Below are 50,879 nucleotides of genomic sequence, written 5' to 3'. Positions count from 1 at the left end.
GATGCATTGAGCTAACCCGTACTAATTACCCGTGAGGCTTAACCATACAACACCCAAGAAGTGTTCTAAGGCTTGTAGCAAACCTAAGCGAACTACTAATTCAGTGATAACGACAAGCCACAAGCAACATCGTTATTCACGTCAGCTTTCTGGATTGAAGAATTTGCCTGGCGGCCATAGCGCCGTGGAACCACCTGATCCCATGCCGAACTCAGAAGTGAAACGCGGTAGCGCCGATGGTAGTGTGGCATTCGCCATGCGAGAGTAGGACACTGCCAGGCACCCAATTTCAAGATTACGCCCAGCGTGGTCTTTACCGGTTAGTGTGCTGATATGGCTCAGTCGGTAGAGCGCATCCTTGGTAAGGATGAGGTCCCCAGTTCGATTCTGGGTATCAGCACCATTTTTAAGCTAGTTTTAAAAGCTTTTGCCTGACGGCAATAGCGCCGTGGAACCACCTGATCCCATGCCGAACTCAGAAGTGAAACGCGGTAGCGCCGATGGTAGTGTGGCATTCGCCATGCGAGAGTAGGACACTGTCAGGCACCTATTTAGAAGAGGCCTCCCATTTGGGAGGCCTTTTTGCATTTCTGCGTTCCCAAAATCTGCACCGCCGCCGGCATTTTAGTAAAAGTGCTGGGCTATCAAGGTATTGCCCGTTACTCTTTAGCCGTTACCGATTAACACGTGATGCTGCCAGCGAGGTATTGATGGCTACGTTGAAGGAAATTGCACAGGAGGCGGGGGTTTCGCTCGCGACGGTATCCCGGGTGCTGAACGAGGATCCCAGCCTGAGCGTCAAGGAAGAGACCAAGCAGCGGATCTTCGAGATTGCCGAACGGCTGGAGTACAAGACCAGCAGCGCCCGCAAGGGGGTACACAAGAGCAAGCTGCACTTTCTGGTGGTCTATGCCTATCCCCAGAGTACCGAGGTCAACGACCCTTACTATCTCGCCATCCGTTATGGTATCGAGACCCAGAGTGCCCGCCTCAATATCGAGCTGACCCATCTCTACAACTGTGGTGAAGGGCGTGAATTGAGCGCCGTGGATGGCATTCTGGTGGTCGGCACCCTCACGTCCGAGCGTCTGGCCCAACTCAGGGCTTGTTCCAGCCAGCTGGTGTTTGTCGACTGCCGTTCACCGGGAGAGTTCGACTCGGTCGATGTGGATCTTGCCCTGATCAGCCAGCAAGTGGTTGATTACTTTATCGCGCAGGGGCATCAGCGCATCGGTTATATCGGTGGCCAGGATGAGAATCCGGATCTGCGTGAATTGGCCTTCCGCGATTATGGCCAGCGGCTGGGGGTGGTGCAGGAGAGCGATCTCTATCGCGGCGACTTCTCCAGCGCCTCCGGCTACCAGTTGGCGAAGGAGATGCTGGCAGGGGATTGGCCCAAGGCGCTGTTCGTCGCCTCCGACTCCATCGCCATTGGTGTGCTGCGTGCCATTCATGAGAAGGGACTGGCGATTCCCCAGCAGATCGAGCTTATCAGCGTCAACGATATTCCGACCGCCAAGTTCACCTTCCCGCCGCTCTCCACGGTGCGGATCCACTCTGAGTTGATGGGCTCCCAGGGGGTCAATTTGCTGGTTGAGCGGCTGCGAGACGAGCGTGATATTCCACTCCGGGTGCTGGTACCGAGCAAGTTGACCCTGCGCGGCACCACTCGCTGATTTTAGTAAAACACTCTGCTTTTTAGTCGTGCCATCTTGCGGTGGTGCGACTCCTCTCCCAAGCAAACCTCTTTCCCATATCATCCAACAACTTCATATCATATTGTTTTATAGTTGATTTTATTGCTAATCAGCCAGCTGCCATCAACATCCATGCCACTCATCCATATCTTGCCCTCCTTTATCTCCCGCTTCTGATCTCGCTCACAAAACCATCTGTTCATTGTGATCAGGTTAAAACTTTACCAATCCCAAGCTGATATTTAGTAAATGTTTATCTAAAGTTTACCCAGTTAACGTTGCCTTGTTCCGGGAGGACATGTGAATAACTGGGAAAACGTCCAATTCGTTGGTGAAAACAGGCTGGCCCCGCGCGCCTACTTCTTCTCTTATGCCGACCACGCGCTGGCGGCCACCATGCAGCGCGAGCTGAGCCGCCGTTTTCTGAGCCTTGGCGGCCAGTGGCAGTTTCACTACTTCGACCACCCCCTGCAGGTGCCGGAGGCCTTCTATCACAGCCCTATGAGCGATTGGGGCCAGATCACCGTGCCCAACATGTGGCAGATGGAAGGACATGGTCAGCTGCAGTACACCGACGAAGGTTTTCCCTTCCCCATCGATGTGCCCTTTGTGCCGACCAACAACCCCACCGGCGCCTATCAGCGTAGCTTCACGCTGAGCCCGGCTTGGGACGGCGAGCAGGTGATCATCAAGTTTGACGGGGTGGAGACCTACTTCGAGGTCTATGTGAACGGCCACTATGTCGGCTTCAGCAAGGGGAGCCGCCTCACCGCCGAGTTCGATATCAGCGCCTACGCCAAGGTTGGCGAGAACCTGCTGTCAGTGCGGGTGATGCAGTGGGCCGACTCCACCTATATCGAAGATCAGGACATGTGGTGGATGGCGGGGATCTTCCGCGACGTCTATCTGGTGGGCAAACCGGCCGCCCATGTGCAGGACTTCTTCATCCGCACCGCGCTGGCCGATGACAATCAGAGTGCTACCCTGAGCTGCGATATCCAGCTCGAGAACCTGGGGGCGGCCGCCCGTGATCACCGTCTGGTCTGGTCCCTGCTGGATCAGGGCAGCGAGATCGCCAGCGGCTCCCTCGACCATCTCGCCATCGACGGCAAGTGTGATTGCCACTTCACGCTGGATCTGGCCAACCCCCATCTGTGGAGCGCCGAAGACCCTTACCTCTACCAGCTGCAACTCTCCCTCTACAACGGTCGGGGTGAGCTGCTGGAAGTGATCCCGCAGCGGGTCGGGGTGCGTGAAATCAAGGTCAAGGATGGCCTCTTCTACGTCAACGGCCACTACCTCAAGCTGCACGGGGTGAACCGTCACGACAACGACCACCTCAAGAGTCGCGCGGTCGGCATGGATCGGGTGGAGCGCGATATCGTGCTGATGAAGCAGCACAACCTCAACTCGGTGCGCACTGCCCACTACCCGAACGACCCGCGCTTCTACGAGCTGTGCGACCAGTACGGCCTGTTCGTGATGGCGGAGACCGACGTGGAGACCCACGGCTTTGCCAACGTCGGCGATCTCAGCCGCATCACCGATGACCCCTTCTGGGAGCCGGTGTTCGTGGATCGCATAGAGCGCCACGTGCACGCCCAGAAGAACCACCCCTCCATCATCATCTGGTCACTCGGCAACGAATCCGGCTACGGCTGCAACATCAGGGCCATGTACCAGCGCTGCAAGGCGATCGACCCGACCCGGCTGGTGCATTACGAAGAGGATCGCGATGCCGAGGTGGTGGACGTGGTTAGTACCATGTATTCCCGCGTCTCCCAGATGAACTGCTTTGGCGAGTTCCCGATGGCGAAGCCGCGCATCCTCTGCGAATACGCCCACGCCATGGGCAACGGCCCGGGTGGCCTGAGCGAATACCAGCAGGTGTTCGACCGTCATCCCCACATTCAGGGTCACTACATCTGGGAGTGGTGCGATCACGGCATTCTGGATCAGGACGAGCAGGGCCGCCCCGTCTACAAGTACGGCGGCGACTACGGCGACTACCCCAACAACTACAACTTCTGCATGGATGGCCTCATCTATCCGGATCAGACCCCGGGGCCTGGCCTGCGTGAATACAAGCAGGTGATCTGCCCGGTCAAGGTGCGGGCGCTGGATCTGGCGAGCGGCAAGCTGGCGGTGGAAAACCGCTACTGGTTCTCCACTCTCGACGATATCCGCCTGCTGGTCGAGGTGAAGGCCGAGGGCGAACTGCTGGCCAGCCAGCAAATCCGGCTGGAAGGGGTGGCTCCCGGTGCCACCACTGAGCTGCAGCTCGAACTGCCATCCCTCGATGGGCGGGAAACCTTCGTCCAGCTGCGGGTCATCAAGGCCACCGCCACCCGCTATAGCGCGGCGGAGCACGAACTGGGCCAGTACCAGTTCCAGCTGAAGGCATCGACTCGCCAGCTGCAGCCCTTTGCCAACCCCAACGCCACTCCGTTGCATATCGCCGACGAGCGCCTCGACCTGACCTTGAGCGGAAGCGGCTTTGCCCTGCGCTTCTCGCGCCTCGACGGCAAGCTGGTGAGCTGGCAGCAGGATGGCAATGAGCTTATCGAGCGCTCGCCGCGCCTCACCTTCTTCAAGCCGATGATCGACAACCACAAGCAGGAGTACGAGAGCCTGTGGCACCCGAACCACCTGCAGATCATGCAGGAGCACTTCCGCACCTTAAGCTGGCGCCAGCTGGGTGACGCGGTCGAGGTGACGGTCGAGAGCCTGATCGCGCCGCCGGTGTTCGACTTCGGCATGCGCTGCCGCTACGTCTACACTCTGAGCCCGAACGGCCAACTGCACGTGGCGCTCTCCGGCCAGCCCTACGGCGGTTATGACGACATCATCCCCAAGATCGGCTTCGAGCTGGGCATTCGTCAGGATCTCGACCGGGTGCACTACTACGGCATGGGCCCGGGCGAGAACTATCAGGACAGCCGCCAGAGCAACTGGATCGACAGCTTCCAGAGCACAGTCAGCGAGATGTGGGAGCACTACCCCTTCCCGCAGGACAACGGCAACCGCCAGCAGGTGCGCTGGGCGACCCTGACCAACCGCCACGGCGCCGGTCTCTACGTGCGACCCGATGCCCCCATCAATCTGAGCGTCTGGCCCTACAGCTGGGAGCATATCCACGCGGCGCAGCACATCAACGAGCTGGAACCGAGCGGTTATCTCACCCTCAATCTGGATCACAAGGTACTGGGGCTGGGTTCCAACTCCTGGGGCTCCGAGGTGCTGGACTCCTGGCGGGTGCGCTTCGAGCCGTTCAGCTTCGGCCTGACCCTGCTGCCCATCGCCCGTGGCAACCTCAATCCGGCTGCGCTGGCCGGGCTCGATCTCACCATCAACGGCGGGAGGAACCTCGCATGATCACCCTGGACAACCTGACCCTGTTCAAAAACATCTACCGGGAGGGCAAGAAGTGGGGCCGCTGCGTGGAGGCCATCAACAACCTGCCGAACCTCAAACCCGGCATCTGCCACTCCATCGGAGACTCCCTCACCTACCGCTTGCAGGAGGGGGCCAGCCCTGCCACCTCACTGTTCGAGGGGCAGCGCCGCTACTTCGACGTCCACTACTACCTGGAAGGGGAAGAGACGGTGGAGTGGGCTGCCAAGAGCGAGCTGGCGGTCGAGCAGGCTTACGACGACACCACAGACCGCGAGTGGCTGGCTGGCGAGGTGCGTGAGCGCCAGCAGGTGGGCAACGGGCAGGTGGTGATCTTCGAGAACGACGAGGCCTACCGATTCGTCGGCGACGGGCCGGTGCGCAAGGTGATCATCAAGGTCACCGTCGAAGGCGGCTACTTCAAAAACAAATAACAAGCCGCCGGTTCTGCACTGACAAAAGCCGGAAGGGCGGGGCTCACCCTACAAATCATGCCCCGCCCTTTCGCGGCAATAACTACAGGTCTGGAGATGCACCATGTCTGATTCCAAACGCAATACGATAGGCAAGTTTGGTCTGCTGTCGCTCACCTTCGCGGCGGTATTCAGCTTCAACAACGTCATCAACAACAACATCGAGATCGGTCTGGCCTCCGCCCCGATGTTCTTTCTGGCCACCATTTTCTACTTCATTCCGTTTTGCCTGATCATTGCGGAATTTGTGTCACTGAACAAAAACTCCGAAGCGGGGGTGTATGCCTGGGTGAAGAGTTCCCTCGGCGGTCGCTGGGCCTTTATCTCCGCCTACACCTACTGGTTCGTGAACCTCTTCTTCTTCACCTCGCTGCTGCCGCGGGTTATCGCCTACGCCTCCTATGCCTTCCTCGGCTATGAGTACATTCTCACCCCGGTGGCGACCACGGCATTGAGCATGGTGCTGTTCGCCTTTGCAACCTATGTCTCCACCAACGGTGCCAAGATGCTGGGCCCCATCACCTCGGTGACCTCGTCCCTGATGCTGCTACTGACCCTCTCCTACATTCTGCTGGCGGGTGCGGCACTGGTGGGCGGCGTACAGCCAGCCGACCCCATCACGGTAGAGGCCATGGTCCCCGACTTCAGCTGGGCCTTCCTCGGCATCACCACCTGGATCTTTATGGCGGCCGGTGGCGCCGAGTCTGTGGCGGTCTACGTCAATGACGTGAAGGGCGGCTCCAAATCCTTCGTGAAGGTGATCATCGTCGCCGGGATCTTTATCGGGGTGCTCTACTCCATCGCATCGCTGTTGATCAACGTGTTCGTTCACAGCGACACCCTGAAATATACCGGCGGTTCGGTGCAGGTGTTTGAAGGGCTGGCGGCCTACTTCGGCCTGCCGGAGATCCTGATGAACCGCTTCGTCGGGCTGGTCTCCTTTACCGCCATGTTCGGCTCCCTGCTGATGTGGACCGCTACCCCGGTGAAGATCTTCTTCTCCGAGATCCCGGCCGGTATCTTCGGCAAGAAAACCGTCGAGCTGAACGAGAACGGCGTGCCCGCCCGTGCAGCCTGGATCCAGTACCTCATCGTGCTGCCGCTGATGGTGATCCCGACCCTGGGCTCCAACACAGCGCAGGATCTGATGAACACCGTCATCAACATGACCGCCGCCGCTTCCATGCTGCCGCCGCTGTTCATCATGCTGGCCTACCTCAATCTGCGTCTGAAGCTCGATCACCTGCCGCGGGATTTCAGGATGGGTTCGCGCACCACCGGCATCGCCGTGGTCTCGGTGCTGATCGCCATCTTTTCGGTGGGCTTCCTCGCCTCCACCTTCCCGACCGGTGCCGACATCATGACCATCATCTTCTACAACGTCGGCGGGATCGTGATTTTCCTCGGCTTCGCCTGGTGGAAATACAACAGATACGAGGCCTCCCTCAGCGCCGAGGCGCGAGCGAAAGAGGCTCAGCCGGCGGCGCAGGTTGCCATGCAGACGCCATAGGCACTGTATTGAATCCCAATCAAACCGGGTGGCCGTTGGCCACCCGCAAACCGTTGAACCAGAAAAGGAAAAGAGAATGAGCGAGACGATCGAGTTTGCCGAATTCAAACGGGTCGAGATGAAGGTGGGCAAGGTGCTGGCGGTGGTGCGTCACCCCGGGGCCGACAAACTCTACATCGTCCAGATCGACGTGGGTGGCGAGCGGCCGCTGCAGACTGTCACCAGTCTGGTGCCTTACTACAGCGAAGAGGAGCTGATGGGCAGCGAGGTGGTGGTACTGACCAACCTCAAGCCCACCAAAATGCGCGGTGAGCGATCCGAGTGCATGTTGCTGTGCGCCGAGACCCCGGACGAGAGCCAGAGCGTGCTGCTGCAACCGCGGGTGCCGATGGCGCCGGGCACTCCGATCGTCTGAATGGTATTGCGAGCCGGTGCGGGAGACGGTACCGGTTCAGCAACGAGGCCGTGCACGCGGCCCGATCATAACAAGAGAGTAAAGCGCGGGGCCGACAGACCCTTGCCGAACACATCACAGAGTCACCGCGTTACCCGCAGGGAGCGCGAGTCCACTGGAGGACACCATGTCTGAATCCGTACGCGGCACCATAGGCAAGTTTGCCCTGTTGTCGATGACCTTTGCCGCCGTGTTCAACGTGCGCAACATCGTCAACAACAACATCGAGCTGGGGCTCAGCTCCGCCCCTATCTTCCTGCTGGCGACCATCGTCTACTTCATTCCGTTCGTCTTCATCATTGCCGAGTTCGTCTCTGCCAATAAAAACTCCGAGTCGGGGATGTACGACTGGCTTAAAAAACCGCTCGGCACCCGGATGGCCTATCTGGGCTCGTTTCTCTACTGGTTCGTAAACCTGTTCTGGTTCGTCTCCCTGCTGCCCAACGTCATCGCCTACGCCTCCTACGCCATGCTGGGCTATGAGTACAGCTTCTCGCCCATGGTCACCTCGATCATCTCCATCGTGCTGTTTGCGGCGGCGACCCACATCTCCACCAAGGGGGCGAGCTGGCTCGGCAAGATTGCCGAAATAGTGGCCTACGGTGTATTTGCCCTGTTCGCCATCTATGTGCTGGGCGCCCTGATGGCTCTGAGTGGCGATCATGTGCCGGCCCAGCCCATCACGTTGGAGGCGATGACTCCCACCGTCAACTGGGCGACGCTGGGTATCATGTGCTGGATCTTCCAGGCGGCGGGCGGTGCCGAGACCGCAGCGGCCTACCTCAATGACGTGAAGGGCGGCCAGAAGTCCTTCATCAAGGTGATCATCAGTGCGGGTATCGTCATCGGTGCCATGTATGCGGTCGGTTCCCTGTTGGTGAACGTGTTCGTGCCGCGCGAGAGCCTCACCTATGCCGGCGGCATGGTGGAGATCTTCACCGGCATGGCCCAGTATTTCGGGCTCTCCGAGGCGCTGGTGGGCCGCTTCGTCGGCGTGGTGCTGTTCATCGCCATGTTTGGTTCCATGATGATGTGGACTTCGGCGCCGGTGAAGATCCACTTCTCAGAGATCCCGCAGGGGGTTTACGGCGAGAAGACCACCCAGCTCAACGAGCACGGCGTGCCGGTGCGCGCCGCCTGGTGGCAGTTTGTCTTCGTGTTCGCGATGCTGGTGGTCAACGGCTTCGGCTCCGAGTCGGTGCAGCAGATGATGAACACCGCCATCAACCTCACCGCCGGTACCGCCATGTTGCCGCCGATCTTCATCATGGTGGCCTACTTCGTGTTCCGCTGGAAACATGACGACACCCCCCGCGACTTCCGCATGGGGTCGCGCAAGTTCGGGATGGGCGTGGTATCGGTGCTGATCGCCATCTTCGTGGTGAGCATGAGCGCCTCCGCCTTCCCGGCCGGGGTGGATCTGGTGCGCGCCTTCTTCATCAACGTCTTTATGACTGCGGTCTTCTCGGCGCTGGCCTACTGGTGGATCTCCCGTTTCGAGAAGCGGCAGGCCCGCATGCTCGGCGGCAATGAGAAGAAAACCGGCAACGGCACGCTGGCCAGCCAGCGCTGATCGGCTGAGTGAAAAAACGGAACGGGCGGCCTTGGTCGCCCGTTTTTTTATCCATTTTTAGCCGTTTGGGAGCTGTCAGGGCCGTTTCATCGTCAACTTTTGCTGCTCGATATGGCGAGGGCGTTAAGCATTGATGAACAATTATTCGCCGCTCAACTTTGCGCCTCTCCGTTATCGGGGTAAGCTGGAGATTCGTTTTAGCGGGAGGTGCCAGACATCTCCCGCTCTGTTTCTTGTCCTCCCCAATCCTGACTGCCGCCACGGTTGCAGGATGCCCTTCTGATGGAGACCTTTCGTGCGTCTGGATCCCTTTACTGTTGTGCTGATTGCGGTGGTCACCCTGGCCTCCCTCTTTCCCTGCGAGGGGCAGGTGGCCGTCTGGTTCGGTCTGCTGACCAAGCTGGCGGTGGCGCTGCTGTTCTTCATGCATGGCGCCAAGCTGTCGCGCCAGAACCTGCTGGCGGGCCTCGGTCACTGGCGGCTCCATCTGGTGGTGATGCTCAGCACCTTCGTGCTGTTTCCGCTGCTGGGGCTGCTGCTCACCCCACTGGTGCCGAGCTGGCTGAGCCCGGCCATCTACCTCGGCTTCCTCTATCTCTGCGCCCTGCCTGCCACCGTGCAGTCGGCCATCGCCTTTACCTCGATGGCGGGGGGCAATGTGTCGGCGGCGGTGTGCAGCGCCTCGGCCTCCAGCATCCTCGGTATCTTCCTCTCGCCGGTGCTGGTGGGGATGATGATCCACGTGCAGGGGGAGGGGATCGACACCTGGCACTCCATCCAGTCCATCATGATGCAGCTGATGCTGCCGTTCGTGGTAGGCCACCTGTCGCGCCCGCTCATCGGTCGCTGGGTCGACAGCCATCGCCCGCTCATCGGCAAGCTGGATCAGAGCTCCATCCTGCTGGTGGTCTACGTCGCCTTCAGCGAGGCGGTGGTGCAGGGGATTTGGCATCAGGTAGGTTGGTACGATCTGGCCAGTATCGTGCTGCTGAGCTGCGTATTGCTGGCGCAGGTGCTCTGCTGGAACGTCTGGATCAGCCGCCGCCTCGGCTTCGACAAGGCGGACGAGATCACCATCGTTTTCTGCGGCTCCAAGAAGAGTCTTGCCAACGGGGTGCCGATGGCCAACGTCATGTTCCCGGCCGCCAGCGTCGGGGTGATGGTGCTGCCGCTGATGATCTTCCACCAGATCCAGCTGATGGTCTGCGCCGTGCTGGCACGCCGCTATCACGAGCAGGGGCATTGATACTCGCGCCGTTTTGACTGCCATAACAAGAGGGAGGCCCGTTGGCCTCCCTCTTCTCATCTGCATGCTGACCGGCGTGCTAGCGTTTGCGCCAGACGGTCAGCTGCGCCACCGTGTGCTGGTATTTGCGGGCGGTCTCGCGGATGACGAAAGGCACATCCCGGGGTGGGCAGTGCTCCTCGAACTCCGCCGCCAGCAGCCGTTGCAGCGCCTGATAGGTGGTGAGCGCCTCGCCGTTTTCGCGAATGCCGCCGAGCCAGTTGGCGGGCGGGGTATATTCCGCCAGCCAGGTATAGGGGCTGGTGAGCACCAGCAGGCCACCGCTGCGCAGCCGCGGGGCGATATCCCGCAGGAAGCGGGCGGGCTCTCGCAGCCGGTCGATGAGGTTGGAGGCGAGCACCAGATCGTAGTGGTCATATTTGGGCTTGAGGTTGCAGGCATCCCCCTGACTGAAGTGGATGCGCTCAGCCTGACTCGCCCCCAGCCCGTGGCTCGACAGGCGTGCCTCGCAATACTCCACCAGTTCACCCTCCAGCGGAATGGCGTAGCGGAAGCTGTCCTGACTGGCGAGGGCCAGCGCCACATCGATGAAGCGGGCCGAGTAGTCCACCCCGTCCACATGCTGGAAGTAGCGGGCCAGCTCGAAGCTGGCGCGGCCGGTGGCGCAGCCGATATCCAGTGCCCGCTGGTGGTTGCTGCAGAGCTCGCCAGCAAGTTCGGCAAGCGTTTTGGCGTAGTTGGCTACCCCGAAGTGGCTCGGGCCGTACTGGAAGTCGAGATACTGAGCGACCAGCGTGTCGGTTTCATAGGGATTCACGATAACGGGTTCCTGATAACGGGAGACCAGATAGCGGAAACCCGCATGCTGGAAGAAGTGACGCCGGAAGGCATAACGGGATGATTTGAGCGCTTCGTTACCCGTGCTGATCCAGCTGCCGCCCTTGATCAGGGTGTGCTTGCCATCAAAGGTGGGGGTGGAGAAGTCGTCGTAGAGCGGGTGGATTTTAAAGCCGTCGAAGCCATCGATGGCGGTGCTGGTCCACTGCCAGACATTGCCCACCAGATCGAAGAACTCCCCTTGCGGGCAGGCATCCACCGGGCAGGAGGAGGCGCAACGGGCCAGATTGATATTGCCGGGTGCCTCCGTCCAGTCCGGCTGATCGCCGGGTAGCTGCTCGCGCAGCAGCATCCACTCCGCCTCGCTCGGCAGCTGGATGGGGAGTCCGGTCCGGGCCGCCTGCCAGCGACAGAAGGCAGCCGCCTCCAGCTGATTCACCTCGACCGGCCAGTCCCATGGCATGGCGATCTGCTCGGTCATCAGCCGCAGCTGCAACTGCCCGGGTTCGGCGGGGTCGCCGACCCAGAAGGTGGGCATCTGCGCCTTGGCGTACTGGCACCAGCCCCACCCCTCCTCATCCCACCACTGTTGCTGGCCGTAGCCGCCCGCCTGGACGAAGGCGAGGTACTCGGCGTTGCTCACCAGCATGCGGCTGGCCTGAAACGGGGCCAGCTCGATATGGCGCTCGCCATATTCGTTGTCCCAGCCGTAGGTGGCGTCCTGCTTGCCAAGGCGCACCTTGCCGCCGGCCACCGGCAGCAGGCTGTTGGTGGGCACCTGATCAATGCGGTGGCGGGCTTCGGTACAGGCGGGCCAATAAGGCTGCGGCCGCACCCAGGCGAGCGGCAACTGGCGGATCAGCACGCTGGAGGTCTCGAGGTGGATGCGCTCGTGCTCTATCCCCATCAGGATCACCCAGGCTGGGCTCTGCCAGTCGATGGGCAGGGTGAGCGGCATCTGGCGAATGAAATCGCACACCAGCGTACGGACTTTGGCCCGATAGCTGTGCAGCTCGCTGACCTTGGGCCAGTCGTAGTGGGTCTCGTCCAGATCGTCCCAGCTCATCTCGTCCACCCCGATGGCGAGCATGGCCTCGATGCGGGCATCCAGCCGCAGATCGATCAGGCGTGCCGCCAGCAGCTTGTTGATAAAGAAGGCGGCGGTGTGGCCGTAGTAGAAGATGAGCGGATGGCGCAGGGGGATCGCCTTGTTGAACCAGGCCCTCTCATCGGCCAGACAGTCGAACAGCGAGTCGTAGAGATCGAAGGTCTGGCAGAAGTAGGCGAGCAGCTCGCGCCGTTTCTGCTCGGGATCGCTGCCGGTCAGCAGCGGGGTGCGAGTCGGTTCCGGCAGACCGGTGGCGGTGGCATAGAGAGGGCTTGCTTGGGTCACGCTCTGGCTCCTTGTTGGCAGTGAAGACTGACAAGACAGTGGTAATGACATTACCGCAATGGAGAGCTTGGTACGCACGAAGTACCACTATTGGCTCAACAGACCGGCAGGGCAATCAAAAACTTCCACGGGCTGTCAGCATAGTGACCCCGCGAACGGCTCGCCAATCGGCCATTCAGCTACCCGTTCGGGGATGGTCAGATTCGCCAGATTATGGTCTGAATGACTCTCTGTTTGCTGTAATTATGTGGAGTTGAAATGGATATCTTCTTGTAAATCATGCAGTTGATTAACTGGCACAGGCTTTGCGATGGATGCTGACCAAGGGGCCGCGACTGGCCAATACACAATGAGGAGAGTGGCGATGAAATGGATGATGGGCGTGGTGCTGGCGGTCGGGCTCAGCGGGTGCAGCTGGCTGGATGATACCCGAGTGAGCGGGGCGGGGGCCGTGATCGAGCAGCAGCACGGGATGGGCCGGCAGGTGACCCGGGTGCTGGCCGGGGTGCCTGCCACCCTCCATCTGGTCGCGGGGGAGCCGCGCGGCATCCTGATCAAGGGGCAGGAGAACCTGCTGCCCTATCTGGAGCTGACCGAGAGCGGCTACAAGCTGGAGATCGAGGTGAAGGAGGGTTACCGGCTCGATCCTACCGAGCCGCTGGAGCTGACCATCACCTTGCCGGTGTTGAACGAACTGGCATTGGCCGGGACCGGCAACGGCGATCTGAGCGGCTTCAAGGGGGATGAGCTGGTGCTGTCGGTGGCCGGTACCGGTGACATCGTCGCCAGTCAGCTGGAGCTGAAACGGCTGGAAGGGAATATCGCTGGCACCGGCAGTCTGGAGCTGGGCAGCGGTTCGGCGCAGGCCATCGAGCTGAACATTGCCGGTGCTGGCGATGTGCTCGGGAGCGAGATGCGCGGCAAGGAGGTAGAGGTCAACATCGCCGGCAGCGGTGATGTGGCTGTGCGGGCGCAGGAGACGCTGAAAGTCGGCATCGCCGGCTCAGGCAACATCGCCTACTGGGGCGATCCCAAGGTGGAGCAGCAGATCGCAGGCTCCGGCGGGGTGACCAGAGCGGGCAGCTGAAGCCAACCGATCACCACAACTGAAACAGGCCCGTGACGGGCCTGTTTTGATCAGAGGTGGCGGGCGTGAAAGCGCAGGTGCGCCTCGATAAAGCTCGCCACGAAGTAGTAGCTGTGGTCATAGCCCTCGTGGCGGTTGAGCTCCAGTGGCCACTCCTTGCTGGCGGCCACTTCGGCCAGCGCATCGATATGCAACTGCTCGGCGAGGAAGGGATCATCCAGCCCCACATCCACCAGGGTGGGTAGCGGCGTGACCGGCTGGTGGCGCAGCAGCTGGCAGGCATCCCACTCCTGCCACAACAAGGGATTGCTGCCGAGGTAGGCGCCGAGCGCCTTCTGGCCCCAGGGGCTGCGGCTAGGGTGGCAGATCGGGCTGAACGCCGAGACCGAGCGGTAGCGACCGGGCTCCCGCAACGCGGCGATCAGCGCCCCGTGACCCCCCATGGAGTGGCCGCTGATGGCGCGGCGGGTCGAGACCGGGAAGTGGGTCTCTATCACATCGGGCAGCTCGCGGGTGACGTAGTCATACATCTGGTAGTGTGCCAGCCAGGGGCTCTGGCTGGCATTGACGTAAAAACCTGCCCCCATGCCGAGGTCATAACCGGGATCGTCGGACACGCCGTCGCCGCGGGGGCTGGTGTCCGGCGCCACCAGGGCGATGCCCAGCTCGGCGGCAATGCGCTGGGCACCCGCCTTCTGCATGAAGTTCTCATCGGTGCAGGTGAGGCCGCTGAGCCAGTAGAGCACGGGCACCTTCTGGCCGGTGAGGGCCTGAGGCGGCAGATAGATGGCAAAATTCATCTCGCAGCCGAGCACGCTGGCGTGGTGGCGATAGCGCTTGTGCCAGCCGCCGAAGCTCTTGTTGCTGCTGATAATCTCCAGATTCATCGAAGGACTCCTGCACCCCGTCCACGATGGCGGGCGGGGTGATCATGCTCAGTAGTGGATGACGGTGCGGATGCTCTTGCCTTCGTGCATCAGATCGAACGCCTCGTTGATCTGCTCAAGCCCCATGGTGTGAGTGATGAAGTCATCGAGGCGGAACTCACCCTGCATGTAGCGCTGCACATAGCTCGGCAGTTCGCTGCGACCGCGTACCCCGCCGAAGGCGCTGCCGCGCCAGACCCGACCGGTCACCAGCTGGAACGGACGGGTACTGATCTCCTGACCCGCTCCGGCCACGCCGATGATGACCGACTCGCCCCAACCCTTGTGGCAGCACTCCAGCGCCGCACGCATCACCTTGACGTTGCCGATGCACTCGAACGAGAAGTCGACGCCGCCGTCGGTCAGCTCGACGATCACCTCCTGAATCGGTTTGTCGTAGTCGTTCGGGTTGATGCAGTCGGTGGCGCCCAGCTTGCGGGCCAGTTCGAACTTGCTCTCGTTGATGTCGATGGCGATGATGCGACCGGCCTTGGCCAGACGAGCCCCGATCACCGCCGAGAGGCCGATGCCGCCCAGCCCGAAGATGGCGACGCTCTCACCCTCTTTCACCTTGGCGGTGTTCATCACGGCGCCGATGCCGGTGGTGACGCCGCAACCGAGCAGGCAGACCTCTTCCAGCGGGGCGGCCGGGTCCACCTTGGCGATGGAGATCTCCGGCAGTACCGTGTATTCGCTGAAGGTGGAGGTGCCCATGTAGTGATAGATGGGCTGGCCATCTTTCGAGAAGCGGGTGGTACCGTCCGGCATCAGCCCCTTGCCCTGGGTGGCGCGGATCTTCTGGCAGAGGTTGGTCTTGCCGGATTTGCAGAATTTGCACTCGCCGCATTCGGGGGTGTAGAGCGGGATCACGTGATCGCCCACCTTGACGCTGGTGACCCCTTCGCCGACCGATTCGACGATGCCGCCCCCCTCGTGACCGAGAATGCAGGGGAAGACCCCTTCCGGATCTTCACCGGAGAGGGTGAAGGCATCGGTGTGGCAGACGCCGGTCGCGACGATGCGCACCCGCACCTCGCCCGCTTGTGGCGGCATGACCTCGATCTCTTCGATGGAGAGGGGCTGACCCGGGCCCCAGGCGATGGCGGCTTTACACTTGATGCTTTGAACCTGTGCCATGAATGACATCCTTCTTGTTGAGCAGGGTGAACAGAGATGAGTTCGGACATTCAGTGTAGTTTCCCGCCGATTTGGTGATAATGAGGGAAAATCTCAAATCACTTTTACACATAGGTAATAATGTTCGGCTGGGAAGGGATCTGTGAATTTGTCAGCGTGGCGGAGCAGGGGGGCTTTACTCCGGCGGCACGCAAGCTGGGAGTATCGGTGGCGCAAGTGAGCCGTCAGGTGGCGCAGCTGGAGGATCGGCTGCAGGCCAAGCTGCTGCTGCGCACCACCCGTCAGGTGCGGCTCACCGAGCTCGGCGAGATCTACTATCGCCACTGTCGTCAGCTGCTCGACAACCTCTACGAGGCGGAGCTGGCGGTGGGGCGCCATCAGGCGGTGCCGCAAGGCACCCTGCGCATCACGGCCCCCGTCTCCTACGGCGAGAGCCGCATCGCCCCGCTGGTGAACGACTTCATGGTGCGTTTCCCCCAGCTGGAAGTGACCCTCAACCTCACCAACCAGCTGCTGGATCTGGTGCACGAGGGCTACGATCTGGCGCTGCGGCTCGGCCATCTCAAGGATTCGACGCTGGTGGCGCGCAAGCTGGCGCAGCGGGTGCCCTATGTCTGCGCCTCACCGGCCTACACCGCTCGCCACGGCATGCCCAACAGCCTCTCCGAGCTGACCCGCCACACCTGTCTGGTGGGCAACGGCGACGAGTGGCACTTTACCCTTGATGGCCGCCCCCACAGCGTGCGGGTGCGCGGCTTGCTGCAGTGCAACAGTGGCCACGCCCTGCTGGATGCGGCGCTCAAGGGGATCGGCATTATCCAGCTGCCGGACTACTACGTGAGCGACCATCTGGCCCGAGGTGAACTGATCGAGTTGCTGCCTGAACTGCGGGCCCCGGCGGAGGGGATCTGGGCCCTCTATCCCCATAACCGCCACCTCTCCCCCAAGGTGCGGCTGCTGGTGGACTACCTCGCCGAGCGGCTGAGCGACCCGCACCAACCGGCGCTGGTGATGCCGATAGGCTAGGGCTTCTCTCGCTCGTTGGCTCACTGGTGGAAATCTCATGGCCTGAAAATAAAAGAGCCCTTGAGGAGTCAAGGGCTCTTTTGCAGGCAACAACCGGATAGTCAGCGACTCATCACTCGATGTTTTGAATTTGCTCGCGCATCTGCTCGATGAGGACTTTCAGCTCGACGGCGGACTGGGTCACTTCAGCGTTGATCGACTTCGAACCGAGCGTGTTCGACTCGCGGTTGAACTCCTGCATCATGAAGTCGAGACGGCGACCACAGGCGCCACCCTTCTTCATGATCTTGTTGGTTTCGCTGATGTGCATCTCCAGACGATCCAGCTCTTCGGCCACGTCGATCTTCTGGGCCAGCAGCACGATCTCCTGTTCGATGCGGGCCGGATCCAGCTCCACCTTGGCTTCGGCCAGACGGTCGGTGAGCTTCTGGCGCTGCCACTCGATGATCTGCGGCAGATGGACGCGCACCTTCTTCACTTCCACCTGAATACCGGCCAGACGCTGCTCGATCAGCGCTTTGAGGTTGGCCCCTTCGCTGGCGCGGGAGGCGAGGAAATCTTCCATGGTCTGGTCAAACCCGCCGAGCAGCTCGGTGGCGACCGCGTCCATGTCCTGCTCGGCGGCAGCCATCACACCTGGCCAGCGCAGCACGTCGACCGGATTGAGCTGGCCCTGGCCCGCCTCTTTCATGACCCAGCTGGCGCTGTCGATGATCAGCTTGGCCAGCTCTTCATTGATGTGCAGCTGGCTGGCAGCGGCCTGAGCGGCCTCGAAACGCAGGTTGCACTCCACCTTGCCGCGCTGCAGCTTGGCGCGGAAACGCTCACGCAGTACCGGCTCCAGGCTGCGCAGTTGCTCCGGCAGGCGAATGTAGGTTTCCAGATAGCGCTGGTTGACCGAACGAATTTCCCAAACGGCTGTGCCCCAGTCGCCCTTGAATTCCTTGCGGGCGTAGGCGGTCATGCTGTGAATCATTGATTGTTCCGGGCTTGATGAAGTGTGCGGCCAGTATACTCAGCCCGGCCCTGCTCGTCAGCCGATGCCGTGGTTTTAGCGGCTGATATTTGGGGCGGGATCACTTATAATCCCCCGCCAATTTGAGCCAGCCCAGAGGTCCGTTCCATGTCACGTCCAAGCGATCGCAGTGCCGCGCAACTTCGCCCGGTTACCATTACCCGCAATTTCACCAAACATGCAGAAGGCTCAGTGCTGGTGGAGTTCGGTAACACTCGCGTGCTCTGCACCGCCAGCGTCGACACCAGCGTGCCGCGCTTCCTGAAAGGGAAGAATCAGGGCTGGGTCACCGCCGAGTACGGCATGCTGCCGCGCTCCACTCACTCCCGGATGAACCGCGAAGCGGCCTCCGGCAAGCAGAGTGGCCGCACTCTGGAGATCTCCCGTCTGATCGCCCGCTCCCTGCGCGCGGCGGTAGACCTGACTGCGCTGGGCGAGCACTCCATCACAGTTGACTGTGACGTGCTGCAAGCCGATGGCGGCACCCGCACCGCCTCCATTACCGGTGCCTGTGTGGCGCTGGTGGATGCGCTGAACTGGATGGTGGAGAAGGGCATGATCAAGCAGAGTCCGCTCAAGCAGATGATCGCCGCCGTTTCCGTCGGCATGTATCAGGGCGAAGCCATCTGCGATCTGGAGTACATCGAAGACTCCGCCGCCGAGACCGACATGAACGTGGTGATGACCGAAGATGGTCGCATCATCGAGGTGCAGGGCACCGCGGAGGCCGAGCCCTTCACCCATGAAGAGCTGCTGGAGATGCTGGCGCTCGCCAAGGGCGGCATCGCCGACATCATTGCGCTGCAGAAGCAGTCGCTCTCCTGATTTTAAAAACGCGGCATTGACCGCGTTTTTTATACCCCCACACAAGACAACGACAAGCCAAGCAAGGAGCCAGAATGAAAGCCTACCAGCGTCAATTTATCGAGTTCGCCCTGGAGAAACAGGTTCTCAAATTCGGTGAATTTACCCTGAAATCCGGTCGTAAAAGCCCCTACTTCTTCAACGCCGGTCTGTTCAACAGCGGCCGCGATCTGGCCCGTCTCGGCCGCTTCTATGCCGCCGCCCTGATGGATGCCGGCATCGAGTTCGATGTGCTGTTTGGCCCGGCCTACAAGGGGATCCCCATCGCTTCCGCCACCGCCGTGCAGCTGGTGGAGCAACACGATGTGGATGTGCCCTGGTGCTTCAACCGCAAGGAGGCCAAGGAGCACGGCGAGGGTGGCAATCTGGTGGGCAGCCCGCTCAAGGGGCGCATCATGCTGGTGGACGACGTTATCACCGCCGGCACCGCCATCCGTGAATCCATGGATCTGATCCAGGCCAACGGCGCCTCGCTGGCGGGCGTGCTGATCGCGCTGGACCGTCAGGAGAAGGGCAAGGGCGAGCTCTCCGCCATTCAGGAGGTGGAGCGTGACTACGGCGCCCACATCATCGCCATCATTCAGATGAGCGACCTGATTGCCTATCTGGAAGAGAAGCAGGCCGAGCAGCCGGATCTGGCGGCGCAACTGGCTGCCATGAAGGCTTACCGCGCCCAGTACGGTATCTGAGTCGCAGTTCACACCGCACAATAGTTGAAGGCGGCGCCCGTTGGCTCTCTGGCAGCAAACGGGCGCCGTTTTTTTCATCTGCAAAAAGTGGATCATGTGGCTTGAGTTTACCCTTACGGTAAAGGTTAGGGTTTGCCAGTCGGCGTTTTGTGGTGCCGACGGGTTCCGGGGAGGAACAACATGACCACTCATCTTCAATCACCCATTCATCTGCAATTGCCGCTCAGCGGCATGAGCTGCGCCAACTGCGCAGGCCGCATCGCAGCCAGTCTCAACAAACTCGACGGGGTATCGGCCACCGTCAACTTCGCGCTGGAGCAGGCTGCCATCGAGCTGGCCAGCCCCGATCGCCTGCCTGCGGTGCTCGACAGCATCAAGAGTCAGGGTTACGACTACGGCAGCGAGACCATCCAGTTTCAAATCACCGGCATGACCTGTGCCGGTTGCTCGGCTCGGCTGAACAAGATGCTGGCCGCGCTGCCCGGCGTTATCTCGGCCGAGGTCAACTTCTCCATCGAGCAGGCCCGGATCGTGCTGGTCCCCGGGATGCAGACCCCGGCCGCTTTGCGTGAGCAGATCGAAGCGCTCGGCTTTGGCGCCCAGCTGGCACAGGGTTCGGCCAGCGGCCGTCGCCAGCAATTGCTGGAGCGGGAAGCGCAGGAGGCCGCCAGCGCCCGTCAGGCGCAGACCCGGGTCATCGTCTCGGCTTTGCTCACCTTGCCGCTGCTGGTGGGGATGCTGGCCATGGCCGGGTTGTTCCCCTGGCATCTGCCCGCCTGGCTGGAGCTGCTGCTCGCCACCCCGGTGCAGTTCTGGGTAGGCAGACGCTTCTATCGCGGCGCCTGGCTCGCCATCAAGAACCGCTCCGCTAATATGGATGTGCTGGTGGCAACCGGTACCAGCGCCGCCTACTTCTACAGCCTCTATTTGCTGCTCAACCTGGGGATGGCCGCCAGCGGCAAGCTCTATTTCGAGGCGAGCGCCATCATCATTACCCTGATCTCCCTCGGCAAGTTGCTGGAGGCTCGGGCCAGACGCAGCACTCAGTCCGCTATTCGCGAACTGATGGCGCTGCGGCCGGAAACCGCCACCGTCTGGCGTGGTGAGAGCTGGCAGAGCGTCGCCATCGACGAGGTGCTGCGCGGCGATCGGCTGCGGGTGCTGGTGGGTGAGCGGGTGCCGGTGGATGGCAAAATCGTGAGCGGCGCCAGCGAACTGGACGAGTCGATCCTCACCGGCGAGAGCCTGCCGGTGCCGCGCGGTGAAGGCGACAAGGTGTTGGGCGGCGCTATCAACCGCTCCGGCGTGCTGGAGATCGAGGCCACTACCGTGGGGGAGGACTCCAGTCTCAGCAAGATCATCGCATTGGTGGAGAGCGCCCAGATGGGCAAGGCCCCGCTGCAACAGCTGGTGGACAAGGTCTCCGCCGTGTTCGTGCCGGTGGTGATGGCCATCGCCCTGTTCACCCTGCTGGTGTGGTACGCCATCAGCAACGACTTCGGTCAGGCGCTGCTGGCAGCGGTGGCGGTGCTGGTGATCGCCTGCCCCTGTGCGCTGGGGCTGGCGACCCCTGCCGCCATCGTCACTGGCACCGGGGTGGCGGCGCGCCACGGCATTCTGATCAAGGATGTCGATACCCTGCAGAAGGCCCACGCCATCAAGGCGCTCATCTTCGACAAAACCGGCACGCTCACTCAGGGCAAGCCGGTACTGGCTAGCTGGAGCGGCAATGACGAGCAGTTGCATCTGGCCGCCGCCCTGCAGCAGGCGAGCGAACACCCGCTGGCGCTGGCGATGCGCGAGGCGGTCGGCAGCGGGGTGGCACTGCCTCAGCCCGACGTGGTCGAGGTGCGGGTCGGTGCCGGTATTGTCGGTCAGGTGGCGGGCCACAGGGTCGCCATCGGCAATAGCTCCCTGCTGGCCCAGCTGGGCATTGATCAGCCGCAACAGGATGAACAAGCCGCCGATGGCGCGACCCGGGTTTGGGTGGCCATCGACGGCGTGGTGGCTGGTATCGCGGCGCTGGCTGATACCCTGCGCCCCGAGAGTCCGGAAGCCATCGCCACCCTGCGCCAGCGCGGCATTGCCAGCTGGTTGGTGAGCGGCGACGCGCCGGCCCCCGTGGCCCATATCGCTGCCAAGCTGGGACTGGACGGGGCCTTTGACTCCGTGTTGCCAGCCGGCAAGGTGGAGAAAGTGGAGGCGCTGCGGGCGCAAACCCGCGGGCTGGTGGCCATGGTGGGTGACGGGGTGAACGACGCCCCGGCGCTGGCGGCGGCAGATGTCGGTATCGCCATGGGCTCCGGCTCCGATGTGGTGATGGAGACCGCCTCCATCACCCTGATGCGATCCGACCCGCGGCTGGTGGCCGATGCCATCGACATCTCGGCGGCCACCTGGCGCACCATACAGCAGAATCTGTTCTGGGCCTTCGTGTTCAACATCATCGGCATTCCGCTGGCGGCACTGGGCTACCTGAGCCCCGAGCTGGCGGGGGCTGCCATGGCCCTGAGCAGCATCACTGTTTTGAGCAATTCCCTGTTATTGAAACGCTGGCAGCCCAGGGCGGCGCACGGGCCAGCATCCAACCCGATCAATAAGGAGGCATAAATGAACATCAGCAAGGTTGCCAAGGCCACGGGACTGACCGCCAAGACCATCCGTTACTACGAGAGCATCGGCCTCATCACTGCCCCGGTACGCAGTGACAACGGCTATCGCAGTTACACCGAGGGGGCGTTGCGCGAGCTGCGTTTCGTCAAACGGGCGCGGGAGACCGGCTTCAATCTGGAGGAGTGTCAGGAGCTGCTGGCGCTCTATCGGGACGAGCATAGAACCAGTGCCCAGGTGAAGAAGCTGGCGCAGGAGAAGATCGTCGATCTGCGCGCCCGCATTGCCGGCTTGCAGGCCATGCTTACCTCCCTGGAAGGGTTGGTTTGCTGCTGCCACGGGGATGAAAATCCCGAGTGCCCGATCCTCGACGAATTGGAGAAGGGGTGAGCAAGGACTCACCTGCCAGCGCAGAAGAAATCGTTGTTGATTGATTAACTTCTTAATAAGCGGCGCTTTATTGTTGCGGGTCAGGGGGTAATGGTAGACTGCTCGGCTCTTGTACAGGAGTACTCAGTTGACCCAGAGTGTGACACGCCAGGTTAAGCAGGCCATCATGGCCCAGCTCTATACCCATGCATCGTTCAGCCTCCCCTGTTTGGGCGTGTTGGCATTTGGCTGGAGTCTGCTGTTTCACGACTATCTACCCGCCATCGAAGCGCTCGGTTGGCTGGCAGGCACTTTCCTGTGGTTGCTGGGTCGGGGCTGGCACCTGCGCTGGCGTCGAGCCCGCCTGCACCAGACTCCGTTGCCGGTGCTGGAGCGGGAGCTCTTTATCGGAGCAACCATCACCTCCATCATCTGGGCCCTCGGGGTGCTGCTCTACATGGACAAGCTGCCCGATACCTACCGGGCCGCCATGATGATGCTCTCCAGCCTCATTCTTACCGGTAGCGCCATCATGCTGTTTGGCAGCCGCCGCACCCTCTATGGTTCCGCCCTGCCGCTGGGCATGGCGATGCTGTTCGAGCTGGGCAATGGCAACGAGCAGGAGCGGATTGTCTCCTGCATGCTGGCGGGCTATCTGTTTGTCTTTCTGCCGACCCTGTTGCGCCGGATGCGGCGGGATCAGATCGCCTCGCTCCACCACCGTTTCTCCAACGCCGAGCTGGTGGCCGAACTGAAGGCGGTCTCCGAGCATTTGCGCCTCACCTCCCGCCTCGACGGCCTGACCGGCATCGCCAACCGCGCCCATCTCGACGACTCTCTGGAGCGGGCCTGGCGGCGCTGCCATCGCGCCCGGGCGCCGTTGTCGCTGGTGCTGGTGGATGTGGATTACTTCAAGCAGTTCAACGATCTCTACGGCCATCAGCTGGGGGATGACTGCCTGCAACAGGTGGCGGGGCTGCTGGCCGAGGTGGAGCGGCGCGAGGACGATCTGGCGGCCCGTTACGGGGGCGAAGAGTTTGCCTTGCTGCTGCCCTGCACCGGCATGCAGGGGGCGTTGCAGGTGGCGGACAATGTGCGGCAGGCGCTCAAGGAGCTGGCCATCCCGCACCAGAAGTCACTGGTCTCCGGTCGGGTCACATGTAGTTTTGGTGTTGCGACACTGATACCGGACAACAGCATGAAAATCGCCGATTTGATCCAAAAAGCGGATGCGGCACTCTATCAGGCCAAGCATAATGGGCGGGATCGAATCGAAGTAGCCTTGATGGGTAAGGTTGCCTGAATTTAACGTGACAGATTAAAGAGGTTGTCTATGCAATGTCATCGTATCGAAGAGCTGCTGGAGTTGTTGCAGCCTGCCTGGATCAAGGAACAGGATCTCAGCCTGGTGCAGTTTGTTGCCAAACTGGCCCAAGAAGCGGGATTTGAAGGGCCTCTGTCCGAGCTGACCGACGACATGCTGATCTATCACCTCAAAATGCGGGAATCCGACAAGCAGGCGATGATCCCCGGTCTGGCCAAGGATCATGTGCCCGATTTCAAAGAGGCGCTGCTCAAGGCGCGCGGAATCAAGTGAATCTTTATCAGAAGCGCATCACCTCGGGGTGATGCGCTTTTTTGTTGCCGAAAATTGCGATCCAACCCCAATATTAGATACATCTAATCCACACAATTAGCATGCTGTTTAAGATATAATCCGCTCCATAACAAATAAGGGAGCGATGTCTTGCAATGGCCGACCACGATAAAATCGATATCAAGGACGTCACCGACAAGGGCGTAACCGGGACCTTCAACCCCAATACGTTCAAAGCCAGCGACGACAGATTCAACCCGGGCAACCGCATTTATGTGCGGGCCCAGAAAGGGTATTGGCAGCGGATGCGCAAGGCCATGGGCTGGTTCTTTGTGGCGCTGTTCGTGCTGCTGCCCTGGCTGCGTTACGACGGGCGACAGGCGGTGCTGTTCGACCTCGGTCACCAGCAGTTCCATATCTTTGGCGCCACCATCTGGCCGCAGGATCTGACCCTGCTCGCCTGGCTCTTCATGATCGCCGCCTTCGGACTCTTCTTTATTACCACCTTCCTCGGTCGGGTCTGGTGTGGCTATCTCTGCCCGCAGACGGTCTGGACCTTCATGTTCATCTGGTTTGAAGAGAAGCTGGAAGGGCCCGCCAACAAACGGCGCAAGCTGGACGAGGCGCCCTGGAGCGGCGAGAAGCTGGCTCGCAAGGGGGCCAAGCATCTGGCCTGGTTGGCGATCTCGCTAGTGACCGGTCTCACCTTCGTTGCCTACTTCCAGGATGTCACCCGTCTCATACCGGACTTCTTCACCCTGCAGGCGGGGGGCTGGGTGCTGTTCTGGGTGCTCTTCTTCACCATCATCACCTACGGCAACGCAGGCTGGATGCGTGCCATCATGTGTATCCATATGTGCCCCTATGCCCGCTTCCAGTCCGCCATGTTCGACAAGGACACCTTCATCGTCGGCTATGACACCAAGCGTGGCGAGACCCGTGGCGCCCGCTCCCGCAAGGCAGACCCCAAGGCGATGGGGCTGGGCGACTGTATCGACTGCGATCTTTGCGTGCAGGTCTGCCCGACCGGTATCGATATTCGCGACGGCCTGCAGTACGAGTGCATCAACTGCGGTGCCTGCGTCGATGCCTGCGACCAGACCATGGAGCGGATGGGCTACCCGAAAGGGCTCATCAGTTACACCACCGAGCACAAGCTGGCCAACGACTCCACCCATGTGGCTCGGCCCAAGTTGATTGGTTACGGGCTGGTGATGGCGGTGATGCTGGGGGTCTTTGTCTACAACGCCATGTCCATCATGCCGATGGGGCTCGATATCCTGCGGGATCGCAACCAGCTGTTCCGCGAAAACAGCGAGGGGCTTATCGAGAACACCTACACCCTCAAGATCCTCAACAAGACCCTGCAGTCCCAGACCTACCAGCTGGATGTGGAGGGCTTGCCCGAGTATCAGTGGTTCGGCCCCCGTGAAGTGACCCTGAAGGCGGGCGAGATCTACACCCTGCCGGTCAGTCTGGCAGTCGATCCCTACAACCTGAAACGGCCGGCGCTGGATATCCAGTTCGTGCTGAAACGGGAGGGGGCGGCGCCCGACGACAGCAAGGGCAACCTGCGCCAGGGCAGCAAGTTTATCAGCCGGTTGTAACTGCGTGTGATTGCGGGCCGGGCGTGACACCAGTCCGGTCACCAGTGAGCACGGCAATGCCGGTCAGTAGTGATAGAATGGGGCGCAACGGCGCCCCTTTCTTTATGGTGGATGACATGCGTTTCAACTATTCCGACCTCAATCCCGACCTCATCATGGATGCGCTCGATCTCAGTGGCCTGCGGCTCGACTCCGGCCTCATCGAGCTCAACAGCTACGAAAACCGGGTCTATCAGTTTCAGGATGAGGATCGTCGCCGCTATGTGGTGAAGTTCTACCGTCCCGGCCGCTGGAGCCGGGCCCAGATCCTCGAAGAGCACGAGTTTGCCACCCGTCTCGCAGAGGCTGAGATCCCGGTCGCCGCGCCGCTTGCCTTCGCGGGCGAGACCCTGCTGGAGCACGAGGGCTACCCCTTTGCCATCTGGCAGAGCGTTGGTGGTCGCCAGTTCGAGGTGGATAACCTCGATCAGCTGGAGTGGGTGGGGCGTTTCCTCGGCCGCATTCATCAGATCGGCGCCAGCAAGCCGTTTCATCATCGGGTTCGCCTCGATGTGGAGAGCATGCTGCACGAACCGCGTCAGCTGCTGGCGTCTGGCGAGTGGCTGCCAAGCGGGCTGGCGAAGCAATTCTTCGGGGTGTTGGACGAGCTGATTAAACATGTCAGCGACGCCATGACCCTGGATGTGGCGCAGATCTCCCTGCATGGCGACTGCCACCCGGGCAACATCCTCTGGCGCGATGGCCCCATGTTTGTCGACCTCGATGATTGCCGTACCGGCCCCGCGATTCAGGATCTCTGGATGATGCTCAGCGGCGAGCGCCACGAGCAGCAGATCCAGCTCGACACCCTGCTGGCGGGCTACGAGGAGTTTATGGAGTTCGACTCGCGGGAGCTGGCGCTGCTCGAGCCGCTGCGGGCGATGCGCATCGTTCATTACATGGCCTGGCTGGCACGGCGCTGGGAAGATCCTGCCTTCCCCCGTCACTTCCCCTGGTTCAATACCGATCACTACTGGCGTCAACAGATAGCGACACTGCACGATCAGCTGGAGGCACTCAAGGCGCCACCGTTGAGCCTGATGCCAAACTGGTGAAATAGAAGGGATCTTGCGCGGCAAGCGGGACTCGATCTCCGGCCCTGACCATTGACGTCAGCATGGCGAAACAATAGGCTTGGCACTGCTTCGGTTCGCCGGGCGTGCCTCACAGTGATCCCTTAACAGGAAACATCATGAAAAAAGTTCTATTTTTCCTTGCTGCCATGCTGATGATCCCCATGGTTCACGCCGCCCCCGAGTTCAAGGAAGGCGTCAACTACGATGTGGTCAAACAGACTGGCAGTGCCCAGCCGGAAGTGATGGAGTTCTTCTCCTACTACTGCCCGCACTGCGCTACCTTCGAACCGATCGTTGAACAGTTGAAGGCCGGGTTGCCAGAGGGCGTGCCCCTCAAGAAGAACCCGGTTGCCTTCCTCGGCCGAGAAATGGGCCCCGAGATGCAGCGTGCCTATGCCGTTGCCAGCCTGCTCAACGCCGAAGCCAAGCTGACCCCGGCCATCTTCAACAAGATCCACACCCAGCGTCAGCCGCCTATGAGCCGTGACGATGTGAAGAAGATCTTCGTGGACAACGGCGTACCGGCTGAAGAGTTCGACGGGGCCGTCGACAGTTTCGCCGTCTCCGGCATGGTCTCCCAGTTCGATCGCAACACCGAGAGCTACAACATTCGCGGTGTACCGGCTTTCCTGGTGAACGGCAAGTACATGGTGAAGATTGAATCCATCACCTCTCAAGAGCAGTTCAACAAGCTGGTGCAGTTCCTGCTGGCCAAGAAAGACTGATACCCCTTGAGTCGATAAAAAAGCCCGCCGGAGCGAACCGGCGGGCTTTTTGTTTTCTGGTGTTCGGGAAGATCAGACCCCGACGTGGAACGCCTGTTTGAGGTTGCGGATAAACTCCGCATCCCGGCAGAGGGTCTTGCCTGGGCTGTCGGAGATCTTGGCAACCGGGCCGCCATTGCACTCGATCAGCTTGAAGACGATGTTCATCGGGCTGACACCGGGCAGATCGCAGGTGAGCTTGGTACCGATGCCGAAACTGGTGTTGATGCGGCCACGGAAGTGGCGGAACAGCTGCACCGCCTTGTCGAGGTTGAGCCCGTCGGAGAAGACCAGGGTCTTGTCGGTGGGGTCGATGCCAAGGCGCTGATAGTGGCTGATCGCCTTCTCGCCCCACACCACGGGATCGCCGGAGTCGTGACGCAAGCCCTGATAGCTGCTGGCCAGCTCGAAGTCGAAGTCCCGCAGGAAGGCATCCATGGTGATGCAGTCGGTCAGGGCGATACCGAGATGGTCGGTGAACTCGTCCAGCCAGCTGGTGAGGGCAGCGCGTTGGCTGTGCTCCAGCGGGAAGCCGAGCTGCTGGTGCGCCTGGAACCACTCATGGGCCTGGGTGCCGACCGCGGGCAGCTTGTACTTCTGGGCCAGCATGTAGTTGCTGGTGCCGCGAAACGCCGGCAGCCGCTCCTTGAGGCGACCCACTACCGCATCCTGTACCGCGTGAGAGAAGCGGCGGCGGGTGCCGAAGTCGATGAGGTTGAACTCGCTCATCTCATCGCTGCTCAGCTCCTTCTCCAGCTTGTCGATCTTCTGATCGAGCCGCTCCAGTGCGTGGCTGACGCCGAACTGGGGATAGCGGAAGCGGTTGCGCATCTCGCTGATGATGGCGAGCACCGGGATTTCCCACAGGATCACATCCTGCCAGGGGCCCTCGACCCGCACATTGATGCGGCCATCCTGCTCGAACACCTTGAGCAGGGAGTCGTCGAGCGGCTTGCGGCGCAGGTGGTCGAGGTAGTCAGGGGTGAAGAAGGGGCGCTCGGCCAGAAAATCGAGCTCAGGCCTGGTCAGTCGCAGGGATCCGGCGAGGCGCAGTTGCTCCTCGATCTGCCCCATCATGGGCAGCAGATCCTCTTCATTGCGGCTGTGAAACTCGGCCACCACCTCGGCATCCGGATAGCGATGGAACACCGCCTGCTGCATATGCAGCTTGTAGGCGTCGGTGTCGAGCAGGCTGGTAAGAATCGGTGGCATATCAGGCTCCCCGCAGGCGGGCGAACGCCAGTTGCATAGGTAAATTGCAGGCGCCGCTATCGGACAGGCTGGTGAGGATTGGAGGCATATCAGGCGTCCAGCAGGCGTTGTACATCGATCAGGGTCTGGGCCAGTTCGGCGCCAGCCTCAATCATCTGGGTGTGGGCGCTGGCAACCGTCTCGGGGGCGATGCCACGGCAGGCATCGAGATGGACGATTACCCGGAAACCGGCGCGGCGCAGTTGCAGCACGCTGGTTTTGACACAGTAGTCGGTGGCGAGGCCGCCGACCAGTACGGTATCGACCTTGCGGGCTTGCAGGAATTCGATGAGTCCGGTGCTGCGCCGTTCGGCCAGGTCGTGGAAGCAGGTGCCGTAGGGATGGAGATCCGGTTCGACCCCCTTCCAGACGAAGAAGTCATAGTCGATGGGAGCGGGCAGGCCGTCGAGTAGCTCGAAGCCTTTGCTACCCGGTACGCAGTGCACCGGCCAAGTGAGGTCGGCGTTGGGCAGATCCAGCGGCAACAGCATGCCTGCGGGGTCAGAGACGGCCCAGTCGGCATTGGCAGGGTGAGAGTCTTTGCTGCCGATCCGCAGCGTGGCGAGGGTGGCCTGAGCGTTGAGGGCCGCCACAATATCATCACCGCCCGCGACGGGCAGTTCGTTCGGGCAGAGGGGGGTAAAGCCCTTCTGCGCATCAATATCCAGGCTGGCGACGGTTCCCATGATTGGCTCCTGCACATACTATTCGTGTGATATTATCTACCAAACATTAATGGAAGGCGAGCAGGGCGATCGGCATGCTGAGAATGAGTCTGGATATGGTGGTGCTGCGGTTGCATGAGGAGCGGCTCGAGCTGCTGCTCGAGACCCGCGATCGCCCCCCCTTTGCCCACTGCTGGCAACTGCCGGCGCTGCGCATCGACGAGACCCGGGATCGGGATCTGGATGCCGCCCAGCGCCGTCTGCTGGCGGAGTGGGGGCTCGGTCACTGCTACAGCGAGCAGGTCTGCACCCTCGGCAATCTGGAGCGGGATCCCCGCGGCTGGTCCACGACCCTGGTCTATCTCTGTCTGGTCGATCCGGAAGTGGAGGCGATCCACGGTTGCTGGCATCCGCTCGCCAACCTGCCGGGGCTGAGCCTCGCCTTCGACCATGTCCAGCTTATCGCCAAGGGACTGGAGCGGCTGCGGATCAAGAGCCGTTACAGCACCCTGCCGCTACAACTGCTGGGGCCCGAGTTCACCCTCTCCGAGGTGCAGCGCGCCTTCGAAATCATCCTGCAAACACCCATGAATACGGCCGCCTTTCGCAAGCGGATCCATCGCGCCGACATTCTGGTGGATACCGGTCGCAAGCGCACCGGCAAACAGCGCCCCGCCATTCTCTATCGGCTGGAGAGCCCCTGCTGCGTGATGTTCGATCAGGTGATGCACGGAGCGGAAGCGTGAGTGAGACCTGCGTGCACAAGGTGCTGGTGAGTGCCTGCTTGCTGGGTCAGCCGGTGCGCTACGACGGTCAGAGCAAGGGGATCGTCAGCGACTGGCTGAGTGCGCTGGGAGCCGAGGGGCGGGTGCTGGCCTTCTGCCCCGAAGTGGCGGGCGGTCTGCCGACCCCGCGCCCTCCTGCCGAGCGGCAGGGCGAGCGGGTAGTAACGGCGAGCGGGCTGGATGTGACTGCCGAGTTTGATCGCGGCGCCGAGCTGGCGTTGGCTATTTGTCAGGCGCAGGGCATTCGCTTCGCCCTGCTGAAAGAGGGGAGCCCCTCATGTGGCAGCGGCCGTATCTATAACGGCCGCTTCGAAGGGGTCTCTGTAGCGGGCGAGGGCAAGACCACTGCCCTGCTGCGCCGCCACGGGATTGCAGTCTTTTCCGAAGATCAGTTGGCCGAGTTGGCTTCTGCGCTCTCTTTGGATTCCTCCCCGGATTTGGCGGCAACCGGTAGCGGCACCTGACCGCTCTGCCACCCCTCCAGCACCTCGTCCTTCTCCTGCCAGCGCTGGTTTAGCCACTCCTGAAAACCGCGCTTGAACTGCTTGTCGTTGAAGTAATCCCCAATCAGCTGTTCATTCACCGGCAGCTCCTCAATCCGCACCTGAATGCGTTTTACCCGCCCCATCAGGAAGTCCTTGAACGGGGTCTCGGCGTTGTCCGGATAGCGGATGGTGACGTTGATCAGGCTGTCGAACTGCTCCCCCATGGCGGCCAGCGTAAAGGCCAGCCCCGCTGCCTTGGGTGGCATCAGATGGCGGTAGCGGGAGCGGGAAGCATCCCGTTTCTGCTCGGTGAAACGGGTCCCTTCCACGAAGTTGATGACGGTAGTGGGGATGTGGCGAAACTTCTCGCAGGCGTTGCGGGTGGTCTCGATATCCTTGCCGCGCAGGTGCGGGTTCTTCAGCAAAAACTCCCGTGAGTAGCGGCGCATAAAGGGCATATCCAGCCCCCAGCAGGCGAGCCCCAGCAGCGGGATGTAGATGAGCTCGTGCTTCATGAAGAACTTGGGCACCGGCAGCCTATCGCGGAACAGGTGGCCGAGCACCACGATATCGGTCCAGCTCATATGGTTGCTGATGATGAGATACCAGCCATCCTTGCGCAGCTTGGTATTGTCCTCCACCTGCCAGTCAATACGGGTGGTGAGGCGGATCACCAGCGCATTGCAGGCCAGCCACAGACGCATGAATCGGTTGTTGAGGCGGCTGCAGGCACGGCCAAAGGCCGGGATCGGCAGCAGCAGTTTGGCCAGCGACACCAGCAGGATCAGACTGGCGCACAAGGCGGTGAAAAGGATGGTCAGGCCCGCACTGATGATCAGCACCAGCGGGCCAAGAAGCAGGGATAGCATGAATGTTTACTGCGCCTTGGTTGCCAGCAGTTGGTTCAGGGTCTGGTCCTTTTCGTGCCAGATCCCGTTCAACCACTGTTGAAACTCTTGTTGGAACTCGGGGTCATTGAAGTAATCCCCCACCAGCTTGCGGTCGATCGGCAAATAGCGGACCTGAACCTTGATTTGCCCGACCCGGCCACACATGAAGTCCCAGTAGCTGGGGATGCCGTCCGGATAGGCGATAGTGACATCCACCAGTTGATGCAACTGATCACCCATGGCGGCCAGAGTAAAGGCGATGCCCCCCGCTTTCGGGAGCAGCAGATGACGATAGGGCGAGCCCTGCTTCTGATGCTTGCTGCCGGTGAAGCGGGTGCCTTCGACGAAGTTCATCACACTCACCGGTATGTGGCGGAACCTGGCGCAGGCCTTACGGGTCGTTTCAATGTCTTTTCCCTTCAGATGGGGATGTTTTTCCAGAAATTTTCTGGAATATCGCCGCATGAAGGGGAAGTCGAGCGCCCACCATGCCAGACCGAGAAAAGGTACCCAAATCAGCTCTTTCTTGAGGAAAAACTTCAGGAAGGGAATTTTTTGGTTAAAAACCCGCTGCAGTACCAGTATGTCGACCCAGGATTGATGGTTGGCAATCACCATATACCACTCATTCCGGCGCCCTTTGTCCACTCCGACCACCTCGAAAGGGGTTCTTATGATGGTTTTCTGGATCAGATTGTTGAAACCGATCCAGCAGCTGGCACAGCCATCGAGCAGCCAGTTGCAGAGGGTGCGCCACCCCTTGAGGGGGAGCAGGAGCTTGAGCAGACCCAGCGAGAAGATGGGAACAAACCAGAAGAGGGTGTTGAAAAAATAGAGCAGGGTGGAGAGGCTGCCGCGCAGTCGCTCTGTCAGCTTGTTGGGCATGAGTCGGGTCCGTCTTGCTGTCGATAAAGGGCCATCAAGTGGTCAGATCTGTGGCCATAATATCAGCCGATTGCCCGTGAGACCATTCAGAGCCGTTACGGGGGCGGACTCACCCTTTCCCTTCTGTCAGCTGCTGCGCAGTCGCGATAGCAGCCGATCCATGGCCCGGTAGCCGAGCGCCTCGATAAGATGCTCCTTGCCGATAGCGGGTTGCCCCGCCAGATCGGCGATGGTGCGTGACACCCGCAGGATGCGGTGCCAGGCCCGGATACTGAGCCCCAGCTTCTGGATAGCATTCTCCAAAAATTCGGCATCTTGCGCTGATAAGCGGCAAATATCCTCTATCTCACGGCTATCCAGCAGGTTGTTGAGCTTGCCGTTACGGCTCAGCATGCGCTCCCGTGCCGCCAGCACCCGATCGCGGATCTGTTGGCTCGATTCCCCTCGCTCCGCCTTGCCGGTCAGGCTCCCCTTGGGCAGCAGCGGCACCTCCACCGTCAGGTCGAAGCGGTCGAGAAAGGGGCCGGAGAGCTTGCCGAGGTAGCGCAAGATCTGATCCGGGCTGGAGCGGGTCTGGCCGTCACCATAGTGGCCGCAGGGGCTGGGGTTCATGGCGCCGACCAGCTGGAAGCGAGCGGGAAAATCCACCTGACGGGCGGCCCGACTGATGGTGATGTGGCCCGTCTCCAGTGGTTCTCGCAGGGAGTCGAGCACCTTGCGCTCGAACTCGGGCAATTCATCCAAAAACAGCACCCCGTTGTGGGCCAACGAAATTTCGCCGGGCCGCGGGTGGCTGCCACCGCCCACCAGCGCCACCGCCGAGGCGCTGTGGTGGGGTGTGCGATAGGGTCTGTGGTGCCAGTGACCAGCGCGCGGGGTGAGGCCGCCGATGGAGTGGATGGCGGCGGTCTGCTGCGCCTCCTGCTCGCTGAGCGGCGGCAGAATGCCGGGCAATCGGCTCGCCAGCATGCTCTTGCCGGTGCCGGGTGGGCCGATGAACAGCAGGTTGTGGCTGCCGGCGGCGGCGATCTCCAGCGCCCGCTTGGCCTGTGACTGGCCGATCACATCCTGCAGGTCCGGCACATCGGGCAGGCTCTCCGCGCTTTGGGGATCCGGCAGTGGCAGCTCGTACTGGCCGGCCAGCCAGGCGGTGACGGCCAGCAGCTGATGGGCGGTGCGCACCTCGGCATCCTGAATGAGGGAAGCTTCGGGGCCGTTCTCTCGTGGTACCAGCAGGGTGCGCCCCGCATCCCGGCAGGCGAGCACGGCGGGCAGCACCCCGAGCACGGGGCGAATTTCGCCGGTCAGGGCCAACTCCCCCAAAAATTCATGATTGAGCAGGTATTTTGCGGGTATCTGCTTGGAAGCGGCGAGAATGCCGATGGCGATGGCCAGATCGAAGCGGCCCCCCTCCTTGGGCAGGTCGGCGGGGGCCAGATTGACGGTGATGTGTTTGCTCGGGAACTCGAAGTTGCCGTTGAGCAGGGCACTACGGACCCGATCCCGCGACTCCTTCACCGAGGTTTCCGGCAGGCCGACCATGTTGAAGGCGGGCAGGCCGTTGGAGAGGTGAACTTCCACTGTAACTTGCGGGGCCGCGATCCCGAGGCTGGCACGGCTATAAACCACAGCTAATGACATAAATCCCGTCCTTGAGTTGATATATGTTCTGACTAACTGCTTGTTGTTGGTTTTTTATTCCAGAGTTCCGGCTGAGGAATAGCCAAAATCAGTGGGTTGTCACAGAAAAAAGGCTTGCCCAATAAAAATCACCGTGCTAGTTCTAATAGCCATTCGCGGTAGAAACCGCCCCAATTTCACAGAATTTCCGGTTGTAACTATGAACATGGCCTCCCGTTTCGTCAGCATTATTGTGGTCCTAGTGGTGATTATTATCTCACCGCTCGGGGCTCGTTTAGCTGCACGGAACAAGGGATAGACCCACCACCGGACAGAACGAAACAAGCGACCCCCGAGCCTCACAGCTCGGGGGTTTTTTTTCGACCAAAGGACAGGATTTTCCACATGAACGGCGCGCAGTTTTTGGTACAGGCTCTCAAGAAACAGGGTGTGACCCAGGTGTTTGGTTACCCGGGCGGGGCCATCATGCCGGTCTACGATGCCCTGTATGACGGTGGTCTGGCCCATCAGCTCTGCCGCCACGAGCAGGGTGCCGCCATGGCCGCGGTCGGTTATGCCCGCGCCTCCGGTCAGGTGGGAGTCTGCATCGCTACCTCCGGCCCCGGCGCCACCAATCTGGTGACCGGTCTGGCAGAGGCGTTGCTCGATTCGGTGCCGCTGGTGGCCATCAGCGGTCAGGTGCCCTGTTCCGCCATCGGCACCGATGCGTTTCAGGAGGTCGACGTGCTCGGCATGTCCCTCTCCTGTACCAAGCACTCCTTTATGGTGACGGACGTGGCGGATTTGCCTCAGGTGATTGCCGAGGCGTTTGCCATCGCCAGTGAGGGGCGCCCCGGCCCCGTGCTGATCGATCTCCCCAAGGATGTGCAACTGGCCGCGGTGCCTGCCCAGAGCCCGCTGTTTGCAGTGGAAGAGTCGGAAGTGCTCAACCCCTCGGATCTGGCCGCGGCCCGCACCCTGCTGGCTGCCGCCGAGCGTCCGGTGCTTTACGTCGGTGGCGGAGTGGGCATGGCCAATGCCGAGCAGCAGTTGCGCGACTTTGCTGCCGCAACCGGCATGCCAGCGGTCACCACCCTCAAGGGGATCGGCGCGCTCGACCCCGATAGCCCCGTTTATCTGGGCATGCTCGGCATGCACGGCACCAAGGCCGCCAACTATGCGGTGCAGCAGTGCGATCTGCTGTTGGTGGTGGGTGCCCGTTTCGATGACAGGGTGACCGGCAAGCTGGAAGAGTTCGCCCCTGAAGCCAAGGTGATCCACCTCGATGTGGATGCCGCCGAGTTCGGCAAGCGCCGCGCCGCCGAGGTGGGTATCACCACGGATCTCAAGCAGGTGTTGCCACGCCTCGCCATGACTCTCGACATCGCCCCCTGGCGTGAACACTGCGCCGCCATGGCCCGCGAATATGCGTTTCGCTACGACCATCCGGGTCAGGCCATCTATGCCCCGGCTCTGCTCAAACAGCTATCTGCCAAGTTGCCGGAGAGCAGCGTGGTCGCCTGCGACGTGGGTCAGCACCAGATGTGGGTGGCCCAGCACATGCGCTTCACCAGTCCGCGCAACCACCTCTCCAGCGCCGGTCTCGGCACCATGGGTTTCGGTCTGCCCGCCGCCATCGGCGCCAAGATGTCGCGCCCGGAGGATGAAGTGGTGCTGGTCAGCGGTGACGGCTCTTTCATGATGAACGTGCAGGAGCTCGGCACCATCCGCCGGGCCCAGCTCAAGGTGAAGATGGTGCTGCTGGATAACCAGCGCCTCGGCATGGTGCGCCAGTGGCAGGAGCTGTTCTTCGACGGCCGCTACAGCGAGACCATCCTCTCCGACAACCCCGACTTCGTCGCCCTGGCTGCTGCTTTCGGCATCCTCGGCGAGACCATCACATGCAAGGAGCAGATAGCCGGAGCCCTCGATCGCCTGCTGGCAAGCGAGAGTGCTTACCTGCTGCATGTGGCTATTTCAGAGGAAGAAAACGTCTGGCCCCTGGTTCCGCCGGGAGTCGCCAACCACCAGATGATGGAGCAACGCCCATGAACCCGCACACCCTTGCCCAGCCAGCATTTGCACAACACACCCTGCATATCCACGCCCAGCCCAGACCCGAAGTGATGGAGCGGGTGCTGCGGGTGGTTCGTCACCGCGGTTTCAATCTCTGCGCCTTGAATATGGAGCAGGATTGCCAACAGCTGCGGATCACGGTTACTGTCGAGTCGGTGCGTCCCATCCAGCAGTTGTGGAGCCAGCTGGTGAAGCTGGTGGACGTCTCCCGGGTCGATGCACTGGAACAGCAACCCCGGATCAGAGCTTAAGGAGCCAAGCCAATGTCACAGCCTTCCCAATCTGCCACTCACCCCCAATACATCTGGTTCAACGGCAAACTGGTGCCCTGGCAGGATGCCCAGGTGCACGTGATGAGTCACGCCCTGCACTATGGCTCCTCGGTGTTCGAGGGTGTACGTGCCTACGACACCCCCAAGGGCACCTGCATTTTCCGCTTGCAGGAGCACACCCGCCGCCTGTTCGATTCCGCCAAGATCTACTGGATGGACGTCCCCTACAGCGAGTCCGAAGTGAATGAAGCCTGCCGCACCGTGGTGCGCGAGAACGGCCTGAAGAGCGGCTACCTGCGCCCGCTGGCCTTTGTCGGCAACGTGGGGCTGGGGCTGCATCCGCCGCTGGATGCCAAGGCTGACCTGATGGTGGCTGCCCTGCCGTGGGGCGCCTATCTGGGGGAAGAGGGGCTGAAAAACGGGGTGGATGTCTGCGTCACCTCCTGGAACCGGCTCGCGCCCAACACCATTCCCACCGGCGCCAAGGCGGGCGGCAACTACCTCTCCTCCCAGCTCATCAGCCGCGAGGCCAAGCGCAACGGCTTTGCCGAGGGGCTGGCGCTGGATGTGAACGGCTACCTGAGCGAAGGGGCGGGGGAGAACCTGTTCCTGGTGAAGAACGGCGTGCTGTTTACCCCGCCCGCTACCGCCGCCATCCTGCCCGGCATCACTCGTGACACCATCATGACGCTGGCGCGTGACTTGGGTTACGAGGTGCGCGAGCAGGCGCTGCCCCGTGAGGCGCTGTACGTTGCAGACGAGATCTTTATGACCGGCACAGCCGCCGAAGTGACCCCGGTGCGCTCCGTTGATCGGATGAAGGTGGGCGCTGGCAGCCGTGGCCCGGTGACCGAGCAGCTGCAGAACGCCTTCTTCGGCCTGTTCAATGGCAAGACCGAAGACAAGTGGGGCTGGCTGACGCCCGTCAACGACTGATGAGAGAGGGGAGGCGCGGAGCCTCCCCGAGTCGCTTCCGGTGAGAACTTCCCAGAGGAGTTTTCACCAGGATCGATTCTGATCCACTCGTATCATCACCGCATAACGCATCGAGCCCATATGGGCATTCAGGGAGTAGAGACAATGCCGAAGTTGAGATCCGCCACCACCACCCACGGACGTAACATGGCCGGGGCCCGCGCCCTGTGGCGTGCCACCGGAATGACCGATCAGGATTTCGGCAAACCCATCATCGCCGTGGTCAACTCCTTCACCCAGTTCGTACCGGGCCACGTCCACCTCAAGGATTTGGGTCAGCTGGTGGCGCGCGAGATCGAAGCTGCGGGCGGCGTCGCCAAGGAGTTCAACACCATCGCCGTGGATGACGGCATCGCCATGGGCCACGGCGGCATGCTCTACTCCCTGCCGTCGCGCGAGCTGATCGCCGACTCGGTGGAGTACATGGTCAATGCCCACTGCGCCGACGCCATGGTCTGCATCTCCAACTGCGACAAGATCACCCCGGGGATGCTGATGGCCGCCCTGCGCATCAATATCCCGGTGATCTTCGTCTCCGGCGGCCCGATGGAAGCGGGCAAGACCAAGCTCTCCGACCAGATCATCAAGCTGGATCTGGTAGACGCCATGATCCAGGGCGCCGACCCCAAGGTCTCCGATGCCCAGAGCGAACAGGTGGAACGCAGTGCTTGCCCCACCTGCGGCTCCTGCTCCGGCATGTTTACCGCCAACTCCATGAACTGCCTGACAGAGGCGCTTGGCCTCTCCCAGCCGGGCAACGGCTCCATGCTGGCGACCCACAGCGACCGCGAGCTGCTGTTCAAGCTGGCGGGCCAGCGCATCGTGACTTTGGCCAAGCGCTGGTATGAGCAGGACGATGCTTCGGCACTGCCGCGCAATATCGCCACCAAGGCGGCGTTCGAGAACGCCATGGCGCTGGATATTGCCATGGGCGGCTCCACCAATACCGTGCTGCACCTGTTGGCGGCGGCGCAGGAGGCCGGTGTCGACTTCACCATGGCCGATATCGACCGCATGTCGCGCAAGGTGCCGCAGCTCTGCAAGGTGGCGCCCTCCACCCAGAAATACCATATGGAAGATGTGCACCGCGCCGGTGGGGTGGTCGCCATTCTGGGCCAGCTGGAGAAAGCGGGTCTGGTGCATGGGGATGCCCGTACCGTGCTGGGTTGCACCCTCGTCGAACAGCTCAATGAATATGACGTCAGCCGCCAGCCAAGTCAGGAGGTGGTGGACTTCTACCGCGCTGGCCCTGCCGGCATCCGCACCACCAAGGCGTTCAGTCAGGATTGCCGCTGGCCGGAGCTGGATCTGGACCGCGCCGAAGGGTGCATCCGCTCGCTGGACAACGCCTACAGCCAGGAGGGTGGTCTGGCGGTGCTCTCTGGCAACCTCGCTGTCAATGGCGCCATCGTCAAGACTGCCGGGGTGGATGAGGAGAACCTCACCTTCCGTGGCCCGGCCCGGGTGTTCGAGAGTCAGGAGAGCGCGGTGAACGGCATCCTCGACGGTACCGTGAAAGCGGGCGAGGTGGTGGTGATCCGCTACGAAGGGCCGAAAGGGGGCCCGGGCATGCAGGAGATGCTCTACCCCACTACCTATTTGAAATCCATGGGATTGGGCAAGGCGTGTGCCCTGATTACCGACGGCCGCTTCTCCGGCGGCACCTCGGGTCTCTCCATTGGCCACGTCTCGCCGGAGGCCGCTTCCGGCGGCACCATAGGTCTGGTGGAGGATGGCGACATCATCAGCATCAACATCCCGGCCCGCAGCATGGTGCTGGAGGTGGCCGATAGCGTGCTGGCTGCCCGCCGCGTCGCCGTCGAGGCTCGGGGCTGGAAGCCGCTCGATCGTCAGCGTCAGGTCTCCTTTGCCCTGCGCGCCTACGCCATGTTCGCCACCAGCGCCGACAAGGGCGCGGTGCGCGATCGCACCCTGTTGGGGGAATAAATCATGGTCTCTGCGGCTGATTATCTACGCAAGGTGTTGCTCTCTCCCGTCTACGAGGCGGCGCGAGTCACCCCCCTGCAAACCCTGAAGAAACTCTCCGAGCGACTCGGCAACCATGTCAGCCTGAAGCGGGAGGATCTGCAACCGGTCCACTCCTTCAAGCTGCGCGGCGCCTACCACAAGATCGCCACTCTGACCGAGGAGCAGAAGGCGCGTGGCGTCATCGCCGCCTCTGCTGGCAACCACGCCCAGGGGGTCGCCCTGTCGGCCGCCAAGCTCGGCATCAAGGCGATCATCGTGATGCCCAAGACCACGCCGGACATCAAGATCGACGCTGTGCGCCGTCAGGGCGGCAACGTCATGCTGTTCGGCAACAGCTTCGACGAGGCTTATGGCGAGAGTCGCCGCCTCGCTGAATTGGAGGGTTACACCCTGATCCCGCCGTTTGACGACGTCGAGGTGATCGCCGGGCAGGGCACCATCGGCAAGGAGCTGCTGGAGCAGGATACCCACCTCACCCACGTCTTTGTGCCGGTGGGGGGCGGCGGGTTGGCCGCCGGGGTGGCGGTCTATATCAAGCAGCTGCTGCCGGATGTGAAGGTGATCGGGGTGGAGGCGGAGGGCTCCGCCTGCCTCAAGGCCGCGCTGGCGGCCGGCGAGCCGGTCAATCTGGAGCGGGTCTCGCTGTTTGCGGACGGGGTGGCGGTCAAGCGCATCGGCGAAGAGACCTTCCGCCTGTGCAACCAGTATCTGGACGAGGTGGTGACCGTCTCCAACGACCAGATCTGCGCCGCACTGAAAGACATCTTCGATGACTGCCGCGCCATTGCCGAGCCGTCGGGCGCCCTGTCGTTGGCTGGCCTCAAGGCCTACAGCGAGCGGGAGCAGGTCAAAGGGGGGCGGATGGCGGCCATTTTGTCCGGCGCCAACGTCAACTTCCACAGCCTGCGCTACGTGTCGGAGCGCTGCGAGATTGGCGAGAAGCGCGAGGGCATGCTGGCGGTGACCATCCCCGAGCGCAAAGGGGCCTTCCTCGACTTCTGCCGTCAGCTCGGGCCGCGCATGGTGACCGAGTTCAACTATCGCTACGCCGATGCCGAGCAGGCGTCGCTGTTCGTCTCGGTGCGCCTCACCGGCGGTGACGAGGAGCTGGGTCAGATCATCGATCAGCTCGGCGGCAACGGCTATCCGGTGGTCAACATGACCGAGAGCGAGCTGGCCAAGAACCACGTGCGTTACATGATTGGCGGCCGCCCGGCCCGGCCCCTCGGTGAACGTCTCTACAACTTCAAGTTTCCGGAGCAGCCTGGCGCTTTGATGCGTTTTCTCGAGACCCTGGGCTGTCGCTGGAACATCAGCCTGTTCCACTACCGCAACCACGGTGCCGACTACGGCCGTGTGCTCTGCGCCTTCGAGCTGCCGGATGAGGACGTAGCCGCCTTCCACGACTACCTGCGCGAGATTGGCTACGGCTGGAAAGAGGTGAGCGACGACCCCGCCTACCGGCTGTTCCTGGCCAGTTGAGCAAGAGGGTTGCTACGACCAGTCCAGAGGGAGGTGCCATGCCTCCCTTTTTTATATGTCGGGCGTAGAGAAGTTATTGCAGGGTAACCCCTGCCCATGGTTTTACTGACAAAACAATGTGAACCGCTGTGCTGGCGATTTTTACGCCGGATATTGCAGGCAAGCTCACACTCCTGATGGGCTGGTCATTTGAGGCTGCGTTCGGATGGGATACCCTGAATAGCGGAGAGGCCGCCTGACGGCTTCACACAGGGAAAGTGCGCACTCAGGCGCCCATAACGACTTATTGCAGAGGCGAAAATATGAATAAATCCATGCTTGCCGTATTGGTCAGTGGTTTGCTGGCGGCCGGAGCCGTGCAGGCCGCTGCTCAGGACAATACCTGGTATGTCGGTGGCAAGGCCGGTTGGTCCAATTACTATGGCGTTGACCACAACCAGTATGCCGAGTCGATTGCCCAGACGTTGGGTAATACCAGCGAGAACACGGATGATCTGGGTCTGGGCCTGTTCGCCGGTTACCAGCTCAACCCCAACCTGGGTTTCGAGCTGGGTTATGACTGGCTTGGCAAATACGACACCACTTCGGGCACTGGCGCCAATACCCTCAATACCGAAGCCAAGAGCCAGATGATTCAGGCCACCATGAAGATCAGCTTCCCGGCAACGAATGTGCTCGATCTTTATGGCCGACTGGGCGGTGCCTATGCCTGGACGGATAGCGAGATCAGCTTCGCCAATACCAGCGAGACCGGCAAGAAGCATGGCGCCGCCTTTGTCGGGGCGCTGGGTGCCGAATATGCCATCGATCGTGACTGGGCTGCCCGTCTGGAGTACCAGTACACCACGCCGCTGGGAGATGCCTCTCTCGATCGCTCCGGTATCGAGATGGATAACGGCCTTATTTCGTTCGGGATGCTCTATCGCTTCGGTCAGCAAGGTGGCGAAGTCGTAGCACCGGCGCCCGCTCCGGCCGCCGAACCGGCACCTGTAGCCGTGGTTGAGCCCAAGACCTTCAGTCTGAGTTCCGATGTGCTGTTCGAGTTCAACAAGGCGACCCTGAAGCCGGCTGCCAATCAGGCGCTCGATGCCCTGTTCAGCCAGATTGTGGCGGCCAATCCGAAAGATGGCGTCGCAACTGTCATCGGTTATACCGACCGCATCGGCTCCGACAACTACAACATGGCCCTCTCCGAGAAGCGGGCCCAGAGTGTGGCCAGCTATCTGGTATCCAAAGGCTTGTATGCCGACAAGGTACGAGTCGAGGGGCGTGGCAAGTCCAATCCGGTCACTGGCAACAGCTGTGCCAGCCGCTCCAAGCAAGAGCTGATCGCCTGTCTGGCACCGGATCGCCGGGTGGAAATCCATCTGGAAGGGGTTTCCCAGCCGGCGCAGTGATGCTGTGGCAGAGATGGGATTCGAGAAGAACGGGAGGCCAGGCCTCCCGTTTTCTATGGTCAGCGTGATCGGATGGTGGTGGCGCAGACCTGGGTTGCCAACATCATGAGCTATCGAATCTTTTCCTAATAGGAATAGTTATTATATTTCCAAGAAATTACAGGATAAAAAAATAGAATTAAACTTTGCGCCTGAAGATCCTTTTGGTTAGAATCTCTGCGTGTTATCAATAGACAGGTAAATATTATGGACTGCGACAGTTGTAGCCGATTGCAAATCGCGATGCGGGTTTACCAGAGCTGAGGCCGAATATTTTATCTTCTCTCTCACTCTGATTGCTCGAATCACAAGCATAGAGTGCAGCATCTATATGAGTCAGCATCGACTCTCACAACCTCTTCATCCCGCCTTCATCAGGGATTTCGGTTGTAAATCTGGATCGTTCCGCTCATCTGCGAGCCATGCGCGCCTCGCGACCCCTGCAATTGAACGCTTCATCACATACTCCCGGTGCCCGTCAGGGCCGTCACAGCGTTGGAACCATGTATCTGTGTCGTGGTCGGGAAGGGATCAAGCGTAAAATAACAAGATGGATAATTTCATATTGAAAACTATTTCGTTTTCGATAGGACAGGTTTCAAATTAAAATAATTGACGTGATTGATTAATATAATTCGGTCGTAACAAGGGTTGCATCGAAATATTTCCATGGGCGTGGTTTTCTCCGATATACGTACCCGCCAGATATCACTGATACTATTTCCTGTCCGCATCCCGTTATTTCAAGCTGTCGTAATCCTTATTTTCTTTATGGATGTATGCCGCTCTGGTTGCGGGATCACCGTATTGGTAGGTCGATAATGCAGACCCATGGCCATGCCTGCCAACGACAGTGTGTATCGCTGTCTATGGTATGTCCGGCCCTATCTCCACCCCACTCGGAGGATATCGTATGACCGAAGAGCCCAAACCTCGACCCTCGGGGTCCATACCTCTCCACGCCTGACCCCCCTGCGGGTAACAGGATATGGAGTCCTGACCCCTGATCTGACCCGACTATGCCAGTGAGCGCGACGGCAGACGTTTGTCTGACGGGCAGCCCCGTGCACGCCAGTTGATCGTGCCGGCAACGCATCGGGTTTACTGCCTTCGATATCAGTACTGACGCCAGGCCTGGCCCGCGACAGGGCCCTGCTGCAAGCGAAAATCAGGATTTAAAGTTATGAAGCAACAACATACTGCCAGCCGGCACAAGCAACAGGGGTTCGTCGCCCCGGGCCGTGCCAATGAGAAGCTCTCCTCTCGGGTGCTCGACGAGGCCGACAAGTCTCTCGAATACACCCTTACTGCCGTGCGCGGCAATATTGATGGCCTTACCGCGACCGAGGCTGCCAACCGTCTGGTCCAGTTTGGCCCCAACGAGGTGACCCACGACAAGCCGCCCCATCCATTGATCCAGCTGCTGCAGGCGTTCAAAAACCCGTTTGTGATGGTCTTGATGGTGCTTGGGCTGGTCAGTTATGTGATGGACGTGCTGATGGCCGAGCCGGGTGATGAGGACTGGGTCAAGGTGATCATCCTCGGTGTCATGGTGGGCCTGAGCGGTCTGCTGCGCTTCTGGCAGGAGTACCGTTCGGCCAAGGCGGCCGAGGCGCTCAAGTCACTGGTGCGCAACACTGCCACTGTACAGCGTCGTCCCTCGCCGGGCGCTACCCCCCAGCGCAAGGAAGTGGCAATGACCGAGCTGGTGGCCGGAGACATAGTGCACTTGCAGGCGGGAGACATGATCCCCGCCGACATCAAGCTGATTGAATCCCGCGATCTCTTCATCAGCCAGGCGGTGCTGACCGGTGAAGCACTGCCGGTGGAGAAGTATGACACTCTGGGAGCTGTGGCCGAGAAGTCGGCAGACGGCAACAGCACAGGGGACGTGGGGTTGCTCGATCAGCCCAACATCTGCTTCATGGGCACCAACGTGGTGAGCGGTACAGCCAAGGCTGTGGTCGTGGCCACCGGCAGCGACACCTACTTCGGTTCGCTGGCCCGCAACGTGGTGAGCCACAAGCGCATCGAGACCAGTTTCGATCGCGGCGTCAACAGCGTCACCAGGCTGCTTATTCGTTTCATGCTGGTGATGGTACCCATCGTCTTTATGCTGAGTGGTATCAGCAGTGGTGACTGGATGTCTGCACTCACCTTCGCGCTGGCGGTGGCGGTGGGGCTCACCCCCGAGATGCTGCCGATGATCGTTTCTGCCAACCTGGCGCGGGGGGCGGTGGCCATGGCCAAGCGCAAGGTAGTGGTCAAGCGTCTCAACTCGGTGCAAAACTTCGGTGCCATGGACGTGCTCTGCACCGACAAGACCGGTACCCTGACCCAGGACAAGATCATCCTCGAGCACCACTACGACGTGCGTGGCAACCGGGACGACCGGATCCTGCAGTTGGCCTGGCTCAACAGTTATCATCAGAGCGGCATGAAGAATCTGATGGACATCGCCGTGATCGAGCACGCCGATGCACTGGGGGCTGGCTGCAAGCCGGCGGGTTACAGCAAGGTGGATGAGTTGCCGTTCGACTTCGTGCGCCGGCGCCTGTCGGTGATCGTACAGGATGAGCGTGGCCAGCAGCTGATGGTTTCCAAGGGGGCGGTCGAGGAGATGCTCTCCGTCTCCAGCCACATTGATGATGGCAAGCAGATCCGAGAGCTGGATGAGATTGAGCGCCGTACCTTGCTGCGTCGCAGTGAAGAGTACAACGCCGACGGTTATCGGGTGTTGATCGTGGCTACCCGAGAGATCCCGGCTGCCGAGTGCAAGCAGAGCTATCGCACCAGTGACGAGGTCAATCTGGTGGTGCGCGGTTTCCTCACCTTCTTCGATCCGCCCAAGGATTCAGCCGCACCGGCCATTCGTGCGCTGAACGACTATGGCGTAGCGGTAAAGGTACTGACCGGCGATAACCCTATCATTACCAGCAAGGTGTGTCGTGATGTTGGGCTGGAGCCCGGTGTACCGCTGCTCGGCAAGGATATCGAAGGAATGGATGACGTGGCGCTGTGCGAGGTGGTCAAGCAGACCACCATCTTCGCCAAGCTCACCCCGCTGCAGAAGTCGCGGGTGGTGAAGGCGCTGCAGGCCAACGGCAACACCGTCGGTTTCCTCGGTGACGGCATCAACGATGCACCGGCGCTGCGGGATGCGGACGTGGGGATCTCGGTGGACAGCGGTGCCGATATCGCCAAGGAGACCGCCGACATCATCCTGCTGGAGAAGAGTCTGATGGTGCTGGAGGAGGGGGTGATCAAGGGGCGCGAGACTTTTGGCAATATCCTCAAGTATCTCAACATGACCGCCAGCTCCAACTTCGGCAACGTCTTCTCGGTGCTGGTGGCCTCCGCCTGGCTGCCATGGGCCCCCATGCTGGCGATGCAGATGTTGATCCAGAACCTGGTGTATGACGTCTCCCAGATGCTGCTGCCCTGGGACAAGATGGATCCCGAGTTCCTCAAGCGGCCGCGCAAGTGGGAGGCGAGCAACATAAAGCGCTTCATGCTGTGGCTAGGCCCGACCTCGTCGGTGTTCGATATCAGCACCTACTGCCTGATGTGGTTCGTGTTCGGCGCCGGCGCTCTCTATGCCACTGCCAACGGCAGCATGGATCCGCTGGTCAACGGTCAGGCCATCATGAACTCCGGCTGGTTCATCGAGGGACTGGTGTCGCAGACCCTGGTGGTGCACATGTTGCGTACCCGCAAGATCCCGTTCCTGCAGAGTACCGCTACCCTGCCGGTGCTGCTCTCCACCTCCATCGCTATCGCCATCGGCTGCTACCTGCCGTTCTCGCCGGTGGCGGAGCACTTCGGCTTCATCACCCTGGATGGGCCCAAGTACTTCATGTGGCTGGTGATTACCATGCTGGCCTACATGGGGCTGACCCAGACCATCAAGAGCATCTACATCAAGCGCTACGGCCAGTGGTTCTGATGCGGATCTAGTGGAAGCGCCGGTATGATAGCGGCGCGACAGAAAAAAGAGAGCCAGCCCGCACAAGCGGACTGGCTCTCTCTATTTGGTGTGACCTGACTCCCTTGTTGGAGAGTACCGGTCTGTGGCTTATAGCTTGAACAGCGGACGCAGGCGGATGCCGATCAGGCTGCCGGCGAGGGCCATCAGCATCCAGACCCAGCCGTGCAGGCTGCCAGAAGCGGTGCCGTCGAAGAAGCCGCCGAGGTTGCAGGCGCTGTACATGGCGCCCATCCCCATCAGCAGGCCGCCGAGGATGGAGGCCAGGCTGTTGCCGAGCCGCATCGGTGCGAAGGTGCCGCCACCACTGATGCAGCGCGCCAGCATGGCCCCCAGAATGCCGAGCCAGAACATGCCGACCATGGGGTTGATGAAGAGCGGCTGGGCCAGCTTGGGGTGGCCCTCGAACAGGCCGAGCAGGGAGGCACCGCGCAGCGCCATGTCATAGACGGCGCCGGTGATGGTCCAGGCCGAGCCGTGCAGGGCGACCACGGAGGAGTTGAGCAGAGCTATGATGATGCCGCCGGTCAGCACGGTGAAGCGGCCGTCGCGCCAGAACAGGTTGCCGCCGCTGAAGAGGGGCTTGAGCTCGCCGGTACGTTTTAGCTCGCTGTTGCGAAACAGCAGGAACAGCGCGGCGACCAGCGCCAGGTTGAGCAGCATGCCGCTCCAGATATTGCCAGTCAGGTCTTTTGCCAGCACCACATGGCTGGAGAAGGTGGCCTCCAGTTCGGGGCGGAACTGGTTGCTGATCAGGGTGCCGATGCCGTAGCAGAGCAGCACCAGCCAGAAGCGGGGTTGCCCCTCGCCGCAGCAGTAAAGGGTGCCGGTGGCGCAGACGCCCGCCAGCTGCATGCCGATGCCGAACAGGAAGGCACCGACGATGAAGGGAATGCCGATGGCCATCACGTTGCCCACCATGGCGTCGCCAAACAGGGCGTGGCTAAAGGAGAGGAAGCAGGTGAACAATAGAATTTCGATGGCGATGGTGAGCAGGTGAACCCGCACATAGTAGCTGTTGCGCTTGGTCAGCATCTCGCGCCAACCGAATACGATACCGAAGCGGCTGAAGGAGAGGGTGAAGCCGAAGCCGAATCCGATCAGGGCCATCAAAGCCCATTTCATACCAAAGGTGTTGCCGAGCCAGAGTAACGCTCCCCCCGCGATTGCCACGATGGGGAGCGACCATTTTCGATTCATGCCTGTTGATCCTTATAGCTGGATGAAGAATTGGGAGTGCGGATCCTATTCCCACATTGAGTCCAAGGCTACCGGTTTAACAGGCCAGGAGGCGAGAAAATGGCATATCGCTTATGACTACTTTGTTATCTACGGATTTGATTTTGAAAGCTTTATATTGCTCGTTGCAGCGGGGCGCTTGCCGTTACGCAGCCCATCGAGCGTGAAGATCAGCAGTGCGCTCCAGATACAGGCGAAAGTGAGAGCCTTGTCCATTGCCAGCTCCTCGCCGTAGAGAGTGACCGCGAGGATGAACATCAGGCTGGGGCCTATGTACTGGAAGAAGCCCAGGGTGGATAGCTTGAGCCGGGTCGCAGCGGCGGTGAAACAGAGCAGGGGGGCTGTGGTGACGGCGCCTGCAGCGATCAGCAGCAGGTTGAGGTGCCAGTCATTCTGGGTGAGGTGGCTGGTGGGGCTGTCGGCAAATCCCCACAGATAGATGGCTGCCGGTGGCAGCATGATCATGGTTTCGATCAGCAGGCCGGTAAGTGCATCGAGGGCCAGCTTTTTGCGCACCAGACCATAGATGGCGAAGCTCGACGCCAGCACCAGTGCAATCCAGGGCAGGGAGCCAAAGGCGATGAGCTGGATCGCCACTCCGGCAAAGGCCAGCGCCACCGCCCACCACTGCAGCCGGCGCAGTTTCTCGCTCAGAAACACCATCCCCAGCAGCACGTTGAACAGCGGGTTGATGTAGTAGCCGAGGCTGGCATCCAGCATGTGCCCGTTGTTGATGGCCCAGATAAACAGCAGCCAGTTGCCGCCAACGGTGACCGAGGTAAACGCCAGGGTGAGCAGCACTTTTGGCTGACGCAGCACGGCCTGCACCTTGTGCCACTGGCGGCCTGCCAGGGTGAGCACCATCAGCAGCACGCAGGACCAGATCATCCTGTGGGTCAGAATTTCGGCAGCCGGGACGGCAGAGATGGTTTTGAAATAGATGGGGGCTATGCCCCAAAGGGTATAGGCGCACAGGGCGTAGATGACGCCCTGGCGCTGGATCTGTTGCGGCATGCGGATGACCTTTACTGATGCGTTGGATGCGGGAAAACATCGCAAAAAATCAGTGTAGCGATCCTTTATCGAGGAAAGAAGCGAATAAACGAAGTTTGAGAATACGGTTGGAAGCGGGTCATCCTTTGCCGCGACGGATCTTGTCGACGTCCATCAACAGCCACAACATCAGAGCGATGGCAGAGATCCAGGGGCCCCAGGTCACGTAGGCCTCGCCGTGCCCCAGCACGAAAAACAGCAGGGGCAACCCGATCACCAGAAAAAGTACGCTTCCCAGAAAAAATAGCATTTTTGTCTTTATATTTAATGGCTTGCTTATTTGATGATTATATCGATTGTGCTGCCTGATGGAAGGCCAAAATGCAAAAGGGGGGATTTATCCCCCCTTGCTGATGATGATGGCTATTTATACCCTTATTCGAGCTGGATCCAGGTACTTTTCAGCTCGGTGTACTTCTCCAGCGCGTGCAGCGACTTGTCGCGACCGTTACCGGACTGCTTGAAGCCGCCAAACGGCATGGTCATGTCGCCGCCATCCCAGTTGTTGACGAACACGGTGCCGGCGCGCAGGGCGCGGGAGCCCTTCACCGCCTTGTTGAGATCCGCTGTCCAGATCGCCGCCGCCAGCCCGTAGTCGGTGTCGTTGCCAAGGGCGATGGCTTCTTCCAGCGTGTCGAAGCCGGTCACCGCCAGCACAGGGCCGAAAATCTCCTCGCGGAAGATACGCATCTGCGGGGTTACCTCATCGAAGATGGTGGGCTCGATATAGAAGCCGCCGCTCTCAAGATTGGTGCGTTTGCCCCCCAGTAGCAGCTTGGCCCCCTCCTGCTTGCCAATCTCGACATAGCGCAGCACCTGCTCCATCTGGATGTGATCTACCATGGCGCCGATGCGGGTAGCGGGGTCGAGCGGGTTGGCCGAGATCCATTCGCGGGCGTGGGCCAGCAGCCTTTCCATAAACTGCGGCTTGATGCTGTTTTGCACCAGCAGCCGGGAGGCGGCGGTGCACACCTCGCCCTGGTTGTAGAAGATGGCGCTGGCCGCGCTTTTGGCGGCGGCGTCCAGATCCGGCGCATCCGCCAGTATGATGTTGGGGCTCTTGCCGCCGCACTCCATAAAGGCGCGCTTGAGGTTGGACTTGCCGGAACACTCCACCAGGTGCTTGCCGATTTTGGTGGAGCCGGTGAAGGTGATGCAATCCACATCCATGTGCATGGCCAGCGCTTCGCCCACGGTATGGCCAAAGCCGGGCAGTACGTTGAACACGCCGTCAGGAATGCCGGCCTCCTTGGCCAGACCTGCGATACGCAAGGCGGTCAGGGGGGACTTTTCGGAAGGTTTGAGAATGACCGAGTTGCCGGTAGCGAGCGCCGGCCCCAGCTTCCAGCAGGCCATCACCAGCGGGAAGTTCCATGGCACGATGGCGGCGACCACCCCGAGCGCTTCGCGGGTCACCAGCGCCAGGGCGGATTCCTCGACCGGAGCGACCTGATCGTAGATCTTGTCGATAGCCTCGGCGTTCCAGGCGATGCAGTTGGCTGCAGCAGGGGCATCGTATCCCATGGCATCGCCGATGGGCTTGCCCATGTCCAGCGACTCCAGCAGTGCCAGCTCCACCTTGTTGAGACGCATCAGTTCGGCGAAGCGCTGCATGATCAGCTTGCGCTGTTTCGGCGCCATGCCGCTCCAGCGCTTGTCATTGAAGGCTTTACGAGCGGCCTGTACCGCCAGTTCGGCATCGGCGGCATCGCACGCTGCTACCCTGGTCAGCAGCTTGCCGTTGGCCGGGTTGATACAGTCGAAGGTGGCACCATTGACGGCATCCCGATAGCTACCGTTGATAAAGGCTTGTGAGGGCAGGGTCAGATGGGCGGCCTTGTGTTGCCACTGGGCCAGGGTCAGGTCACTCATGTTCACTCCTTGAACCGGCAAAAGTCATTGTCCGCGTATCAATATGCTAAACATCCGGCCACTTGTAAATCCACTTTGTAACAATTCATTAAACATTGGTGACTGGCTGACCCCTTATCACCCAGTTAGAAACTGGCGGGAGTATTGGCCGAAATCAATACGCACTCCTGCCCGCCCACATTGCGAAAACGGTGGGGAGTGCGGCTGTCGAAGTAGTAGCCATCGCCCGGTGTCAGCAGGTAGATCTGCTCGCCCACGGTCACTTCAACCTCGCCCTTGATGACGATGCCGCACTCTTCACCCTCGTGGCTCAGCATGTCGTCGCCGGTATCGGCGCCCGGTGGCAATACTTCCTGCATCATGCCGATAGCGCGGTTGGCGCGGCTGTGGCCCACCAGCCGGTAGCTGATGGGGTGAGTGCCGAGATCCGGCATGTCGGCGGCGCGGAAGATCACTTCGGAGTCCATTTCGGTCTCTTCGGTAAAGAAGCTGGCCAGTGACATGGGGATCCCTTCCAGCACCTTGCGCAGGGAGGCA

41 protein-coding genes, 1 tRNA gene and 2 rRNA genes (1 of these 44 cut by a window edge) are annotated in these 50,879 nt (G+C 61.0%); 30 read left to right on the top strand and 14 right to left on the bottom strand.

The features are described from left to right. The first annotated feature begins 166 nt into the window (after positions 1–166). The 10 genes from rrf (G5149_RS11010) to G5149_RS10965 all read left to right on the top strand — a co-directional run bounded on the left by rrf (G5149_RS11010) (position 167) and on the right by G5149_RS10965 (position 10,346). A 5S ribosomal RNA gene (gene rrf, locus G5149_RS11010) occupies positions 167–281 on the top strand. 46 nt (positions 282–327) lie between these two features. Next, a tRNA-Thr gene (locus G5149_RS11005) sits at positions 328–403 on the top strand. Between the two features lie 27 nt (positions 404–430). After that, positions 431–545: ribosomal RNA gene (gene rrf, locus G5149_RS11000) — 5S ribosomal RNA — on the top strand. 165 nt (positions 546–710) lie between these two features. Then, positions 711–1,676, top strand: a complete 966-nt coding sequence (gene ebgR / locus G5149_RS10995) for a transcriptional regulator EbgR (protein WP_216979859.1) — start codon at positions 711–713, stop codon at positions 1,674–1,676. Positions 1,677–1,997: 321 nt separating this feature from the next. Continuing rightward, complete coding sequence (gene ebgA, locus G5149_RS10990; RefSeq protein WP_421212440.1) at positions 1,998–5,072, top strand: beta-galactosidase subunit alpha; 3,075 nt, start codon at positions 1,998–2,000, stop codon at positions 5,070–5,072. Next, positions 5,069–5,524, top strand: coding sequence for a beta-galactosidase subunit beta (locus tag G5149_RS10985; RefSeq protein ID WP_043851543.1), 456 nt, complete (start codon positions 5,069–5,071; stop codon positions 5,522–5,524). The genes ebgA and G5149_RS10985 overlap by 4 nt, the downstream gene beginning before the upstream one ends. A gap of 103 nt (positions 5,525–5,627) precedes the next feature. Then, positions 5,628–7,073 carry an amino acid permease gene (locus G5149_RS10980; RefSeq protein WP_421212439.1) on the top strand — a complete coding sequence of 482 codons (1,446 nt, stop codon included), beginning with the start codon at positions 5,628–5,630 and terminating at the stop codon, positions 7,071–7,073. A 76-nt stretch (positions 7,074–7,149) separates the two neighbouring features. Next, the gene (locus tag G5149_RS10975) at positions 7,150–7,488 is read left to right on the top strand and encodes a tRNA-binding protein (RefSeq protein ID WP_216979861.1); all 339 of its coding nucleotides are present in this window, start codon (positions 7,150–7,152) and stop codon (positions 7,486–7,488) included. Positions 7,489–7,654: 166 nt separating this feature from the next. Further along, positions 7,655–9,100, top strand: coding sequence for an amino acid permease (locus tag G5149_RS10970; RefSeq protein WP_204477881.1), 1,446 nt, complete (start codon positions 7,655–7,657; stop codon positions 9,098–9,100). A gap of 295 nt (positions 9,101–9,395) precedes the next feature. Then, positions 9,396–10,346 carry a bile acid:sodium symporter family protein gene (locus tag G5149_RS10965; protein WP_421212438.1) on the top strand — a complete coding sequence of 317 codons (951 nt, stop codon included), beginning with the start codon at positions 9,396–9,398 and terminating at the stop codon, positions 10,344–10,346. A gap of 79 nt (positions 10,347–10,425) precedes the next feature. Here the strand turns inward: G5149_RS10965 and ovoA are convergent, their stop codons facing one another. Beyond that, positions 10,426–12,576 carry a 5-histidylcysteine sulfoxide synthase gene (ovoA, locus tag G5149_RS10960; RefSeq protein ID WP_421212437.1) on the bottom strand — a complete coding sequence of 717 codons (2,151 nt, stop codon included), beginning with the start codon at positions 12,574–12,576 and terminating at the stop codon, positions 10,426–10,428. Positions 12,577–12,940: 364 nt separating this feature from the next. Here ovoA and G5149_RS10955 point away from each other — a divergent pair, with 364 nt between their 5' ends. After that, positions 12,941–13,663, top strand: coding sequence for a head GIN domain-containing protein (locus G5149_RS10955; protein WP_421212436.1), 723 nt, complete (start codon positions 12,941–12,943; stop codon positions 13,661–13,663). A gap of 50 nt (positions 13,664–13,713) precedes the next feature. Here the strand turns inward: G5149_RS10955 and fghA are convergent, their stop codons facing one another. After that, complete coding sequence (gene fghA, locus G5149_RS10950) at positions 13,714–14,550, bottom strand: S-formylglutathione hydrolase (protein ID WP_421212435.1); 837 nt, start codon at positions 14,548–14,550, stop codon at positions 13,714–13,716. Between the two features lie 48 nt (positions 14,551–14,598). Further along, on the bottom strand, positions 14,599–15,726 hold the full coding sequence (locus G5149_RS10945) for an S-(hydroxymethyl)glutathione dehydrogenase/class III alcohol dehydrogenase (RefSeq protein ID WP_150995541.1): 1,128 nt from the start codon (positions 15,724–15,726) through the stop codon (positions 14,599–14,601). A gap of 120 nt (positions 15,727–15,846) precedes the next feature. Between G5149_RS10945 and G5149_RS10940 the strand changes: the two genes are divergently transcribed. Beyond that, the gene (locus G5149_RS10940) at positions 15,847–16,752 is read left to right on the top strand and encodes a LysR substrate-binding domain-containing protein (protein WP_159142822.1); all 906 of its coding nucleotides are present in this window, start codon (positions 15,847–15,849) and stop codon (positions 16,750–16,752) included. 112 nt (positions 16,753–16,864) lie between these two features. Here G5149_RS10940 and G5149_RS10935 read toward each other — a convergent pair whose 3' ends face one another. Continuing rightward, the gene (locus G5149_RS10935; RefSeq protein WP_005342032.1) at positions 16,865–17,728 is read right to left on the bottom strand and encodes a YicC/YloC family endoribonuclease; all 864 of its coding nucleotides are present in this window, start codon (positions 17,726–17,728) and stop codon (positions 16,865–16,867) included. Between the two features lie 147 nt (positions 17,729–17,875). Between G5149_RS10935 and rph the strand changes: the two genes are divergently transcribed. The 9 genes from rph to G5149_RS10890 all read left to right on the top strand — a co-directional run bounded on the left by rph (position 17,876) and on the right by G5149_RS10890 (position 27,343). Beyond that, positions 17,876–18,592, top strand: a complete 717-nt coding sequence (gene rph, locus G5149_RS10930) for a ribonuclease PH (RefSeq protein WP_005339589.1) — start codon at positions 17,876–17,878, stop codon at positions 18,590–18,592. A 74-nt stretch (positions 18,593–18,666) separates the two neighbouring features. Then, positions 18,667–19,320 carry an orotate phosphoribosyltransferase gene (gene pyrE, locus G5149_RS10925; RefSeq protein ID WP_421212434.1) on the top strand — a complete coding sequence of 218 codons (654 nt, stop codon included), beginning with the start codon at positions 18,667–18,669 and terminating at the stop codon, positions 19,318–19,320. Positions 19,321–19,500: 180 nt separating this feature from the next. Then, positions 19,501–21,930 carry a heavy metal translocating P-type ATPase gene (locus tag G5149_RS10920; RefSeq protein WP_421212433.1) on the top strand — a complete coding sequence of 810 codons (2,430 nt, stop codon included), beginning with the start codon at positions 19,501–19,503 and terminating at the stop codon, positions 21,928–21,930. Then, positions 21,931–22,320, top strand: a complete 390-nt coding sequence (cueR, locus tag G5149_RS10915; protein ID WP_005356117.1) for a Cu(I)-responsive transcriptional regulator — start codon at positions 21,931–21,933, stop codon at positions 22,318–22,320. A gap of 127 nt (positions 22,321–22,447) precedes the next feature. Next, positions 22,448–23,602, top strand: coding sequence for a GGDEF domain-containing protein (locus G5149_RS10910; protein ID WP_005339596.1), 1,155 nt, complete (start codon positions 22,448–22,450; stop codon positions 23,600–23,602). Between the two features lie 30 nt (positions 23,603–23,632). Next, entirely contained in the window at positions 23,633–23,896 is a 264-nt protein-coding gene (locus G5149_RS10905) for a YihD family protein (RefSeq protein WP_005339598.1), read from the top strand. A gap of 155 nt (positions 23,897–24,051) precedes the next feature. Further along, positions 24,052–25,503 (top strand): cytochrome c oxidase accessory protein CcoG, encoded by a 1,452-nt coding sequence (gene ccoG / locus G5149_RS10900; RefSeq protein WP_268011080.1) that lies wholly within the window; start codon positions 24,052–24,054, stop codon positions 25,501–25,503. 104 nt (positions 25,504–25,607) lie between these two features. Further along, a complete protein-coding gene (locus G5149_RS10895) occupies positions 25,608–26,597 on the top strand; it encodes a serine/threonine protein kinase (protein WP_421212442.1) in 990 nt (329 codons plus the stop codon). A gap of 137 nt (positions 26,598–26,734) precedes the next feature. After that, a complete protein-coding gene (locus G5149_RS10890) occupies positions 26,735–27,343 on the top strand; it encodes a thiol:disulfide interchange protein DsbA/DsbL (RefSeq protein ID WP_005356138.1) in 609 nt (202 codons plus the stop codon). Positions 27,344–27,415: 72 nt separating this feature from the next. On the opposite strand, the gene pncB is transcribed toward G5149_RS10890, so the two are convergent. Then, positions 27,416–28,594, bottom strand: coding sequence for a nicotinate phosphoribosyltransferase (gene pncB / locus G5149_RS10885; RefSeq protein ID WP_421212432.1), 1,179 nt, complete (start codon positions 28,592–28,594; stop codon positions 27,416–27,418). Between the two features lie 89 nt (positions 28,595–28,683). Continuing rightward, positions 28,684–29,319 (bottom strand): nicotinamidase, encoded by a 636-nt coding sequence (locus G5149_RS10880; protein WP_042055347.1) that lies wholly within the window; start codon positions 29,317–29,319, stop codon positions 28,684–28,686. Positions 29,320–29,393: 74 nt separating this feature from the next. Between G5149_RS10880 and G5149_RS10875 the strand changes: the two genes are divergently transcribed. Both G5149_RS10875 and G5149_RS10870 read left to right on the top strand, forming a co-directional pair. Next, positions 29,394–30,044 carry an NUDIX hydrolase gene (locus G5149_RS10875; protein WP_005339607.1) on the top strand — a complete coding sequence of 217 codons (651 nt, stop codon included), beginning with the start codon at positions 29,394–29,396 and terminating at the stop codon, positions 30,042–30,044. Next, complete coding sequence (locus G5149_RS10870; protein WP_421212431.1) at positions 30,041–30,547, top strand: DUF523 domain-containing protein; 507 nt, start codon at positions 30,041–30,043, stop codon at positions 30,545–30,547. The genes G5149_RS10875 and G5149_RS10870 overlap by 4 nt, the downstream gene beginning before the upstream one ends. Here G5149_RS10870 and G5149_RS10865 read toward each other — a convergent pair. From G5149_RS10865 to G5149_RS10855, 3 genes are all read right to left on the bottom strand, one after another. Then, the gene (locus G5149_RS10865; protein WP_421212430.1) at positions 30,472–31,437 is read right to left on the bottom strand and encodes an acyltransferase; all 966 of its coding nucleotides are present in this window, start codon (positions 31,435–31,437) and stop codon (positions 30,472–30,474) included. The genes G5149_RS10870 and G5149_RS10865 overlap by 76 nt on opposite strands. A 6-nt stretch (positions 31,438–31,443) precedes the next feature. Continuing rightward, positions 31,444–32,343, bottom strand: coding sequence for an acyltransferase (locus G5149_RS10860; protein WP_309507796.1), 900 nt, complete (start codon positions 32,341–32,343; stop codon positions 31,444–31,446). Positions 32,344–32,469: 126 nt separating this feature from the next. Beyond that, positions 32,470–33,984, bottom strand: a complete 1,515-nt coding sequence (locus G5149_RS10855) for a YifB family Mg chelatase-like AAA ATPase (protein ID WP_127007183.1) — start codon at positions 33,982–33,984, stop codon at positions 32,470–32,472. 384 nt (positions 33,985–34,368) lie between these two features. Between G5149_RS10855 and ilvG the strand changes: the two genes are divergently transcribed. From ilvG to mgtA, 7 genes are all read left to right on the top strand, one after another. Next, a complete protein-coding gene (gene ilvG / locus G5149_RS10850; protein ID WP_421212429.1) occupies positions 34,369–36,015 on the top strand; it encodes an acetolactate synthase 2 catalytic subunit in 1,647 nt (548 codons plus the stop codon). Beyond that, positions 36,012–36,290, top strand: coding sequence for an acetolactate synthase 2 small subunit (gene ilvM, locus G5149_RS10845; protein ID WP_005342011.1), 279 nt, complete (start codon positions 36,012–36,014; stop codon positions 36,288–36,290). Before ilvG ends, ilvM begins: the two co-directional genes overlap by 4 nt. 12 nt (positions 36,291–36,302) lie before the next feature. Beyond that, entirely contained in the window at positions 36,303–37,247 is a 945-nt protein-coding gene (locus G5149_RS10840; RefSeq protein WP_040067634.1) for a branched-chain amino acid transaminase, read from the top strand. A 144-nt stretch (positions 37,248–37,391) separates the two neighbouring features. Continuing rightward, complete coding sequence (gene ilvD / locus G5149_RS10835) at positions 37,392–39,233, top strand: dihydroxy-acid dehydratase (protein ID WP_421212428.1); 1,842 nt, start codon at positions 37,392–37,394, stop codon at positions 39,231–39,233. Between the two features lie 3 nt (positions 39,234–39,236). Then, positions 39,237–40,757: a threonine ammonia-lyase, biosynthetic gene (gene ilvA / locus G5149_RS10830; RefSeq protein ID WP_421212427.1), complete on the top strand. Its 1,521-nt coding sequence runs from the start codon at positions 39,237–39,239 to the stop codon at positions 40,755–40,757. Between the two features lie 302 nt (positions 40,758–41,059). Then, positions 41,060–42,154: a porin OmpA gene (gene ompA / locus G5149_RS10825; protein ID WP_421212426.1), complete on the top strand. Its 1,095-nt coding sequence runs from the start codon at positions 41,060–41,062 to the stop codon at positions 42,152–42,154. Positions 42,155–43,376: 1,222 nt separating this feature from the next. Continuing rightward, positions 43,377–46,139, top strand: a complete 2,763-nt coding sequence (mgtA, locus tag G5149_RS10820) for a magnesium-translocating P-type ATPase (protein ID WP_421212425.1) — start codon at positions 43,377–43,379, stop codon at positions 46,137–46,139. Between the two features lie 129 nt (positions 46,140–46,268). Here the strand turns inward: mgtA and G5149_RS10815 are convergent, their stop codons facing one another. From G5149_RS10815 to G5149_RS10795, 5 genes are all read right to left on the bottom strand, one after another. After that, on the bottom strand, positions 46,269–47,378 hold the full coding sequence (locus G5149_RS10815) for a YeeE/YedE thiosulfate transporter family protein (protein ID WP_421212424.1): 1,110 nt from the start codon (positions 47,376–47,378) through the stop codon (positions 46,269–46,271). A 129-nt stretch (positions 47,379–47,507) separates the two neighbouring features. After that, positions 47,508–48,431 carry an EamA family transporter RarD gene (gene rarD / locus G5149_RS10810; protein WP_005342001.1) on the bottom strand — a complete coding sequence of 308 codons (924 nt, stop codon included), beginning with the start codon at positions 48,429–48,431 and terminating at the stop codon, positions 47,508–47,510. 118 nt (positions 48,432–48,549) lie between these two features. After that, a complete protein-coding gene (locus G5149_RS10805) occupies positions 48,550–48,678 on the bottom strand; it encodes a hypothetical protein (protein WP_265324673.1) in 129 nt (42 codons plus the stop codon). 167 nt (positions 48,679–48,845) lie between these two features. Continuing rightward, on the bottom strand, positions 48,846–50,342 hold the full coding sequence (locus G5149_RS10800; protein ID WP_421212423.1) for an aldehyde dehydrogenase: 1,497 nt from the start codon (positions 50,340–50,342) through the stop codon (positions 48,846–48,848). A 125-nt stretch (positions 50,343–50,467) separates the two neighbouring features. Continuing rightward, positions 50,468–50,879: the 3' portion of a cupin domain-containing protein gene (locus G5149_RS10795; protein ID WP_005341995.1), read on the bottom strand. It continues 131 nt past the right edge of the window; only the last 412 of its 543 coding nucleotides appear in the window; its start codon lies beyond the right edge, outside the window — the gene reads right to left on this strand; it ends in the stop codon at positions 50,468–50,470.

The sequence above is a fragment of the Aeromonas sp. 600479 genome (genome assembly GCF_049175515.1).
GTDB classification, from domain to species: Bacteria; Pseudomonadota; Gammaproteobacteria; order Enterobacterales; family Aeromonadaceae; genus Aeromonas; species Aeromonas veronii_A.
The sequence above is the reverse complement of the archived record's forward strand: the minus strand, read 5'-3'. Positions and strand labels throughout refer to the sequence as shown.

What these genes read in the sequence shown, in the direction of transcription:
- ilvG (WP_421212429.1), top strand. Translation starts at nt 34,369, where the DNA reads ATGAACGGCGCGCAGTTTTTGGTACAGGCTCTCAAGAAACAGGGTGTG.
- ilvA (WP_421212427.1), top strand. Translation starts at nt 39,237, where the DNA reads ATGGTCTCTGCGGCTGATTATCTACGCAAGGTGTTGCTCTCTCCCGTC.
- G5149_RS10985 (WP_043851543.1), top strand. Translation starts at nt 5,069, where the DNA reads ATGATCACCCTGGACAACCTGACCCTGTTCAAAAACATCTACCGGGAG.
- G5149_RS10895 (WP_421212442.1), top strand. Translation starts at nt 25,608, where the DNA reads ATGGTGGATGACATGCGTTTCAACTATTCCGACCTCAATCCCGACCTC.
- ccoG (WP_268011080.1), top strand. Translation starts at nt 24,052, where the DNA reads ATGGCCGACCACGATAAAATCGATATCAAGGACGTCACCGACAAGGGC.
- G5149_RS10865 (WP_421212430.1), bottom strand. Translation starts at nt 31,437, where the DNA reads ATGCTATCCCTGCTTCTTGGCCCGCTGGTGCTGATCATCAGTGCGGGC.
- G5149_RS10940 (WP_159142822.1), top strand. Translation starts at nt 15,847, where the DNA reads ATGTTCGGCTGGGAAGGGATCTGTGAATTTGTCAGCGTGGCGGAGCAG.
- ilvM (WP_005342011.1), top strand. Translation starts at nt 36,012, where the DNA reads ATGAACCCGCACACCCTTGCCCAGCCAGCATTTGCACAACACACCCTG.
- G5149_RS10890 (WP_005356138.1), top strand. Translation starts at nt 26,735, where the DNA reads ATGAAAAAAGTTCTATTTTTCCTTGCTGCCATGCTGATGATCCCCATG.
- fghA (WP_421212435.1), bottom strand. Translation starts at nt 14,550, where the DNA reads ATGAATCTGGAGATTATCAGCAGCAACAAGAGCTTCGGCGGCTGGCAC.
- G5149_RS10945 (WP_150995541.1), bottom strand. Translation starts at nt 15,726, where the DNA reads ATGGCACAGGTTCAAAGCATCAAGTGTAAAGCCGCCATCGCCTGGGGC.
- G5149_RS10920 (WP_421212433.1), top strand. Translation starts at nt 19,501, where the DNA reads ATGACCACTCATCTTCAATCACCCATTCATCTGCAATTGCCGCTCAGC.
- G5149_RS10980 (WP_421212439.1), top strand. Translation starts at nt 5,628, where the DNA reads ATGTCTGATTCCAAACGCAATACGATAGGCAAGTTTGGTCTGCTGTCG.
- pyrE (WP_421212434.1), top strand. Translation starts at nt 18,667, where the DNA reads ATGAAAGCCTACCAGCGTCAATTTATCGAGTTCGCCCTGGAGAAACAG.
- cueR (WP_005356117.1), top strand. Translation starts at nt 21,931, where the DNA reads ATGAACATCAGCAAGGTTGCCAAGGCCACGGGACTGACCGCCAAGACC.
- mgtA (WP_421212425.1), top strand. Translation starts at nt 43,377, where the DNA reads ATGAAGCAACAACATACTGCCAGCCGGCACAAGCAACAGGGGTTCGTC.
- G5149_RS10880 (WP_042055347.1), bottom strand. Translation starts at nt 29,319, where the DNA reads ATGGGAACCGTCGCCAGCCTGGATATTGATGCGCAGAAGGGCTTTACC.
- G5149_RS10935 (WP_005342032.1), bottom strand. Translation starts at nt 17,728, where the DNA reads ATGATTCACAGCATGACCGCCTACGCCCGCAAGGAATTCAAGGGCGAC.
- ebgR (WP_216979859.1), top strand. Translation starts at nt 711, where the DNA reads ATGGCTACGTTGAAGGAAATTGCACAGGAGGCGGGGGTTTCGCTCGCG.
- G5149_RS10860 (WP_309507796.1), bottom strand. Translation starts at nt 32,343, where the DNA reads ATGCCCAACAAGCTGACAGAGCGACTGCGCGGCAGCCTCTCCACCCTG.
- G5149_RS10815 (WP_421212424.1), bottom strand. Translation starts at nt 47,378, where the DNA reads ATGAATCGAAAATGGTCGCTCCCCATCGTGGCAATCGCGGGGGGAGCG.
- pncB (WP_421212432.1), bottom strand. Translation starts at nt 28,594, where the DNA reads ATGCCACCGATTCTTACCAGCCTGCTCGACACCGACGCCTACAAGCTG.
- G5149_RS10875 (WP_005339607.1), top strand. Translation starts at nt 29,394, where the DNA reads ATGCTGAGAATGAGTCTGGATATGGTGGTGCTGCGGTTGCATGAGGAG.
- G5149_RS10970 (WP_204477881.1), top strand. Translation starts at nt 7,655, where the DNA reads ATGTCTGAATCCGTACGCGGCACCATAGGCAAGTTTGCCCTGTTGTCG.
- G5149_RS10955 (WP_421212436.1), top strand. Translation starts at nt 12,941, where the DNA reads ATGAAATGGATGATGGGCGTGGTGCTGGCGGTCGGGCTCAGCGGGTGC.
- rph (WP_005339589.1), top strand. Translation starts at nt 17,876, where the DNA reads ATGTCACGTCCAAGCGATCGCAGTGCCGCGCAACTTCGCCCGGTTACC.
- G5149_RS10800 (WP_421212423.1), bottom strand. Translation starts at nt 50,342, where the DNA reads ATGAGTGACCTGACCCTGGCCCAGTGGCAACACAAGGCCGCCCATCTG.
- rarD (WP_005342001.1), bottom strand. Translation starts at nt 48,431, where the DNA reads ATGCCGCAACAGATCCAGCGCCAGGGCGTCATCTACGCCCTGTGCGCC.
- ilvD (WP_421212428.1), top strand. Translation starts at nt 37,392, where the DNA reads ATGCCGAAGTTGAGATCCGCCACCACCACCCACGGACGTAACATGGCC.
- G5149_RS10855 (WP_127007183.1), bottom strand. Translation starts at nt 33,984, where the DNA reads ATGTCATTAGCTGTGGTTTATAGCCGTGCCAGCCTCGGGATCGCGGCC.
- G5149_RS10905 (WP_005339598.1), top strand. Translation starts at nt 23,633, where the DNA reads ATGCAATGTCATCGTATCGAAGAGCTGCTGGAGTTGTTGCAGCCTGCC.
- G5149_RS10840 (WP_040067634.1), top strand. Translation starts at nt 36,303, where the DNA reads ATGTCACAGCCTTCCCAATCTGCCACTCACCCCCAATACATCTGGTTC.
- ompA (WP_421212426.1), top strand. Translation starts at nt 41,060, where the DNA reads ATGAATAAATCCATGCTTGCCGTATTGGTCAGTGGTTTGCTGGCGGCC.
- G5149_RS10975 (WP_216979861.1), top strand. Translation starts at nt 7,150, where the DNA reads ATGAGCGAGACGATCGAGTTTGCCGAATTCAAACGGGTCGAGATGAAG.